This is a genomic window from Ruegeria sp. HKCCSP346 (assembly GCF_017872595.1).
GTDB lineage: Bacteria > Pseudomonadota > Alphaproteobacteria > Rhodobacterales > Rhodobacteraceae > Ruegeria.
Genome location: NZ_JAEDOT010000012.1, coordinates 1 through 57,671 on the forward strand (window position 1 = coordinate 1; position 57,671 = coordinate 57,671).

The 57,671-nt window shown below is 58.3% G+C and carries 53 protein-coding genes, 1 other RNA gene and 1 riboswitch (1 of these 55 running past the window's edge); of the genes, 18 read left to right on the forward strand and 36 right to left on the reverse strand.

The window, feature by feature from the left end:
* Positions 1-115 precede the first annotated feature (115 nt).
* From fusA to rpsL, 3 genes are read right to left on the reverse strand one after another with little or no spacing between them, the layout of a single operon-like run.
* Positions 116-2,233 (reverse strand): elongation factor G, encoded by a 2,118-nt coding sequence (gene fusA / locus I9185_RS19510; RefSeq protein ID WP_170347258.1) that lies wholly within the window; start codon positions 2,231-2,233, stop codon positions 116-118.
* An 18-nt stretch (positions 2,234-2,251) separates the two neighbouring features.
* A complete protein-coding gene (rpsG, locus tag I9185_RS19515) occupies positions 2,252-2,722 on the reverse strand; it encodes a 30S ribosomal protein S7 (protein WP_010441203.1) in 471 nt (156 codons plus the stop codon).
* A 15-nt stretch (positions 2,723-2,737) separates the two neighbouring features.
* Positions 2,738-3,109: a 30S ribosomal protein S12 gene (gene rpsL / locus I9185_RS19520; RefSeq protein ID WP_005621086.1), complete on the reverse strand. Its 372-nt coding sequence runs from the start codon at positions 3,107-3,109 to the stop codon at positions 2,738-2,740.
* A 390-nt stretch (positions 3,110-3,499) separates the two neighbouring features.
* On the opposite strand from rpsL, the gene I9185_RS19525 reads away from it, so the two are divergent.
* Both I9185_RS19525 and I9185_RS19530 read left to right on the forward strand, forming a co-directional pair.
* Positions 3,500-4,306 (forward strand): putative rhamnosyl transferase, encoded by an 807-nt coding sequence (locus tag I9185_RS19525; protein ID WP_171725119.1) that lies wholly within the window; start codon positions 3,500-3,502, stop codon positions 4,304-4,306.
* A gap of 4 nt (positions 4,307-4,310) precedes the next feature.
* Entirely contained in the window at positions 4,311-5,117 is an 807-nt protein-coding gene (locus I9185_RS19530; RefSeq protein ID WP_171638307.1) for a glycosyltransferase, read from the forward strand.
* Here the strand turns inward: I9185_RS19530 and I9185_RS19535 are convergent.
* The 9 genes from I9185_RS19535 to rplK form a co-directional block, all read right to left on the reverse strand.
* Positions 5,102-5,971, reverse strand: a complete 870-nt coding sequence (locus tag I9185_RS19535; RefSeq protein WP_171725118.1) for a DMT family transporter — start codon at positions 5,969-5,971, stop codon at positions 5,102-5,104. The two genes, I9185_RS19530 and I9185_RS19535, sit on opposite strands and share 16 nt — an antisense overlap.
* A 90-nt stretch (positions 5,972-6,061) precedes the next feature.
* Positions 6,062-6,544, reverse strand: a complete 483-nt coding sequence (locus tag I9185_RS19540) for a hypothetical protein (RefSeq protein ID WP_171638234.1) — start codon at positions 6,542-6,544, stop codon at positions 6,062-6,064.
* Positions 6,545-6,730: 186 nt separating this feature from the next.
* Positions 6,731-10,972, reverse strand: coding sequence for a DNA-directed RNA polymerase subunit beta' (rpoC, locus tag I9185_RS19545; RefSeq protein WP_171638236.1), 4,242 nt, complete (start codon positions 10,970-10,972; stop codon positions 6,731-6,733).
* 50 nt (positions 10,973-11,022) lie between these two features.
* Entirely contained in the window at positions 11,023-15,159 is a 4,137-nt protein-coding gene (gene rpoB / locus I9185_RS19550; protein ID WP_171638238.1) for a DNA-directed RNA polymerase subunit beta, read from the reverse strand.
* Between the two features lie 250 nt (positions 15,160-15,409).
* Positions 15,410-15,787 carry a 50S ribosomal protein L7/L12 gene (rplL, locus tag I9185_RS19555; protein ID WP_152459178.1) on the reverse strand — a complete coding sequence of 126 codons (378 nt, stop codon included), beginning with the start codon at positions 15,785-15,787 and terminating at the stop codon, positions 15,410-15,412.
* Between the two features lie 79 nt (positions 15,788-15,866).
* Entirely contained in the window at positions 15,867-16,385 is a 519-nt protein-coding gene (gene rplJ, locus I9185_RS19560; protein WP_171638240.1) for a 50S ribosomal protein L10, read from the reverse strand.
* Positions 16,386-16,706: 321 nt separating this feature from the next.
* Positions 16,707-17,465: a nuclear transport factor 2 family protein gene (locus I9185_RS19565; protein WP_171725115.1), complete on the reverse strand. Its 759-nt coding sequence runs from the start codon at positions 17,463-17,465 to the stop codon at positions 16,707-16,709.
* A 128-nt stretch (positions 17,466-17,593) separates the two neighbouring features.
* Positions 17,594-18,292, reverse strand: coding sequence for a 50S ribosomal protein L1 (gene rplA / locus I9185_RS19570; RefSeq protein ID WP_171638244.1), 699 nt, complete (start codon positions 18,290-18,292; stop codon positions 17,594-17,596).
* Between the two features lies 1 nt (position 18,293).
* Positions 18,294-18,743: a 50S ribosomal protein L11 gene (gene rplK / locus I9185_RS19575; RefSeq protein ID WP_037314971.1), complete on the reverse strand. Its 450-nt coding sequence runs from the start codon at positions 18,741-18,743 to the stop codon at positions 18,294-18,296.
* A gap of 382 nt (positions 18,744-19,125) precedes the next feature.
* Between rplK and I9185_RS19580 the strand changes: the two genes are divergently transcribed.
* The gene (locus tag I9185_RS19580) at positions 19,126-20,355 is read left to right on the forward strand and encodes a peptidoglycan-binding domain-containing protein (RefSeq protein ID WP_210093878.1); all 1,230 of its coding nucleotides are present in this window, start codon (positions 19,126-19,128) and stop codon (positions 20,353-20,355) included.
* Between the two features lie 86 nt (positions 20,356-20,441).
* Here the strand turns inward: I9185_RS19580 and nusG are convergent, their stop codons facing one another.
* From nusG to ccoN, 10 genes are all read right to left on the reverse strand, one after another.
* Complete coding sequence (nusG, locus tag I9185_RS19585) at positions 20,442-20,975, reverse strand: transcription termination/antitermination protein NusG (protein WP_152459924.1); 534 nt, start codon at positions 20,973-20,975, stop codon at positions 20,442-20,444.
* A gap of 199 nt (positions 20,976-21,174) precedes the next feature.
* Positions 21,175-21,372 carry a preprotein translocase subunit SecE gene (gene secE, locus I9185_RS19590; protein WP_050605011.1) on the reverse strand — a complete coding sequence of 66 codons (198 nt, stop codon included), beginning with the start codon at positions 21,370-21,372 and terminating at the stop codon, positions 21,175-21,177.
* Positions 21,373-21,471: 99 nt separating this feature from the next.
* Positions 21,472-21,630 (reverse strand): cbb3-type cytochrome oxidase assembly protein CcoS, encoded by a 159-nt coding sequence (gene ccoS / locus I9185_RS19595; RefSeq protein WP_152459183.1) that lies wholly within the window; start codon positions 21,628-21,630, stop codon positions 21,472-21,474.
* Positions 21,631-21,635: 5 nt separating this feature from the next.
* Positions 21,636-23,813, reverse strand: coding sequence for a heavy metal translocating P-type ATPase (locus tag I9185_RS19600; protein WP_210093879.1), 2,178 nt, complete (start codon positions 23,811-23,813; stop codon positions 21,636-21,638).
* Between the two features lie 2 nt (positions 23,814-23,815).
* Complete coding sequence (locus tag I9185_RS19605) at positions 23,816-24,274, reverse strand: FixH family protein (protein WP_171638250.1); 459 nt, start codon at positions 24,272-24,274, stop codon at positions 23,816-23,818.
* A gap of 2 nt (positions 24,275-24,276) precedes the next feature.
* A complete protein-coding gene (ccoG, locus tag I9185_RS19610) occupies positions 24,277-25,704 on the reverse strand; it encodes a cytochrome c oxidase accessory protein CcoG (RefSeq protein ID WP_171638252.1) in 1,428 nt (475 codons plus the stop codon).
* 419 nt (positions 25,705-26,123) lie between these two features.
* Positions 26,124-26,987 (reverse strand): cytochrome-c oxidase, cbb3-type subunit III, encoded by an 864-nt coding sequence (gene ccoP, locus I9185_RS19615; RefSeq protein ID WP_171638254.1) that lies wholly within the window; start codon positions 26,985-26,987, stop codon positions 26,124-26,126.
* Positions 26,984-27,169 carry a CcoQ/FixQ family Cbb3-type cytochrome c oxidase assembly chaperone gene (locus I9185_RS19620; protein WP_050605006.1) on the reverse strand — a complete coding sequence of 62 codons (186 nt, stop codon included), beginning with the start codon at positions 27,167-27,169 and terminating at the stop codon, positions 26,984-26,986. The genes ccoP and I9185_RS19620 overlap by 4 nt, the downstream gene beginning before the upstream one ends.
* 12 nt (positions 27,170-27,181) lie before the next feature.
* Positions 27,182-27,910 carry a cytochrome-c oxidase, cbb3-type subunit II gene (ccoO, locus tag I9185_RS19625; protein ID WP_152459189.1) on the reverse strand — a complete coding sequence of 243 codons (729 nt, stop codon included), beginning with the start codon at positions 27,908-27,910 and terminating at the stop codon, positions 27,182-27,184.
* Between the two features lie 14 nt (positions 27,911-27,924).
* Positions 27,925-29,532, reverse strand: a complete 1,608-nt coding sequence (gene ccoN / locus I9185_RS19630; protein ID WP_171638257.1) for a cytochrome-c oxidase, cbb3-type subunit I — start codon at positions 29,530-29,532, stop codon at positions 27,925-27,927.
* A gap of 200 nt (positions 29,533-29,732) precedes the next feature.
* On the opposite strand from ccoN, the gene I9185_RS19635 reads away from it, so the two are divergent.
* Entirely contained in the window at positions 29,733-30,572 is an 840-nt protein-coding gene (locus tag I9185_RS19635; protein WP_171638259.1) for a universal stress protein, read from the forward strand.
* 52 nt (positions 30,573-30,624) lie between these two features.
* Here the strand turns inward: I9185_RS19635 and I9185_RS19640 are convergent, their stop codons facing one another.
* Together I9185_RS19640 and I9185_RS19645 are read right to left on the reverse strand one after the other, a co-directional pair.
* Positions 30,625-30,879, reverse strand: coding sequence for a GlsB/YeaQ/YmgE family stress response membrane protein (locus I9185_RS19640; protein WP_152459192.1), 255 nt, complete (start codon positions 30,877-30,879; stop codon positions 30,625-30,627).
* 70 nt (positions 30,880-30,949) lie between these two features.
* Positions 30,950-31,693: a transcriptional regulator FnrL gene (locus I9185_RS19645; protein ID WP_171638263.1), complete on the reverse strand. Its 744-nt coding sequence runs from the start codon at positions 31,691-31,693 to the stop codon at positions 30,950-30,952.
* A gap of 61 nt (positions 31,694-31,754) precedes the next feature.
* Between I9185_RS19645 and hemN the strand changes: the two genes are divergently transcribed.
* Both hemN and I9185_RS19655 read left to right on the forward strand, forming a co-directional pair.
* Positions 31,755-33,110 (forward strand): oxygen-independent coproporphyrinogen III oxidase, encoded by a 1,356-nt coding sequence (gene hemN / locus I9185_RS19650; RefSeq protein ID WP_171725112.1) that lies wholly within the window; start codon positions 31,755-31,757, stop codon positions 33,108-33,110.
* 212 nt (positions 33,111-33,322) lie between these two features.
* The gene (locus tag I9185_RS19655; RefSeq protein WP_171725111.1) at positions 33,323-35,251 is read left to right on the forward strand and encodes an elongation factor G; all 1,929 of its coding nucleotides are present in this window, start codon (positions 33,323-33,325) and stop codon (positions 35,249-35,251) included.
* Between the two features lie 24 nt (positions 35,252-35,275).
* Here the strand turns inward: I9185_RS19655 and I9185_RS19660 are convergent, their stop codons facing one another.
* From I9185_RS19660 to I9185_RS19680, 5 genes are all read right to left on the reverse strand, one after another.
* Positions 35,276-36,853 (reverse strand): ABC transporter ATP-binding protein, encoded by a 1,578-nt coding sequence (locus tag I9185_RS19660; protein WP_171207017.1) that lies wholly within the window; start codon positions 36,851-36,853, stop codon positions 35,276-35,278.
* Positions 36,850-37,956, reverse strand: a complete 1,107-nt coding sequence (locus I9185_RS19665; protein WP_210093880.1) for an ABC transporter permease — start codon at positions 37,954-37,956, stop codon at positions 36,850-36,852. The genes I9185_RS19660 and I9185_RS19665 overlap by 4 nt, the downstream gene beginning before the upstream one ends.
* Entirely contained in the window at positions 37,957-39,051 is a 1,095-nt protein-coding gene (locus I9185_RS19670) for a microcin C ABC transporter permease YejB (RefSeq protein WP_152459198.1), read from the reverse strand.
* Between the two features lies 1 nt (position 39,052).
* Positions 39,053-40,957 (reverse strand): extracellular solute-binding protein, encoded by a 1,905-nt coding sequence (locus I9185_RS19675; RefSeq protein ID WP_171725108.1) that lies wholly within the window; start codon positions 40,955-40,957, stop codon positions 39,053-39,055.
* Positions 40,958-41,127: 170 nt separating this feature from the next.
* Positions 41,128-41,640 carry a cytochrome c family protein gene (locus I9185_RS19680; RefSeq protein ID WP_152459925.1) on the reverse strand — a complete coding sequence of 171 codons (513 nt, stop codon included), beginning with the start codon at positions 41,638-41,640 and terminating at the stop codon, positions 41,128-41,130.
* Between the two features lie 120 nt (positions 41,641-41,760).
* On the opposite strand from I9185_RS19680, the gene I9185_RS19685 reads away from it, so the two are divergent.
* Positions 41,761-42,594, forward strand: a complete 834-nt coding sequence (locus I9185_RS19685) for a prephenate dehydratase (protein ID WP_171638275.1) — start codon at positions 41,761-41,763, stop codon at positions 42,592-42,594.
* Between the two features lie 4 nt (positions 42,595-42,598).
* Here I9185_RS19685 and I9185_RS19690 read toward each other — a convergent pair whose 3' ends face one another.
* Genes I9185_RS19690 through nudC form a run of 3 tightly spaced genes read right to left on the reverse strand, consistent with a single transcriptional unit; the run spans position 42,599 to position 44,679 of the window.
* Entirely contained in the window at positions 42,599-43,141 is a 543-nt protein-coding gene (locus I9185_RS19690; RefSeq protein WP_171638276.1) for an AAA family ATPase, read from the reverse strand.
* 49 nt (positions 43,142-43,190) lie between these two features.
* Entirely contained in the window at positions 43,191-43,658 is a 468-nt protein-coding gene (locus I9185_RS19695; RefSeq protein ID WP_171638278.1) for an SRPBCC family protein, read from the reverse strand.
* A gap of 37 nt (positions 43,659-43,695) precedes the next feature.
* Complete coding sequence (gene nudC / locus I9185_RS19700) at positions 43,696-44,679, reverse strand: NAD(+) diphosphatase (RefSeq protein ID WP_210093881.1); 984 nt, start codon at positions 44,677-44,679, stop codon at positions 43,696-43,698.
* A gap of 182 nt (positions 44,680-44,861) precedes the next feature.
* Here nudC and I9185_RS19705 point away from each other — a divergent pair, with 182 nt between their 5' ends.
* The 3 genes from I9185_RS19705 (at position 44,862) to rsgA (ending at position 48,052) form a co-directional block, all read left to right on the forward strand.
* Entirely contained in the window at positions 44,862-46,730 is a 1,869-nt protein-coding gene (locus I9185_RS19705; protein WP_348539752.1) for a bifunctional 2',3'-cyclic-nucleotide 2'-phosphodiesterase/3'-nucleotidase, read from the forward strand.
* 39 nt (positions 46,731-46,769) lie between these two features.
* Positions 46,770-46,868, forward strand: an RNA gene (ffs, locus tag I9185_RS19710) — signal recognition particle sRNA small type.
* 107 nt (positions 46,869-46,975) lie between these two features.
* Complete coding sequence (rsgA, locus tag I9185_RS19715; RefSeq protein ID WP_245223646.1) at positions 46,976-48,052, forward strand: ribosome small subunit-dependent GTPase A; 1,077 nt, start codon at positions 46,976-46,978, stop codon at positions 48,050-48,052.
* A gap of 39 nt (positions 48,053-48,091) precedes the next feature.
* Here rsgA and I9185_RS19720 read toward each other — a convergent pair whose 3' ends face one another.
* The gene (locus tag I9185_RS19720) at positions 48,092-48,925 is read right to left on the reverse strand and encodes a hypothetical protein (RefSeq protein ID WP_348539753.1); all 834 of its coding nucleotides are present in this window, start codon (positions 48,923-48,925) and stop codon (positions 48,092-48,094) included.
* Positions 48,926-49,082: 157 nt separating this feature from the next.
* Positions 49,083-49,304: riboswitch (cobalamin riboswitch) on the forward strand.
* Between the two features lie 90 nt (positions 49,305-49,394).
* Between I9185_RS19720 and I9185_RS19725 the strand changes: the two genes are divergently transcribed.
* The gene (locus I9185_RS19725; RefSeq protein ID WP_210093882.1) at positions 49,395-49,802 is read left to right on the forward strand and encodes a hypothetical protein; all 408 of its coding nucleotides are present in this window, start codon (positions 49,395-49,397) and stop codon (positions 49,800-49,802) included.
* On the opposite strand, the gene I9185_RS19730 is transcribed toward I9185_RS19725, so the two are convergent.
* Positions 49,794-50,306, reverse strand: coding sequence for a dual specificity protein phosphatase family protein (locus I9185_RS19730; protein ID WP_171638284.1), 513 nt, complete (start codon positions 50,304-50,306; stop codon positions 49,794-49,796). The genes I9185_RS19725 and I9185_RS19730 overlap by 9 nt on opposite strands.
* A 138-nt stretch (positions 50,307-50,444) precedes the next feature.
* Here I9185_RS19730 and I9185_RS19735 point away from each other — a divergent pair, with 138 nt between their 5' ends.
* The 5 genes from I9185_RS19735 to I9185_RS19755 all read left to right on the forward strand — a co-directional run bounded on the left by I9185_RS19735 (position 50,445) and on the right by I9185_RS19755 (position 54,726).
* Positions 50,445-52,241 (forward strand): DNA polymerase III subunit gamma/tau, encoded by a 1,797-nt coding sequence (locus I9185_RS19735; protein ID WP_280922553.1) that lies wholly within the window; start codon positions 50,445-50,447, stop codon positions 52,239-52,241.
* Between the two features lie 400 nt (positions 52,242-52,641).
* Entirely contained in the window at positions 52,642-52,995 is a 354-nt protein-coding gene (locus I9185_RS19740) for a YbaB/EbfC family nucleoid-associated protein (protein ID WP_171725104.1), read from the forward strand.
* 61 nt (positions 52,996-53,056) lie between these two features.
* Positions 53,057-53,650 (forward strand): recombination mediator RecR, encoded by a 594-nt coding sequence (gene recR, locus I9185_RS19745; RefSeq protein ID WP_171638289.1) that lies wholly within the window; start codon positions 53,057-53,059, stop codon positions 53,648-53,650.
* 114 nt (positions 53,651-53,764) lie between these two features.
* Positions 53,765-54,151 (forward strand): hypothetical protein, encoded by a 387-nt coding sequence (locus I9185_RS19750; protein ID WP_171725102.1) that lies wholly within the window; start codon positions 53,765-53,767, stop codon positions 54,149-54,151.
* Between the two features lie 86 nt (positions 54,152-54,237).
* On the forward strand, positions 54,238-54,726 hold the full coding sequence (locus I9185_RS19755; RefSeq protein ID WP_171725101.1) for a hypothetical protein: 489 nt from the start codon (positions 54,238-54,240) through the stop codon (positions 54,724-54,726).
* Here the strand turns inward: I9185_RS19755 and I9185_RS19760 are convergent.
* Complete coding sequence (locus I9185_RS19760) at positions 54,723-55,364, reverse strand: ribonuclease T2 (protein WP_171638295.1); 642 nt, start codon at positions 55,362-55,364, stop codon at positions 54,723-54,725. The genes I9185_RS19755 and I9185_RS19760 overlap by 4 nt on opposite strands.
* Positions 55,365-55,494: 130 nt before the next feature.
* On the opposite strand from I9185_RS19760, the gene I9185_RS19765 reads away from it, so the two are divergent.
* Entirely contained in the window at positions 55,495-56,256 is a 762-nt protein-coding gene (locus tag I9185_RS19765; RefSeq protein WP_210093884.1) for a DUF1013 domain-containing protein, read from the forward strand.
* Between the two features lie 51 nt (positions 56,257-56,307).
* Entirely contained in the window at positions 56,308-56,697 is a 390-nt protein-coding gene (locus I9185_RS19770; protein WP_171725100.1) for a hypothetical protein, read from the forward strand.
* 56 nt (positions 56,698-56,753) lie between these two features.
* Here the strand turns inward: I9185_RS19770 and I9185_RS19775 are convergent, their stop codons facing one another.
* Positions 56,754-57,671: the 3' portion of a permease gene (locus I9185_RS19775; protein WP_210093885.1), read on the reverse strand. Its footprint extends 114 nt past the window's final position; the window shows 918 of its 1,032 coding nt (coding positions 115-1,032); the start codon falls outside the window, past its right edge; its stop codon occupies positions 56,754-56,756.

Here is a 57,671-nt window from a genome sequence, read left to right on the forward strand (position 1 = left end):
CAATCGTGCCGATGTTGACGTGCGGTTTTGTACGCTCAAACTTTTCCTTTGCCATGATGGCCTCCTTTTTCGGTAATGAAGGGAGCGTGATACCCACGCTCCCTCAAATCTTCGCTTATGCGTATTTCGCCTGGATCTCGTCCGAGATGTTCTGCGGAACCGGATCGTAGTGGTCGAACTGCATGGTGAACTGGGCACGGCCCGACGACATCGAACGCAGAGTGTTGATGTAGCCGAACATGTTTGCCAGCGGAACGAACGCGTCGATCGCGATTGCGTTGCCGCGCGGTTCCTGACCAGACACCTGGCCACGACGCGAGGTCAGGTCGCCGATGATACCGCCGGTGTATTCTTCCGGAGTGATCACTTCGACCTTCATGATCGGTTCCAGCAGCTTCGCGCCAGCTTTGCGCATGCCTTCACGCATACACATACGGGCCGCGATTTCGAACGCCAGAACGCTCGAGTCAACGTCGTGGAACTTACCGTCCAGCAGGGCAACCTTGAAGTCGATCACGGGGAAGCCAGCCAGAGGGCCGCTGTCCATGACCGAGTTGATGCCTTTTTCAACACCGGGGATGTATTCCTTCGGAACGGCACCACCAACGATGCGGCTTTCGAACGAATAACCTTCGCCCGCCTCGGTGGGCTGAATCTCCAGCTTGACTTCGGCGAACTGACCCGAACCACCCGACTGTTTCTTGTGGGTATAGGTGTGCTCGACCGGCATCGAGATGGTTTCACGATAGGCCACCTGCGGTGCACCGATGTTCGCTTCAACCTTGAACTCGCGCTTGAGACGGTCCACCAGGATGTCCAGGTGAAGTTCGCCCATGCCCTTCATGATGGTCTGACCCGATTCCAGATCGGTTTCCACACGGAAGGACGGGTCTTCGGCGGCCAGACGGGCCAGACCCTGAGACATTTTCTCCTGGTCGCCCTTGGTTTTGGGCTCGACCGCGATCTCGATCACCGGATCGGGGAAGGTCATGGTTTCCAGAACCACCGGATCCTTCGCGTCACACAGGGTGTCACCGGTGGTGGTGTCTTTCAGACCCGCCAGCGCGATGATGTCGCCTGCAAACGCTTCTTCGATCTCTTCCCGGTTGTTCGAGTGCATCATCATCATACGACCGATGCGCTCTTTCTTGCCTTTGGTCGAGTTCAGGATCGAGTCACCCTTGTTCAGCACGCCCGAATAAATCCGGGTGAAAGTCAGCGAACCGACGAAGGGATCGTTCATGATTTTGAACGCCAGGCCCGAGAACGCCATGTTGTCGTCAGCACGACGGGCGATGTCACGAACTTCTTCCTCGTCACCGGGTTTGAAGCCCATGTAATCGACAACGTCCAGCGGGCTGGGCAGATAGTCGATCACAGCGTTGAGCAACGGCTGAACGCCTTTGTTCTTGAACGCAGAACCACCCAGTACCGGAACGAACGCGATTTCCAGTGTGCCCTTGCGCAGCAGTTTACGCAGGGTCGGAACGTCGGGCTCATTGCCTTCCAGGTATTCCATCATCGCGTCGTCGTCCATTTCGACGGCCGCTTCGATCATCTTGCCGCGCCATTCTTCAGCCATGTCTTTCAGGCTGTCGCGGATCGGAGCTTTGATCCAGCTTGCGCCCAGGTCTTCACCCTGCCACAGCCATTCTTCCATGGTGACCAGGTCGATCAGACCTTCCAGCTCAGATTCGGCGCCAATCGGGATACCAACCGGAACAGCACGTGCGCCGGTGCGGTCTTCGATCATGCGAACGCAGTTGAAGAAGTCTGCGCCGATCTTGTCCATCTTGTTAACGAAAACCATACGCGGAACCTTGTAGCGGTCAGCCTGACGCCACACGGTTTCGGTCTGGGGCTCAACACCGGCGTTTGCGTCCAGAACGCAAACGGCACCGTCGAGAACCGCCAGCGAGCGTTCGACTTCGATGGTGAAGTCAACGTGGCCGGGGGTGTCGATGATGTTCAGGCGGTGCTTGGGGGTATCGGCGGTTTTACCGTCCTCGGTGCGTTCCCAGAACGTGGTGGTCGCAGCCGAAGTGATGGTGATGCCGCGTTCCTGCTCCTGCTCCATCCAGTCCATGGTGGCTGCACCGTCGTGCACCTCACCGATGTTGTGGGATTTACCAGTGTAATACAGGATACGCTCCGAGCAGGTGGTCTTACCTGCGTCGATGTGCGCCATGATACCGAAGTTACGGTATAGTTCGAGCGGATATTCGCGTGCCATTTGGATAAGCCTCTAGAATTACCAGCGGTAATGGCTGAAGGCTTTGTTCGCCTCGGCCATCTTGTGGGTGTCTTCGCGCTTCTTAACGGCAGTACCGCGGGACTGTACGGCGTCCAGCAGTTCGCCGGCGAGGCGTTCTTCCATGGTGTTTTCGTTGCGGCCGCGCGCAGCGGTGATCAGCCAGCGGATGGCCAGAGCTTCGCGGCGCTCGGGGCGGACTTCGACCGGAACCTGGTAGGTTGCACCACCAACCCGGCGCGAGCGAACCTCGACCGAAGGTTTGATGTTGTCGAGCGCTTCGTGGAACACTTCGACAGGAGCGCGCTTTACCTTGTTCTCAACGCGGTCAAATGCGTTGTAGACGATGCGCTCTGCGACCGACTTCTTGCCGTCGATCATCAGGTTGTTCATGAATTTGGTCAGTACCTTGTCGCCAAATTTGGCGTCAGGCAGGACTTCGCGTTTTTCGGCGGCGTGACGACGTGACATATCAGCCTCTCCTTCTTACTTGGGACGCTTCGCGCCGTATTTCGAACGACGTTGCTTACGATCTTTGACGCCCTGAGTATCCAGAACACCGCGCAGGATGTGGTAACGCACACCGGGAAGGTCTTTCACACGGCCGCCACGGATCAGAACAACCGAGTGTTCCTGCAGGTTGTGGCTTTCACCAGGGATGTACGAGATGACTTCGAACCCGTTGGTCAGGCGCACCTTGGCAACCTTACGCATCGCCGAGTTCGGCTTTTTAGGCGTTGTGGTATAGACACGTGTGCAGACACCGCGCTTTTGCGGGCACTGCTCCAGGTGCATGGACTTCGAGCGTTTGACTTTGGGCTGCCGCGGCTTGCGGATCAGCTGTTGAATAGTTGGCATTCCGGTTCTTTCCCCGTTTTGCAACACACATGACATGCACGCGCGTTGCGTGCGGCTAAATTCGCTGCACTTATGCGTCCACAAGCGCAAAACCCACGAGCGTTCCCATTCCGAGGTGAACGTCGCGGTTGGTTCTCAGAGGGCGCGAACTGCAAAATTGTCCGGGCCTTGACCAGTTCATTACTGGAATCGGCTACGGGGCGGCCCCCGGTACCGAGATGACGCGCGTATAGGGGGAGTCGGCCCAAGTGTCAACAGCACGATACCGGCGCCCCGGCGCGCGCGTTGAATGCAGCCTGTAGGATTGCCATTCCTGCGCGCCGCTGTCCCGGTTGCGGCTGAACCGCCGCAAGGGCATAGTCGGGTCGAATATCTGCTGATGGATTACAGATGCAAGTGATTGGCCTTTGCCGGTTTTCCTATCCCGCAACCGGCGGTTTTCGGCTGAACCGGGATACGATCGAAGAGCAACGGCAATTTCTGTATGCCCCCGACAGGCTGGAAGAACGCTTTCGTCTTTTCGAGGCGATCACCCTGCCCGGTTTTCGCATCCAGACCGATGAGACGTTCGAGTTGTTTGTTTTGACCGGGACGTGCCTGCCTCAGATCCATGCGGACCGGCTGCGCGACCTGACCGCCGGGATTAAACAGATCCGTATCATTGCAAAAAAACCAGGGGATCATAAGCAGATTGTACGAGAGGTGCTGAACACCGCCCGCGCGGACCCGCATCAGCCGTGCCTGCAGTTTCGGCATGATGACGATGACGCCGTTTCCGTTGATTTCATAGAACGCCTCCGCGCTGCTGTTGTCGAAAACACAGGGCTGATGCTGCAGAGCGAGTCCGTCGGTATAGATTTCAATCAAGGGTACATCGCCCGGCGCGAAGCCCACGGAATTCGGGCCGCTCGGGTCTATCGATCGCTGCTGGGCGTTGGCCTGGGCATGCATGTTCAAGCCGGAAGCACGCGGACGATATTTGACCGGTTGCACAACAGGCTCGCCCGGTTCATGCCCGTGGTCAGCTATCCGGACACGCCCATGTGGGTCAGGATGCTGCACGATTTCAACGACTCGGACCACGCGCGCAAAGATACCAGCGAGTTGTCGCCTTTCACGCCTGAACAGGCTGAAGACTTGCGGGTACGGTTCTCGATCGACCCTGACGCGTTCGAGGCCAGATATGCGGCGCGCTGAGAAAATGCAGGTCATCGGTCTTTGCCGGTTTTCCTATCCCGCAATTGGCGGCTTTCAGACAACGCACGAGAGCGTCGAAGATAGACGGCAATTCCTGTACCAGCACGACAGGTTGGAAGAACGGTTTCGCCTGTTCGAGACGGTCGCCCTGCCCGGTTTCAAAAAACAGTCCGACGAAGATTTCCAGTTGGTGATCGTGGTCGGCCACTGCCTGCCCAAGCTGGCATTTGACCGCCTCAACGATCTGACCGGTGGGCTGAAACAGGTGCGCATAGTCGCGAAACCTCCGGGGCGTCACAGAAAAGTCATGCAGGATGTCCTGAATTCGGCACGGACCGATCCCGACCAACCCTGCCTTCAGTTTCGCCACGACGATGATGATGCAGTGGCCGTGGATTTTGTCGAGCGGTTCCGGGGCTGTGTCAGGGAATGTGTCGGCTTGTTCGAAAGGCACGCGATGGTCGCCGTTGACTTCAACTGCGGTTATCTGGCCCGCGCCAATTCCGAGGGGATACAGGCCACGCGCGTGCATCGCCCGTTGATCACTGCCGGTCTGGGAATGTACGTGCGGGGCGGGCAGCGGAAGTCGATCATGAATTTTGCCCATAACAGGATCAACCGCGCGATGCCCGTTGTGACCCGACCCGACAGTCCGATGTGGGTAAGAGGATTGAACCGGTTCAATGACTCACCGCGAACCAGAAACATGGATGTCGCGCTCAACCCTCTTACCCGGCAGCAGGAGCTCGAGTTTCAAACCCGTTTCGCCATTGATCCGGACATGGTCAGACGGAGTCACGCCAAGCCCTGACGCGCACGTGCCCGGAACAAGGTGAACAGACCGGCACCCACGATCAGGACAGCACCCAGCATCGTCAGGCTGTCAGGCCATTCGTCAAACACGACCCAACCCAACCCGAGCGCCCAGATCAGACTGGAATATCTGAATGGTGCAACGAATCCGACATCTCCCTGACGCATGACCATGACGCTGAACAAATAGCCAAGCAGCACAAACACGGCCGCCGCCGCGACCAGGGAACCCGCCGTTGCCGAAACCACAACCCATCCTTCGAAAACCGAGGCTATTGCCGCGGCCCCCGCTATGGAAACCGAGGTGGCAAGGGTAACCAGCATTGACGGCACGTCGGCTGACATGCGTCGCGTGATGAGGTCCCGAACTGTAATCGAAACCACTGCAACCAGCGCATAGATGGAATACACGCTGAACCCCTCTGGCCCGGGTCTTACGATCAGCAGCATTCCGACGAACCCCACGGCGATTGCCAAAGCGCGTCGCCAACCAACCTGTTCGGAAAAAACCAAAGCAGCACCCAATGTTACCGTAAGCGGCAATGCCTGAAGAATGGCCGTAACATTGGCAAGCGGCATGTTCTTCAGCGCCGTCAGGAAAAAGAATGTCGCCGCCAGCTCTGCAAGGCAGCGCAGTGCAACCAGCCACTTGTCATGGCGCGAAAAATTCAGATGCAACGTGCCCAGTGACCGGGCAAGTACATAGATCAGAAATACAGCCAGGAACCCGCGCATGGCCACCAACTGAAACAATGGCAGATCCTGCAAGGCAACCTTCACCAGCGTATCGTTCAAGGTAAAGGCAGCCATGCTGCCCATCATCAGCAAAGCGCCTTTGGTGTTTGGAGTCATGCTGCTTCGGGCTCCGGGGCTATTGATCGCCCCGCATTGGCCGCCGAGTCGGGCTGGATGTCAATAACGCACCACGGGGTACAGAGATCATCAACCGAATGGGAGGATGGTCCCGAACAGGTTCAGGCTGGAAGGCTCTGTCGTGTCTTTTACAAACTCAACCCAGTCTTCCCCGTATACAAGTTCGAAAAACACAGGATATTTCCACACGAAATTATGAAAGGAAAAGGTCGTCACCAACGCACCAACCGTGAGCGCCCCGGCGAACTCTCGCAGTTTACCTTTCAAAAACAGCATAACCATGATGCAGGCCCCGCCTGCGAGGCCGAGGCTGACGAAATCCTGCGTTCCCACTTTGCCGGGCACCGGAATGCCAACCGATTGATATTGAATCAGGCGGGACAGGAAGACCGCAATAACACCCAGTATAAAAGCCCCCAGAAACGCAGCGGGATAACCCAGACGTTGCCAGATACTCTCGGTTCGAGGCAGAGGCGACTTGCGTGTGCTTTCTTCTGAACGCTTCTTGATCCGTGCCACACGGTCCTCGAAAGAGTTGCCTTTGGTGTCCATTGTTCAGCTCAATATAATCCGAAAACACAGAATATCGCTAAACCACCGATTGCAGAACCACAAGCCTGATGCAATCGGGTCAAAGGCTGTGCTCTGTCACGACGGTTCACAATTGCGCACCTGGAGCGGCAACAAAAAAGGCCCCACGAAATCGCAGGGCCTTTTTTTGGTTTTGAATGACGCGGTTTATTCGCGGCTTTCCGGTGTTTCGACCAGAACGTCCAGCTCATCCCCGACCATATCATCATCCATGATCGGTGCGGCCAGGGCGGCGGCGGCCTCGGCCTCTTCCCGGCGGGCTTCGATCACCACATTGTCACGCGACTGCGCGATGTGGCGGACAGCCTGCGTCGCCCCACCGGTACCGGCGGGGATCAGACGACCGACGATGACGTTCTCTTTCAGGCCGACCAGCTTGTCCTTCTTGCCCTGAACCGAAGCTTCGGTCAGCACGCGGGTGGTCTCCTGGAACGACGCCGCCGAGATGAACGAGCGCGTCTGCAACGAGGCCTTGGTGATCCCCAACAGGATCGGCTCACCCTGAGCAGGGCGACCACCGCGGGCGATGGTCTTTTCGTTGGCCGCGTCGAACTCCTGCTTGTCGACATGTTCGCCCTTCAACAGGGTGGTGTCACCCGAATCCAGGATCTCCCACTTCTGCAGCATCTGGCGCACGATGACCTCGATGTGCTTGTCGTTGATCTTCACGCCCTGCAGACGATACACGTCCTGCACCTCGTCGATCATGTAATCCGCCAGCGCTTCGACACCCATGATGGACAGGATGTCATGCGGAGCCGGGTTACCGTCCATCAGGTATTCACCCTTCTGGATGAAGTCCCCTTCGGCGACCGGGATGTGCTTGCCCTTGGGCACCATGTACTCGATGGTCTCCATGGACTCGTCAGCCGGCTCGATGCTGATGCGGCGTTTGTTCTTGTAGTCGCGGCCAAAGCGCACGTAACCATCGGCCTCGGCGATGATCGCGTGATCTTTCGGACGGCGGGCTTCGAACAGTTCGGCCACACGCGGCAGACCACCTGTGATGTCCTTGGTCTTGGCACCTTCGCGCGGGATACGCGCGACGACGTCACCGGCTTCGACCTTCTGGCCGTCTTCGACCGACAGGATCGCATCCACCGACATCGGATAGTGAACCGGGTTGCCCGCATCGTTGCGGACCGGCTCGCCATCTTCGCCAACCAGAATGATCTCGGGCTTGAGGTCGCTGCCCTTGGGGGCGGCGCGCCAGTCGATCACGATCTTCTGGGTCATGCCAGTTGCTTCGTCGGTCTCGTCGCGGACAGCGAGGCCCGAAACCAGATCGACATATTTTGCAGTACCGGCTTTCTCGGCGATGATCGGCAGGGTGTAGGGATCCCACTCGAACAGCTTGTCGCCACGGGCCACCTTGGTGCCGTCCTTGACGAACAGCTTGGAGCCGTAGCCCAGCTTGTGGCTGGCACGCTCTTCGCCGTGTTCGTCCTTGATCACCAACTTCATGTTCCGGCCCATGACCAGGCTTTCGCCGGCTGCGTTGACCAGAATCTGCGGGTTCTCGAAGGAAACGATACCTTCCTGGCTGGCTTCCTGGAACGACTGCTGACCACCCTGCGCAACACCACCGATGTGGAAGGTCCGCATGGTCAGCTGTGTACCGGGTTCACCGATCGACTGCGCCGCGATGATGCCGACAGCTTCACCTGTGTTCACCATTGTACCGCGTGCAAGGTCACGACCGTAGCAGGTTGCACAGACGCCTTCCTCGGACTCACAGGTCAGAGGCGAGCGGATGCGCATCGACTGAACGCCGGCTTCGTCGATGGTGTCGGCCATACGTTCGTCGATCAGCTGACCGGCTGCGACGATCACCTCATCGGTGCCCGGACGCAGAACATCGTCAGCGGCCACACGGCCCAGCACACGTTCGGCCAGCGAGGCGACAACCTCACCGTCGTTCACGGCTGCTTCGGCGGTGATCGCACGCTCGGTGCCGCAGTCGATCTCACGAACGATGCAGTCCTGCGCCACATCCACCAGACGACGGGTCAGGTAACCCGAGTTCGCCGTCTTCAGAGCGGTATCCGACAGACCCTTACGGGCACCGTGGGTCGAGTTGAAGTACTCGAGAACGGTCAGACCTTCTTTAAAGTTCGAGATGATCGGCGTCTCGATGATGTCACCGTTCGGTTTGGCCATCAGGCCACGCATACCGCCCAGCTGTTTCATCTGAGTAACCGAGCCACGCGCACCCGAGTGGGCCATCATGTAGACCGAGTTCGGCTCCATGTCCGACCCGTCTTCGGCCTTGGCAACATCCGAGATCGTGCTCATCATTGCCTCGGTCACGCGGTCGTTACACTTCGACCAGGCATCGACAACCTTGTTGTACTTTTCGCCCTGAGTGATCAGGCCGTCCATGTACTGCTGTTCAAAGTCTTTCACCTGACTGCGGGTGTCATCGACGATGCTCCACTTGTCGCCTGGGATGACCATGTCATCCTTGCCGAACGAGATGCCCGCCTTGAACGCTTCTTTGAAGCCCATCGACATGATTTGGTCACAGAAGATAACCGACTCTTTCTGACCGCAGTAACGGTAGACAGTGTCGATCACCTGCTGCACTTCTTTCTTCCGCAGCAAGCGGTTGACCAGCTCGAACGGCGCCTTGTTGTTCATCGGCAGCAACGCACCCAGACGCAGACGGCCCGGAGTGGTTTCATAGCGCTTCTGAACTTCGTTGCCTTCCTCGTCGATCTGCGTGATCCGGGCAGTGATTTTCGAGTGCAGATGCACCTCACCCGCGTCCAGCGCGTGCTGAACTTCGTCGATCGAACCAAAGACCTTGCCTTCACCCGGCATGCCTTCGCGTTCCAGGGTCACATAGTACAGACCCAGGATCATATCCTGCGACGGAACGATGATCGGCGCGCCGTTTGCAGGCGACAGAACGTTGTTCGTCGACATCATCAGAACACGGGCTTCCAGCTGCGCCTCAAGGCTCAGCGGGACGTGAACGGCCATCTGGTCGCCGTCGAAGTCGGCGTTGAAGGCCGAACAGACCAGCGGGTGCAGCTGGATGGCTTTACCTTCGATCAGGACCGGCTCGAACGCCTGAATGCCCAGACGGTGCAGCGTCGGCGCACGGTTCAGCATGACAGGGTGTTCGCGGATCACCTCGTCGAGGATATCCCACACTTCGGGACGCTCTTTCTCGACCAGTTTCTTCGCCTGTTTCACAGTCGAAGACAGACCCTTGGCTTCAAGGCGCGAGTAGATGAACGGCTTGAACAGTTCCAGCGCCATCTTCTTGGGCAGACCACACTGGTGCAGCTTGAGTTCCGGACCGGTCACGATGACCGAACGGCCCGAGAAGTCGACGCGTTTCCCCAAAAGGTTCTGACGGAAGCGACCCTGCTTGCCTTTCAGCATGTCCGACAGCGATTTCAGCGGGCGCTTGTTGGCGCCGGTGATCACGCGGCCACGACGGCCGTTGTCGAACAGAGCGTCAACGGATTCCTGCAGCATCCGCTTTTCGTTGCGGACGATGATGTCAGGCGCGCGCAGTTCGATCAGACGCTTCAGACGGTTGTTCCGGTTGATCACGCGGCGATACAGATCGTTCAGATCCGAGGTCGCGAAACGGCCACCATCCAGCGGAACCAGCGGACGCAGTTCCGGCGGAATGACCGGGATCACGGTCATCACCATCCATTCGGGACGGTTGCCCGACTCGAGGAAGGATTCAACAACCTTCAGACGCTTGATGATCTTCTTGGGCTTCAGCTCGCCGGTTGCTTCGGCCAGATCAGCGCGCAGCTGCTCGGCTTCGGCTTCCAGATCGATCTGGGCCAGCATCTCACGGATGGCTTCAGCACCGATATTCGCGGTGAACGCGTCCATGCCATAAGCATCCTGCGCGTCCATGTACTCTTCTTCGGTCAGCATCTGGCCGTAGGTCAGGTCGGTCAGACCGGGCTCGATGACGACGTAGTTTTCAAAGTACAGAACGCGTTCCAGATCGCGCAGCGTCATGTCCAGCATCAGACCAATGCGGGACGGCAGCGATTTCAGGAACCAGATATGCGCAACGGGCGCGGCCAGTTCGATATGACCCATACGCTCGCGGCGGACTTTTTGCAGGGTGACTTCCACACCGCATTTCTCGCAGACAACGCCGCGATACTTCATCCGCTTATATTTGCCGCACAGACATTCATAATCTTTGATCGGGCCAAAGATGCGCGCGCAGAACAGGCCGTCACGTTCAGGCTTGAACGTCCGGTAGTTGATGGTTTCGGGTTTCTTGATCTCGCCATAGGACCAAGACAGAATCCGCTCGGGCGACGCCAGTGAGACCTTGATCTCGTCGAATACTTTCGGCGGCGTCAGCGGGTTGAACGGGTTGTTGGTGATTTCCTGGTTCATTTGTTACCTCAAATCTTGCGGAAGGGGGGACGGGAGAAAGGGCAGCGCCCTTACTCCTCAACCTCCGCATCCAGGAGTTCCATATTCAGGCCGAGGCCACGGACTTCTTTCACCAGAACGTTGAACGATTCCGGCACGCCCGCTTCAAAGTTATCCTCGCCCTTGACGATCGACTCATAGACCTTGGTCCGGCCGGCGACGTCATCCGATTTCACCGTCAGCATCTCCTGCAGGGTGTAGGCGGCGCCGTAAGCTTCCAGAGCCCAGACCTCCATCTCACCAAAGCGCTGACCACCGAACTGCGCCTTACCACCCAGCGGCTGCTGGGTCACCAGGCTGTACGGCCCGGTCGAACGCGCGTGGATCTTGTCGTCCACAAGGTGGTGCAGTTTCAGCAGGTACTTGATGCCCACGGTGACCGGACGCGCGAATTGCTCACCGGTACGACCGTCGAACAGGATCGACTGACCGCTTTCCGAGAAGCCCGCGCGCACCAGCGCGTCGTTGACGTCAGCCTCTTTGGCGCCGTCAAAGACCGGGGTTGCGATCGGAACACCGCGAGTGACGTTGCTGGCCGCTTCGATCAGCTGGTCCTCGTCCATGCCGCTGATGCCCTCTTCATAGACATCCTCGCCATAGGCGTGTTTCATCGCGTCACGTACCGGCGTCAGATCGCCCGAACGGCGGTATTCCTGTAGCGCCTCATCGATGTTCAGACCCAGACCGCGTGCGGCCCAACCCATGTGGGTTTCAAGGATCTGACCAACGTTCATACGCGACGGCACACCCAGCGGGTTCAGACAGAAATCAACCGGCGTACCATCGGCCAGGAACGGCATGTCTTCCATCGGAACGACCTTGGAAATCACACCCTTGTTCCCGTGACGACCAGCCATCTTGTCGCCCGGCTGCAACTTGCGCTTCACGGCAATGAAGACTTTAACCATCTTCATCACACCCGGCGGCAGATCGTCGCCACGACGGACTTTCTCGACCTTGTCCTCGAAACGGGCATCCAGAGCGCGCTTTTGCACTTCGTACTGCTCGTTCAGAGCTTCGACGATCTGTGCATCCTGCTCGTCTTCCAGCGCCAGCTGCCACCACTGACCACGGGTCAGGGTTTCCAGCAGCTCCTCGGTGATCACCGACCCTGCCTTGACGCCTTTCGGGCCTTTGACAGCGGTTTTACCCAGGATCAGACCTTGCAGACGCGCATAGATGTTGCGGTCAAGGATCGCCAGCTCGTCGTCCCGGTCACGGGCCAGACGTTCGACTTCCTCACGCTCGATCTGCAGCGCACGCTCGTCTTTCTCGACACCGTGACGGTTGAAGACGCGAACCTCAACGACCGTACCGTAGTCGCCCGGCTTCACGCGCAGCGAGGTGTCGCGCACGTCAGATGCTTTTTCACCAAAGATGGCGCGCAGCAGCTTTTCTTCCGGGGTCATTGGGCTTTCGCCCTTCGGAGTGATCTTGCCGACCAGAATATCGCCCGGCTCAACATCCGCACCGATGTAAACGATGCCCGCCTCGTCGAGGTTGCGCAGCGCTTCTTCACCGACATTCGGGATGTCGCGAGTGATTTCTTCCGGACCCAGCTTGGTGTCACGGGCGGCGACTTCAAATTCCTCGATATGAACCGAGGTAAAGACGTCGTCACGCGCGATACGCTCCGAGATCAGGATCGAGTCTTCGTAGTTGTAACCGTTCCACGGCATGAACGCGACGACCACGTTCTTACCCAGGGCCAGTTCACCCATATCGGTCGATGGACCATCGGCAATGACTTCGCCCTTCTGGACGGTGTCACCCACCTTGATCAGCGGACGCTGGTTGATGCAGGTGTTCTGGTTCGAACGCTGGAACTTGCGCAGACGATAGATGTCAACGCCAGCGTCGCCCAGTTCCAGATCTTCAGTGGCGCGGATAACGATACGCTGGGCATCGACCTGGTCGATGATACCGGCGCGTTTCGCCTGGATCGCAGCACCCGAGTCGATCGCAACCTTTTCCTCGATGCCGGTACCGACCAGCGGTGCCTCGGCCCGCAGCAGCGGAACCGCCTGACGTTGCATGTTCGAACCCATCAGAGCGCGGTTGGCGTCGTCGTTTTCAAGGAACGGGATCAGCGATGCAGCAACCGAGACCAGCTGTTTCGGCGACACGTCGATCAGGTCCACATTCTCGCGCGGGGCAAGCGTGTAGTCACCCGCCTGACGGGTCGAAACCAGATCATTGATGAACTTGCCATCCGTATCCAACGTCGCGTTGGCCTGTGCCACGGTGTGACGCATTTCCTCGGTCGCGGACATGTAGTGGACCTCGTCGGTCACCTGCCCGTCTTGTACGACGCGATAAGGGGTTTCGATGAAGCCGTACTTGTTCACGCGGGCGAAGGTGGCCAGCGAGTTGATCAGACCGATGTTCGGACCTTCGGGCGTTTCGATCGGGCACATCCGGCCATAGTGGGTTGGGTGAACGTCGCGCACCTCAAAGCCCGCACGTTCACGAGTCAGACCACCGGGGCCAAGCGCCGAAAGACGGCGTTTGTGGGTAACCTCGGACAGCGGGTTGGTCTGGTCCATGAACTGCGACAGCTGCGAGCTGCCGAAGAATTCACGAACCGCGGCCGCCGCCGGTTTCGCGTTGATCAGGTCCTGTGGCATGACGGTGTCGATCTCGACTGACGACATACGCTCTTTGATTGCGCGCTCCATGCGCAGCAGGCCGACGCGGTACTGGTTTTCCATCAGTTCGCCGACCGAACGCACACGACGGTTGCCGAGGTGGTCGATATCGTCCACATCGCCTTTGCCGTCGCGCAGCTCCACCAGCGCCTTGATGCAGGCCACGATGTCTTCGCGGCGCAGGGTACGCAGGGTGTCAGGCGCATCCAGTGCCAGACGCATATTCATCTTCACGCGGCCAACAGCGGACAGATCATACCGCTCGCTGTCGAAGAACAACGTGTCGAACAGAGCCGACGCAGCCTCGACGGTGGGCGGCTCACCCGGACGCATAACGCGGTAGATGTCCATCAGCGCGCTTTCACGGTTCAGGTTCTTGTCCTGAGCCATGGTGTTGCGCATGTAGGGGCCGACATTGACGTTGTCGATGTCCAGTACCGGGATGTCGGTGATACCCGCGTCGATCAGTTCCTTGACGGTACCGCCGATCAGGTCGCCATCCTTGTCGTATTCCAGGGTCAGCTCATCACCGGCTTCGACATAGATCGCGCCGGTTTCTTCGTTGATGATATCCTTGGCGACAAACTTGCCGACGATGTGATCAAACGGAACCAGCAGATCAGTGACGGTGCCTTCGTCGATCAGCTTCTTGACCGCGCGTGGGGTAACTTTCTTGCCCGCTTCGGCAATCACTTCACCGGACTTGGCGTCAACCAGATCATAGGTCGGGCGGGTGCCGCGCACGCGCTCGGGGAAGAACGGTGTCACCCAACCCTTATTCTTGTCCAGCTTGTAGGACACGGTGTTGTAATACGCGTCCATGATCGCTTCCTGATCCAGACCCAATGCATAAAGCAGGGTTGTCACAGGCAGTTTGCGGCGACGGTCGATCCGGGCGAACACGATGTCCTTGGCGTCAAACTCGAAGTCCAGCCAGCTGCCGCGATACGGGATGATGCGGCAGGCAAACAGCAGCTTGCCCGAGGAATGCGTCTTGCCTTTGTCGTGGTCAAAGAACACGCCGGGCGAACGGTGCATCTGCGATACGATCACACGCTCGGTCCCGTTCACGACAAAAGTGCCGTTCGGCGTCATCAAAGGCATATCGCCCATGAAGACATCCTGCTCCTTGATGTCCTTTACCGATTTTGCGCCGGTGTCCTCATCGACATCGAACACGATCAGACGCAAGGTAACCTTCAGCGGTGCGCTGTAGGTCATGTCGCGCTGCATGCACTCTTCGACGTCGTATTTGGGTTTTTCCAGATCGTATTTCACGAATTCCAGAACGGAGGTTTCGTTGAAATCCTTGATCGGGAAAACCGACTGGAACACGCCTTTGATGCCTTCGCCGTCAGTGGGCTGCTCTGCATCGCCGGAGCGCAGGAAAAGATCATAAGAAGATTTCTGGACCTCAATGAGGTTCGGCATTTCCAGCACTTCGCGGATTTTGCCGTAATATTTACGAAGACGTTTCTGGCCAAGGAACGTTTGAGCCATGTCAGATGTCACCTTTCGATGTTCTCAGCGGGCAAAGACACCGTCGGGCCCCGGCATCTTGCACAATCGAGACAACACGTCCGGATCAATTCATGGCCACCGTCCCGAAGGCGGCCTCCCGATCCGAAAACCGTGTCTTAGAAAACGCCTCGCGTCTTGAGGCCCTTTCTAAGACAGGTTCGGCTGGACCCGGATTTCTCCGGACCCAGCCAAATTTTTTGGCACATCAGCGATGCACCTGAGACCAAGCTTAGGCCAGCTCGACTTCGGCGCCAGCTGCTTCCAGCTTGGCTTTGACGTCTTCTGCTTCTGCTTTGTCCACGCCTTCTTTGATCTTGCCGCCGGCTTCGACCAGTTCTTTGGCTTCTTTCAGGCCCAAGCCGGTGATGCCGCGAACTTCTTTGATGACGTTGATTTTCGATGCGCCGGCGTTCTTCAGAACGACGTCGAATTCGGTTTTTTCTTCCTCAGCTGCACCGCCGGCGTCGCCAGCTGCACCTGCGACCATTACGGCGCCGCCAGCTGCGGGCTCGATGCCGTATTCGTCTTTGAGGATGGTTTTCAGTTCTTGTGCTTCCAGCAGGGTCAGACCCACGATGCTTTCTGCGAGTGCTTTCAGATCAGCCATTTTATCAGCTCTTTCCGTTTACAGTGTGTGTTCCAACGTCAGGGCAAATGCCCCACGCAGATCATTCAGTGCCAACCGCTTACGCAGCTTCCGCCTTCTCTTCGATGGTGGAAAGGATGCTTGCGATATTGCTTGCAGGTGCGCCAATCGCGCCGGCGATGTTCGAAGCAGGTGCGCCAATGCAGCCCACGATCGAAGCAATAAGCTCCTCGCGAGACGGCATTTTCGAAACAGCTTCGACGCCTTTGCGGTCCAGAGCGTTCTCGCCCATTGCACCGCCAAGGATTTCGAACTTCTTGTTCTCCTTGGCGAAGTCCTCGGCCACTTTGGCTGCTGCCACCGGGTCCTCGGAATAGGTCAGAACGGTCATCCCTGTCAGCAGGTCGGCCATGCTTTCACACGGCTTACCCTCAAGGGCGATTTTGGCGAGCCTGTTTTTGGCAACACGCACGGAACCGCCCGCTTCGCGTGCACGCGCGCGCAGGTCCTGCATCTCGGCAACTGTCAGACCGGCGTAGTGGGCAACCACTACGACGCCAGAGCTTTCGAAGATTTGGCCGAGTTCCTCGACCACTTTCTCTTTCTGGGCTCTATCCACAGTTCTCTCCAAGTTAGGGGCGAAATCTCACCCCGGCTCATATTTGCCGCAACTTTCGCTCCGGCGTTCAGGTCCTTGTTACGGGATTGGCCAAAATGTGCCCGAGGGTGGGACCCCCAGAATTCTTTGGTCTTACCCGTCTCAGGCAGGGAATTAAGGGGCCGAATGGACCCACCCACCGTCTTGGACGAAACGAAACAAAGCGCACGACGAATCGCACGCTTTGTTCCGCAGGTCTTCTTAGGGCAGATAGAGGAGGTTTCCAAGGGGTAAATTACACCCAATTCAGATCATACAACACCCAAATTCCAAGGGCATGTGTCAGAACTTCCCGTTGTCGTTTTTCCATTCCTCGCGCGGCGGAACCGCTTCGATGGTGTTCCAATGTTCGACGATCCGATCAGCGTCCCAGCGATACAAATCATAAAAGCTGGAATGCACCCCATTTCTTTCCCCTTCGCACACGCAAAGGACGAAATTTCCCTCTGCCAAAACCCGATGCAAATGCTTGTAGACAAATTTTGTCCCGCTTTCGCTTGTTCCTTCCAACACGTTCTTGAGCGCTACGATTCCGTCGGCCATGTCCGGATTGTGCTGTTTTAGATCCTCTGCAACAAAGTCCGCCAATCTGTCAAACCTGCGCTTTATCAGAACGTCTGTGACAAACATGCTGCTAGCGGCTCGGTTTTCTTCCGTCTTCTCCAGGTCCGTTACTTCGGTGTGACCATCCAGCATTCCACGCCCAGAAAGGTTTGGACCGCGCAAGGGCTGAATGTTGTCCCAATGCTCTACGGCTTTGCCATCTTCGAACCGAAACACCTCAAACGCGGCGCGCAGGCTACTGAAATCGTACTCGATATGCGCAAAGGCAAAGTCGCCATCCTCGAAAACCCTTTTGAATGTAACCTTGGGCGAGGTTTTGGACAGCCTTGCGAACAGGTCGGCAATACCTTCGCTGCCTTCGTGAGTTTGAGGGTTGTGCTGGATGTACTTCTCTTCATTCACAACCGCTGCCGCCATGGCGTCACCGGTTTCTAATCCCTTAAGAAATCTTTGGAGGAGTTCGCGCTTAGTTTCCATAGCCATGGTCCGTTCGATTGCCAGAACTGAAATGCATGCGATTTATCTTCGCACCGAACCCGGCAAAATGAAAATCCCGGGCAGTTTGCACCACCCGGGATCAATACTTTACAGCAGATTTGTCTGGCTTACTCGCCCGAGGCCTCTGCTACATCAACGGTCACACCGGGGCCCATGGTCGAGCTCAGCGCGATTTTCTTCATATAGGTGCCTTTGGCGCCCGACGGTTTCGCCTTGGCAACAGCCGAGACAAACGCGCGGACGTTTTCAGCCAGTTTGGCTTCGTCGAACGACGCTTTGCCAACACCGGCATGCACAACGCCGCCTTTTTCCGCCTTGAACTGAACTTCACCGCCCTTGGCTGCTTCCACGGCCGCTTTCACGTCCATGGTCACGGTACCAACCTTGGGGTTCGGCATCAGGTTGCGGGGGCCCAGAACTTTACCCAGACGACCGACGATCGGCATCATGTCCGGGGTTGCGATGCAGCGATCGAATTCGATGGTGCCGCCCTGAATGGTTTCCATCAGGTCTTCTGCGCCAACGATGTCCGCACCTGCTTCTTTCGCCTCATCGGCCTTGGGGCCACGAGCGAAAACAGCAACGCGCATCGCTTTACCGGTGCCGTTCGGCAGGCCGACAACGCCGCGAACCATCTGGTCCGCGTGGCGGGTGTCAACGCCTAGGTTCAGTGCGATTTCGATGGTCTCGTCGAATTTCGAGGTTGCATTGGCTTTGACCAGGGCAACTGCTTCTTCAACCGACAGGTTTTCCTTGCCGGCGACAGCTTCGCGCGCAGCGCGGGTACGTTTACCGAGTTTTGCCATCTTACTTCACCTCGATGCCCATAGAGCGGGCCGAGCCCAGGATGATCTGCATTGCGCCTTCGACGTCGTTGGCGTTCAGATCTTTCATTTTGGCTTCGGCGATTTCACGAACCTGCTTCGAGGTCACGGTGGCCACGGTCTCACGACCGGGGTTTTCCGCGCCACGGGGGCGGTTACGCTTGCCGACCGGCTTCAGACCAGCTGCTTTTTTCAGGTAATAAGACGCGGGCGGCGTCTTGATGTCCATGGTGAAGGACTTGTCCTGATAATAGGTGATCACGGTTGGGCAAGGTGCGCCCTGCTCCATGTCTGCGGTCTTGGCGTTGAACGCCTTGCAGAATTCCATGATGTTGATACCGCGCTGACCCAGCGCCGGACCAACTGGCGGCGACGGGTTCGCCTGACCTGCAGGAACCTGCAGTTTCATTGTACCAGCAAGCTTCTTGGCCATTTGGTTTTCCTTTCAACTTGGGTGAAACGCGTCCCACCCAGATTATGTTGCGTGGTCCGGTCCGGGATCGCGACCCCGGCAACCTCCCACGAGAGAATCTCGCCCGAAGACGATAAAGGCGGCGTTTACATGGGATCAGGAGAGATGACAAGTGGTTGGCGCACCATTCTGGTTGTACCGAATCAAACCCTGAGAGGATTCTTGCTGTCTGCGTGATTACACGCGAATGTCCGTACAGTTTCGAATTCCTCTAACAATCTGCAAAGACATGTAAAACCGCCAGTTTGCCGGCAATTGAACGCGACATTGGCGCTTGCTTCGCCACAACGCAGATGACCGTGCTATACTCCTGAAAAATTGTGATTATTGGTGGAGGTTAATTATGATACTTCGTTTAGCTTTAACTCTTGGCATCGCCTTTTCTCTTGCTGCTGCCATCCCTCAAACGGCGCGGGCCGACGCTGGAGAGTTTCTTGGTGGTGCGGTCGTCGGCGGGATCGTTGGTTACGCAATCGGCAAGGACCAACAAAAGAAAAAATCTCAGAGAACAACTACATCGAACCGCACCTATCGGTCAGGTATTCCATCGACCACGCAAGGCGCGCAAACTCAGACCGCGCTCAATTACTTCGGGTACAATGCAGGACGGGTCGATGGTCAGGTGGGTCGCGGCACCCGGTCCGCAATCGAACGCTATCAGGCCTCGATGGGTTATCCTGTAAACGGCTATGATTTTCAGCCATATCAGTATGACTTTCTGATGCAAGCCTACTATTGGGCCACAAGCGGTGGACAGGCAACGACTCAACTTGCGGGCCAACCGCTTCTGATGGCGTATCGCCGTCAGGTGCAGACGGGATCTGCTTTGGCTACTGCCCCTCAGGCGCCGGCACAAGCCGCCCCGGCACAACCTGTTCCGGTTGCGACACCGCAAGAACCTGAGCCGGAGACAACCGAAACAACGTCTGCCAGCCTGCCGAGCCTGTTTTCCGGCGGCACCGGAGGCCCGTCGCTGGCCAATCGCTGTAGCGGGGTCATGCTGCAAACATCTACCAATGGCGGCTATACGACCCTGGCGAACATGTCCGATCCCGACTTTGCGCTCAGCGAGCAGTTCTGTCTTGCCCGCAGCTACGCGATGGCGCGCGGTGAAGATCTGATTCAGGATATCCAGGGGCTGACGCCGGAGCAGGTGAGTGCTCAATGCGACTCGTATGGTGAAATGGTGGAGCCTCAGGTTGATGCTCTGTCTATCAATTCGAAAACCGAGGCTGAAACCCAGATGCGCAAGCTGGCGCTGGACTCGGGCCTCAGCCCCCAAGACCTTGCCGCGACAAGTAAGGTTTGCCTTGCGATTGGCTATCGTCAGGACAACATGGATGCCGCGCTTGGGTCTGCCCTGATGTTGGTCGCAATGGGTGAGCCCGCCTATGGCGAACTGATTGGCCACCATCTGCGCGAAGGCTTCGGTGTACAGAAACGTCGCGATCTTGCGATGCAGTGGTATGACGCGAGCCTGTCGGCCCTGGACGCCGGATCGCAGGCTGTGTTCCTGCCCTCGCAGACCGACCGCCCGCAACTTTTGCGCGCGGCCATGGTGCAGGCGCAATAGGTCGACACGTTTTCAGCGAATACCCAAACAAAAAACGCCGCGTTGCCCTTGGCATCGCGGCGTTTCAATTCTCGAGGAGTGTTTCCTCAGCTCTGCTTGGTGACCTGCGTGAAATCCAGCTCGACCGGAGTTTCCCGGCCGAAGATCGAAACCGAAACCTTCAGCTTCTGGTTTTCGTCGTCCACACCTTCGACCATGCCGTCGAAATCTTCGAACGGGCCATCGTTGACTTTGACCTTCTCACCGACCTCGAAGCTGATCATCAGCTTGGGTGCTTCTTCACCTTCCTGAACACGGTTCAGGATCTGGTTCACTTCGGCGTCGCGCATCGGCATCGGGCGGCCTTGCGGGCCCAGGAAACCGGTGACGCGGTTGATCGAGTTGATCAGGTGGTACCCCTGATCCGACATTTCCATATGCACCAGAACGTAACCAGGCATAAATCGGCGTTCGGTCGTGACCTTCTTGCCCCGGCGCACTTCGATCACCTCTTCGGTGGGCACCAGAACTTCGTCAATATCGTCCTCAAGGCCCTGTTCAGCCACCGACGTGCGGATCTGTTCTGCGATCTTCTTTTCGAAATTCGAAAGAACGCTGACCGAGTACCACCGTTTCGCCATGAACCTGTCGTCCTTGTTTGTCTTCGGGGTATCAAGCGTACCGGACACACCCGTCATTAAAATCTTGCCACGCCATCCGGAATAAAAAGCGGCGCGCAGCCCGAATCGCCACACGCCCATTCCGAATAGTACCGCGTCACCTACTCTGACATTGCCCGCAGCGCAAGGGGGCAGAGACGTTTCAGCGCGCTGATCCCGTCTAGCTGAAAGCACCCAGGATCAGTTGAAGACCACCCCGGATACCCAAATCGACCAAAGCGAAAAATACAGCCGTCAGCGCCGCCATGATGAAGACCATTACCGTGGTCAACAGCACCTCGCGCCGGGTCGGCCAGACGACCTTGGAGACTTCGGCACGGACTTGCTGAATGAACTGGATCGGATTGGTGGTGGCCATTTGGCGTGTTCTCTCTGCTAGCGGATGGGCCGGACATAGCCGGGCATTGCGGCAATTTCAAGGGCAGTTGGTTCAACTCTGCCTCTATGGGGCATTCGTTCAGGGTTTGGGTTTGTCATCCCATTCGTCGCTCAGGATCCGGCGCGCGTCACCTTCGGGGTCTTCGTACTGGTTCGTACGAACGGTATATACGAAGGCCGCCAGACCAACGCCCCCCAGGAACAGGGAAATCGGGATCAGATAAGCAAGCACTTCCATTCAGATTACCTCAACCGCAGGGCGTTCAGGGACACGGTAATGGACGAGGTCGACATCGCCAAGGCCGCGATCAGCGGTGTCGCCAGTCCGATCACGGCCAGAGGAACGGCGATCACATTGTAAACGGTTGCGATCTGGAAGTTTTCGCGAATGCGTCTGGTGGCTTTGACGGCCGTGTCACACGCATCCGCAATGGGCGAAAGATCATTGCCCAACAGCACGATATCTGACGCGACCCGCGCCGCATCCAGCGCAGAGGCCGGAGAGATCGACACATGCGCCGCCGCCAAAGCGGCGGTATCGTTCAGCCCGTCGCCAACCATCAAAACTTTGTGGCCTTCATCGCTGAGATCCTGAATGCGTCTTGCCTTGTCCTGCGGCAAAGCCTCGGCAATCCAGTCCTCAATTCCCAGTTTTTCCGCCAAGGCGCGCACTGCCCCCTGCGAATCCCCTGAAATCAGAAGTACACGCTTGCCCGAAGCACGCAGGGCATCCACCGCCTCAGCGGCGCCCGGGCGCAACGCGTCCGAGAATCGGAAGGCCACGGGTGCTTCCTCGCCGATTGCCAGCCAGGCCGAAGTGTCTGTGCCCTGATCCGCGCCGACCCAGGCGGCCCGCCCCAGACGAACACGCTGACCACGGAATTCGCCCTCGGTGCCATAGCCGGGAACCTCGGCTACTCCCCGCACATTTGCTGGTTTGATGCCTGCCGCACGCGCCGCTTTTGCCAATGATACGGACAAGGGATGTGCAGAAGCCTCGGCCAGCGCCAGAGCGACCTCGACCTTGGCCCGTGCATGGTCTGCCAGATTGACCAGTTCCGGTGCGCCGGATGTCAGCGTTCCCGTCTTGTCGAATACAACTGTGTCAGCTTCGGACAGCCGTTCCAGTGCTGTGGCGTGCTTGATCAGCATTCCCTTGCGGAACAACCGGCCCGACGCGGCCGTGGTTACCGCTGGCACGGCCAGACCCAACGCACATGGGCAGGTAATAATCAGAACAGCCGCCGCGATGTTCAGCGCCGTGCGCAAATCACCGGAATAGATGTACCACCCAACAAAGCTGAGCGCCGACAGAATGTGAACGCCGGGCGCATACAGCTTGGCAGCCTTATCGGCCAACGAGGTGTACCGGGACCGGCCAGACTCGGCGATGGCGACCAGATCAGCCATACGATGGAGCGACGTGTCTTCCCCGACCGCCGTTGCCCGGATTGTCAACGGACCCGTCAGGTTGACTTCACCCGCGCTCACAGCCTGCCCGGCCTCGGCAAAGACTGGCACCGTCTCGCCCGTCAGAAGGGATCGATCCAGTTCGGACTGACCCGACACGATCTGGCCGTCCACGGGCATGCGCCCACCCGGTCGGACAAGGATCAGATCACCGACGCGCAACTCGGCAACGGGAACTTCATCTTCAACCCCATCGGCGACACGAACGGCGCGGGGAACTTCCAACGCGGTCAATTCTTCGGCCGCAGATCGCGCCGCGGCACGGGTGCGGTAATCCAGATACCGTCCGGCCAGCAGAAAGAAGGTCAATGTCAGGGCTGCGTCGAAATAGGCATGCTCGCCGCTCAACGCGGTTTCCCACAGCGACGTGACAAGCGCCAACAGGATCGCCAGTACAATCGGCAAATCCATATTCAGCCGTCGCACGCGCAGGGCGCTCCAGGCATTGGCAAAGAACGGCTGGGCCGAGAACGCAATGGCCGGCAGCGCGATGGCCGCTGAAATCCAGTGGAACATGTCCCGCGTTGCATCCGTCGCACCGGACCAGACCGACACCGACAGCAACATCACGTTCATGGATGCAAACCCGGCCACGGCCAGCCGCATCAGAAGATCACGCCCGGCCTTGTCCGTCTGGGTTGCGGACAAAGCCCCCGGATCAAGCTCATGTGCTTCGAATCCTGCCTGTTCAAGCACCGGGATCAGATCGCTTGCACGCGTTTCCGGCGTGGCTTTGATCATCGCGCGTTTGAGCGTCAGGTTCACCCGGGCGTCTTCGACACCGGGATGCGCGTTCAGTTCACGCTCGACCGTCGCGATACAGGCCGAGCAATGAATGCCCGGCAGCGACAAAGCGATCTGCACATCCTCCGGTATGGGCCGGGCCGGTTCTGCCGGGGCCGCAAGGCAGCCCGGGCAGGCTGCTGTGCCGGATGAAAGCTGAGCCGTCATGCTTACCCCTTTACGTAAAGCGGGACGCGCTGCGAGAATTCGGCGCCGTTTCCGTCACGCGCCACCAACCGGATGTTCCAGTTGCCCTTGCCCAGTGTAGCAGGCGTGGCATAGGCTGTACCGTCGAACGTAAAATCCGGCACGAAGTCGTCGCGCACATGGGTTGCCCGACCGACCACGGCCTGCAATTCGCTCACCTCAACCGGCGCACCGCTTTCGTCGGTGATGTGCAGGATCAGAAGGCCGCCTTTGGTTTCCGCCCGAACTGTCCAGCCCAGCGCCTGCTGCTCTTTCAGGCGCTCGTTGAACTCCTGGCTGGCGACGTAGGAGTTCTTGACCTCCAGCCCGGGAAAGGTTTTCACCGCATTGTACGCCAGCACGAGGTTCACCGCGATGATCACGCCAAAAGCGCCGACAAACACGGCAAGGGCGTGCTTTCCGGTGAATTTACGTTCGGCCATGATCAGTTCCCTCGTCCGTTGAACGTGGTGTCCTTGTAGGCGCGTTCGCCGCTGCTGAGGTCTTCGACCCAGATCCGTACTGGTGTCGCATCTGCTGCGGCCGGATCGCTATTGCGGGAGGCCACGATATATACACGGGTCAATTGTGCCGTATCCGCCGTGACATTCACAGTATCGATATTGGTTCCCTCGATTTCCAGTCGCATCGCCGGATCGCCCGCCAATGACAGTTTGAAAAGACGGTCCTCACCGTGCTTGTTGCGCAGACGAACGTCATAGGTGTTGCGGATTGTACCGTCCGACAGGGTGACGAAAGTGGGGTTGCGAACCGGTGCAACAGTCAGATCAATGTCAGAACGGATGAAGAGCGCAAACAGCAGCCCGAACCCGACCAGCGCCCACAATGCGGTGTACAAAATCGTACGCGGCCTCAGAATGTGCTTCCAGACATTCTTGGCGGGCTCGCCGGATCGCTCATGGGCTTCATCGCTCAGCGCCATGTAGTCGATCAGCCCTCGTGGCTTTCCGATCTTGGCCATCATGTCATCACACGCGTCGATACAAAGGGCACAGGTGATACATTCCAGCTGCTGGCCATCCCGAATATCGATCCCGACAGGGCAGACATTCACGCAGGCCATACAGTCGATGCAATCCCCCAACTCAGAATCGGCCGTCCGCTTGCCTTTGCCGCGCGGTTCACCCCGCCATTCACGATAGCCGACAACCAGCGTGTCCTCATCCATCATCGCCGCCTGAATGCGCGGCCAAGGGCAGGCATAGATACAGATCTGCTCGCGGGCGAACCCGCCGAAGAAGAAGGTTGTACCCGTCAGGATCAACATCGTCGTGTAGGCAACGGGATGCGCGTTGCCCGTCACAAGATCACGGGCCAGCGTGGGTGCATCCGCGAAATAGAACACCCAGGCACCACCTGTCGCCAAACCGATCAGAAACCAGACCGCCCATTTGGTGACCCGCAAGCGAGCCTTTCGGAAATCAAGCTTTTCCTGACGGTGCAGGCGCAGGCGGGCGTTTCTGTCGCCTTCAATCCACCGCTCGACCAGAATGAACAGGTCCGTCCAGACGGTTTGCGGGCATGCGTATCCGCACCAAACGCGACCCAGAGCCGACGTAAACAGGAACAGACCCAAACCTGCCATGATCAGCAGACCAGCGACAAAGTAGAATTCGTGCGGCCAGATCTCGATCCAGAAGAAATAAAAACGTCGATTTGCAAGATCCAGCAGGACAGCCTGATCAGGCAGGCTGGGGCCGCGATCCCATCTGATCCAGGGCGTCACATAGTAAATGCCCAGCGTCACGATGAGGATGATCCATTTCAGGTTTCGAAACGGCCCCGAAACACGTCTTGGAAAAATCGGCTCACGCGCGGCGTAAAGGCTGGGGGCGGGATCGGAATCGCTCACTGGCTGGCTCCACAAATGGGTCTTCTGAAGACGTCTTGTTCCAGATCATGCCTAGGCGAACTTTGACATGGGTCAAAAAGCGCATCGAGCAAACATCTTTTGAAGATCCGCCCTTCTTACCGAGGCTGGAAATCAGGTATTTTACCCGATTTTGAGCCTATTTTGGCGGAAAATCTGCTTGTGGCGCGATACCAGCTGCACGTGGTACATGCAGTTTTCCAAGTACCGACCAATTGTCGCAGCCCCGGGTCAGCCCTGCCCGAACGCGGGTGATAAGCCGTCGTTGCGAAGAACAGAATGGCAAAACAAAAGGAATTCAGTGTAAAAAAGCACCGGCTGTTCAGGAAACGCGCGAACAGATGGAACAGCCGGTGCTACAGCCTTCGGGCGGCCAGCCGCCCGAAGGTGCCCTCTAGGTCTTACTGGCCACCACCCAACTGGTGGACATAGGCGGATACCGCACGGATCTGCGCCTCGGTCAGGCGGGTATCCCAGTTCGGCATGACGCCAAAGCGGCTGTAGGTCACTGTTTCGGTCAGAGCTTCTTCGCTACCGCCATAAAGCCAGATCGCGTCGGTCAGGTTCGGTGCCCCCTGGAAGATGTCACCTTTGCCATCTTCACCATGGCAGGACACGCAGTTGTCTTCGAAGACAACCTTGCCCGCCTGTGCCGCCGCGTCATCGGTCTGAGCATTGCTCAGCGACATGACATACTGAACCACCTGCGTGATTTCGTCATGCTCCAGGATTTCACCGAAGGCAGGCATCTCGGAATAGCGCGCATCGTCACTTTCTTCGTTCCGGATACCATAGCTGACGGTGTAGACGATATCTTCCATCGTACCACCCCACAGCCAGGCGTCATCCAGCAGGTTCGGGAAACCCGGCGCGCCCTGCGCACCGGAACCGTGGCACTGCGCACACCATGTACGGAACACGGCACCGCCAGAGTTCACGGCATATTGCTGAAGCTCAGCGTCCTGCGCGATGTCTTCCAGCGGTGTTTCCACCAGTTTGGCGTTCCAGGGTGCATTTGCCTCTTCGAATGCGACCATCTCCTGCTGGACCAAAGCCCGTGAAGACCAGCCCATGACGCCGGCGGTGGCCGACTGGACCAGGGGCCATGCTGGATACATGATCGTGTAGATCACGCCCCAGAAGATAGTGGCGTAGAAGGTCCACAGCCACCAGCGCGGCATCGGGTTGTCGAACTCTTCGATCCCGTCCCAGCTGTGCCCGGTTGTGTTCGGATCACCCGGCTGTTTTTCAGGTGTCTTGCTCATTGCCGCGCCTCCTTGGATGTGGCGGGTTTGTCTTGATGCCGGAAGGGGATGTTGGCGGTGTCCTTGTATTCCTTGCTGGCACCGGGGCGGAAAACCCAGATGACGATACCAACGAAGAAGGCGAACAACAGCAGCAGCATCCAGCTATCCGCGAACTGCCTGAGAATTGTGTATTCTTCCATCACGATCCTCCTTTAGCGGCTTGCGTCCGGGGTGAAGGTCGAGAAATCGACCAACGTGCCCAGCATCTGAAGATAGGCAACCAACGCATCAGCTTCGGTCAACTCGGGCTGGCCGTCGAAGTTGCGCACGTTGACCTTGTCACCATAGCGCTCCAGCAGCCCGTCATAGTCGCTGTCCGGGTCAGCCTGAGCGAGGAAGTCGGCTTGTGCGTTTTCCAGCATCTCTTCGGAATAAGGCGTCCCGACCAGAGCATTGGCGGCCATCACATCACCGATGTACTTGCCGTCAATTTTGCGATGTTCGAGGAAGCCGTATTTCGGCATCACCGATTCAGGCACAACGGATTGCGGATCCCGCAGGTGGTCGACATGCCATTGATCGGAATAGCGGCCACCGACACGCGCCAGATCCGGTCCGGTCCGTTTGGACCCCCACTGGAACGGGTGATCGTACATCGATTCCGCCGCCAGCGAGTAGTGGCCATAGCGTTCGACCTCATCCCGCATCGGACGGATCATCTGACTGTGGCAGACATAGCAGCCTTCGCGGATGTAGATCTCGCGACCCGCCATCTCGAGGGGGGTGTAAGGGCGCATGCCCTCCACCTTTTCGATTGTGTTCTCAAGATAGAACAGCGGGGTGATCTGTACGATGCCACCGATGGTCACGACCAGAAAGCTGAAGATCAGCAGGAGGGTCGCGTTGGTCTCGAGGATCTTGTGTTTGTCGAGAATTGCCATTGCTCCGGCCCTCCTTATTCAGCCGGGACCGCGACGGTCAGGCTGGCCTCTTTGGCCGGCGCTTTCCGCACAGTCATCCACAGGTTGTAGCACATGATCAGCGAACCGGCGACGAACATCACGCCACCCAGAGCACGCACCACATACATCGGGAACTTGGCAGCCACGGTGTCGGCGAACGAGTTCACCAGGAAGCCGTTGGCATCCACTTCGCGCCACATCAGGCCTTCCATGATACCGGTGACCCACATCGACGCGGCGTACAGAACGATGCCGATTGTGGCGAGCCAGAAGTGCCAGCTGACCATCTGCAGCGAGTACAGACGCTCACGCTTCCACAGGACGGGCACCAGGAAGTACAGCGCACCAAAGGTGATCATGCCGTTCCAGCCCAGCGCGCCCGAGTGCACGTGACCAATTGTCCAGTCGGTGTAGTGCGACAGCGAGTTCACCGCGCGGATCGACATCATCGGGCCTTCGAAGGTGGACATGCCGTAGAAGCCGACCGAGATCACCATCATCCGGATCACAGGGTCGGTGCGCAGCTTGTCCCACGCGCCCGACAGGGTCATCAGACCGTTGATCATACCACCCCAGGACGGCATCCACAGGATCACCGAGAACACCATGCCCAGCGTCGAGGCCCAGTCAGGTAGCGCAGTATAATGCAGGTGGTGCGGGCCGGCCCAGATGTACAGGAAGATCAGCGCCCAGAAGTGGATGATCGACAGCTTGTACGAGAACACCGGACGCTCGGCCTGCTTCGGAATGAAGTAGTACATCATGCCCAGGAAGCCGGCAGTCAGGAAAAAGCCCACCGCGTTGTGGCCATACCACCACTGGATCATGGCATCCTGCACGCCCGACCAGACGATGACCGATTTCGAACCCCAGATGCTGACAGGAACGGTCATGTTGTTGACCAGATGCAGCATGGCGACGGTGACGATAAAGGCCAGATAGAACCAGTTGGCCACATATATGTGGGGTTCTTTCCGCTTTATGATCGTACCCAAGTAGACAGCCAGATAGGCGACCCAGACAATGGTCAGCCACAGATCGACATACCATTCAGGTTCGGCATATTCCTTGGACTGCGTTCCGCCCAGAACATAACCCGTCGCCGCCAGCACGATGAACAGCTGATAGCCCCAGAAAACGAACCAGGCCAGATTGCCGCCCCAAAGCCGCGCCGCGCTGGTACGCTGAACGACGTAGAACGACGTTGCGATCAATGCGTTGCCGCCAAAGGCAAAAATCACTGCCGACGTATGCAGCGGACGCAAACGACCGAAATTCAGATACCCCTGTGCCCATTCAAAGTTCAGCACCGGAAAAGCCAGCTGAAATGCGATGAAGGTCCCGGCCAGAAACCCGATCACGCCCCAGAAGGCGGTTGCGATCACGCCATAGCGGATCACGTCATCCATGTATTCGCCCGAGCGGTCGACTAGAATATCTGGCTCGTCAGTGTTTCGAAGCGTCCAGATAAACAGGCCACCGGCGATAAGCATCACCAGCAGTGCATGTACCTGATACGCCAAATCGCGTGCATAATTGGTTCCGATCGCTGCAAACAGCGCGATCAGACCAAGCACGATCAGCTTGATGTAATTCGACATATTGCGTCCCTTTGCCATGCCCCGCGCGTTTTTGATTCTTATACGCGCGAAACCCATTTGACTGGCTGCCGTTCTGAAGCACGGCGGCTGTTACTGCTTTGATCTGTATCAAGACAGTTCTGCGTTTTCTGTGACACGCATTGTAAAGGAAACAGGCCAACTGGTCACATGAGACCAAATGCCCGAATCATGAGGTCGCAATGACTTACAAATCTCTACTCACTGTCATGACCGAAACGCAGACAGCACCCGCCGCTCTGGCGCAGATGGTGGCCCTGGCGGAATCGCAGGATGCACATGCCGAAGCCCTGTGCCTTGGCGTCGATCGCAGTCAGACAGGTTACTACTATGCGGGTGCCAATGCGCTGATCGTTCAGGAAACACTGAGCCGGGCCAACGCCGAGGCCCAGGAGCTGTTAAACTTTGCCAATGACTACCTTGGCAAGTCCGGCGTTCGCTGGTCCGCCGAGCATGGTGTCGCGCAGATTGCCGATATCGGACGCCATGTCGCGCATAGGGCACGGTTTTCCGATCTGGTGGTCCTGCCGCACCCTTATGGAAAAGACCGCGGTGCCGAGGCCGAGCCCATCATCGAAGCCGCCATGTTCGAAGGGCATTGCCCGGTTCTGGTCGTACCGGACGACGTCGAGCCCCTGACGGTGCCGCGCAATATCATGATAGGTTGGAACGAAAGCGTAGAGGCCATGTGCGCCATTCGTCACGCCCTGCCCTTCCTGAAACAGGCCGAGCTGGTCCGAATCGTGGTCATCGATCCGCCTCGCCATGGTCCGGACCGGTCTGATCCGGGCGGAATGCTGTCACAGATGCTGTCCCGTCACGGGGTCAAATGTGAGATTGATGTGCTAAGCAAAAGCATGACGCGCGTGTCGGATATTCTCAACCGTCACGCATCCGATACAGAATCGGATCTGATCGTCATGGGCGCTTACGGTCATTCCCGTTTTCGCGAGGCCATTCTGGGCGGCGCAACACGCAACATGCTGGAGCAGTCTGGCGTACCGGTATTCCTGGCCCATTGATACGCCCATCAAAAGCCGCCCGACTTGGCGGCTTTTGTCATCCTCTCTTTTGTCATCCTCTGCGGATCAGGCCTATCAGGAACAACAGGATCACGGCACCTGCTGTTGCGAATAGGATAGACGACAACAGGCCGCCGCCAACGGCAAATCCAAGCGCCGGAAATATCAACCCCGCCAGAAACGCGCCTACGATTCCGACAACTATGTTTCCGAAAAGGCCAAAACCCCTGCCCTCCATGATCTTTCCGGAAAGCCAACCGGCGATTGCGCCGACCAAAAGCATTGCCAACAAACTGGTAAATTCCATGCCGAGCTCCTGAATTAGATATCCCGCGAAAAAGACTGCGGCGGCTGTCAGTGGTCAAAAGCCTATTACGTCAGACCGGAAAGCCGCCATCCGAATCGTCACCCGCCTCTTCCATCAGGCGGCCCAAATCGGGGATGGTCACGTGCCGCTTTCCTTCAAGCGTGATCACCCCGTCTTTTTTCAAAGCTGATATCTGGCGACTGACCGTTTCCAATGTCAATCCCAGGTAATCCGCCATTGCTTCTCGGGTCAGGGGCAGGTCGAACACAATGGGTCCTGATACAGCTTTTTGACTGATTGAACCGTCCCGGCGGGCGATAATTGACAACAAACTGGCAATCTTTTCACGCGCCGTTTTGCGCCCCAGAACCAGCATCCACTCGCGGGCGGCATCAAGCTCGTCCAAAGTCATCTGCAAAAGACGATGGGCGATATGCGGGGTGTGGTCCATCAACTCTTCGAACGGTTTCTTGCGGAAACAGCACATCACGACATCCGTCGTGGCCTGAACATCATAAGGCGCAGTATCGCGACCCGGGCGGCCAACAAAGTCGCTTGGCAGCAGCAGACCAACCATTTGGGTGCGGCCATCTTCCATTGTCTGGGTCAACGACGCGATTCCGGCCACAACCGAGCCGACAAAACTCATCTGATCCCCAGACCAGATAATCGTCTGACCCGCCTCAAAACTGCGGTAATATTTAATGCTTTCAAGCTCTTCCAGCTCATCGGCATCACAACGGGCACAGACGGCGCGATGACGAATCGGGCAATCTCCGCAATTTGAATGGTCAAATTGTGCTTTTACTGTCATGCGCGTTCCCACTTGATCTCCATCAAAGCACCTGTGTCGCCTGTCGCATAAGGGTATCGCCATGATAGTGAAACCACAATTGGCAAAGCTTGGACTTTTTGACGCGAAAGTACCGCGTTACACAAGCTACCCCACCGCCCCCCACTTCAACAACGACGTGGGAGCAGATATGTTTGGCGACTGGATTTCCGGGATCAAACCCGGCAGTGCAATTTCGCTGTACATTCATGTCCCATTCTGCCGCAGGTTATGCTGGTTCTGCGCCTGCCGGACACAAGGCACACAAACCGACAACCCGGTAATCGCCTATGTCGATGTTCTGAAAGCCGAACTGGACCTTCTGGCGGCACGTCTGCCTGAGGGTGTGGTCCTGTCGCGTCTGCACTGGGGCGGCGGCACACCAACGTTGCTGAACGCCCAATTGATGCGCGAATTGGCACAACACATCCTGGGTATCGTCCCCATGGGGCCGGATGCCGAATTCTCGGTCGAGATCGATCCGAACGAGATTGACGAGGCGCGTCTGGATGCGCTGGCTGACGCGGGCATGAACCGCGCCTCGATTGGGGTGCAGGATTTCGATGACGAAATCCAGAAAACCATAGGCCGTATTCAAAGCTATGACACCACGCGCGACGCTATCGACATGATCCGTGAACGTGGCATCACCAGCCTGAATGCGGATATTCTTTATGGTCTGCCACATCAGACCAAGGCGCGCATGACGGAAAGCGTACAGAAACTCCTGTCGCTCAGCCCGGATCGCGTGGCACTTTATGGTTATGCCCACGTACCCTGGATGGCCAAGCGGCAGCAGCTGATTCCGTCGGACGCACTGCCAACGCCCGAACAACGCCTTGAACTGTTCGACACAGCCCGGCGTTTGTTCCTTTGGGACAATTATGCCGAAATCGGCATCGACCATTTCGCCACTCAGGATGACGGGCTGACCCACGCGTTGCGCGCGGGCCGCCTCAAGCGGAACTTCCAGGGTTACACCGACGATCAGGCCGATGTTCTGATTGGTGTCGGGGCCAGCTCGATCTCGCGCTTCCCGCAAGGTTACGCGCAGAACGCTCCGGCCACCTCTGCCCATACCAAAGCCATTCGCGATGGGCAGTTTTCGACATCCCGAGGGCACCTTTTCAAAGGTCAGGACATTCTGCGTGCCCGCCTGATCGAAGCATTGATGTGCGATTTCAAGATCGACTCAGCAGAAATCCTGCGGGATCACGATATTTCGGCCTCTGACCTGGACGAGATGTATCACGCAGCCAATGCATCTTTCGACGGGATGCTGCAAATCACTGAAGCCGGGCTTTTCATACCGCCCGAAGCGCGCGCGCTGACCCGGATGATCGCCCGCAGCTTTGACGCCTATGACCTCAGCAAAGCCGGGCACAGCTCGGCCATCTGACCCTTTTTCGGCGGGCAACATTCGGCCCGTGACGCGCAAAACACATCAGGGGCTTGACGCACGCCTGCGGTTTTTCCCACACTCATGCTGTAGGGCGGCATCTCGCTCTGCGGTCTGAGGCGGGCAAAATACAGACAACCCTTGTCGGCGCCAACGCGTCGGTCGGTCCCTTTCGTGTAGCCAATCTGCAACCTGAAAGAGGGACAACACTCATGCGCGTTTTCACCGTCCTCGGGCCCAGCCAATCGGGCAAATCTACGCTTGTCGAGGCCATCAGCCGCCTCGACGGGCGCCCCACCACATTCGACGTTTCCGGAACCGTGCATTTGCACGGTTTTTCTTACCTGGACGAGCCCTGGTGCGCGATCGACGTCGATGGGGGCGGCGATGCGCTGGCCTATGTTGGCCCCGCAATGGCGATTTCGGACGCCGCCGTGGTCGTGGTGCCCCCAGACCCAAATGCCGCCGTTCTGTGCGCGCCCTACCTGCGGTTGGTCGAAGAGGCCGGCATCCCCTGTTTTCTGTTCATCAACCGGATGGACAACCCCAATGGCCGCGTCCGCGATATCATCGCCGCTCTGCAAACATACTGCACCCACCACATTGCCCTGCGTCAGGTACCGATCCGCGAAGGGGATACGATCATCGGGGCGGTTGATCTGATCTCGGAACGGGCCTGGAAATATCAGGAGGGTCAGCCCTCGGCCCTGATCGAACTGCCTCAATCCGTCGAAGACCGCGAGCAGGAAGCGCGAACCGAGCTGCTCGAAACCCTGTCCGATTTTGATGACAACCTGCTGGAACAGCTGATCGAAGACAAACAGCCGCCAAGTGGCGAGGTCTATGATCTGGCGGCACAGGTCCTGAAGAACCATCAGTTGATTCCCGCCTGCCTGGGTGCCGCAAGTCACGGCAACGGGCTGACGCGTCTGATGAAGGCGCTGCGGCACGAAGCCCCCGAATTTGACATCGCCGCCGGGCGCGACGAGGCCGCAGACAGCGCCCGCGCCATTGCCGGTTTTGCGGATGTCAAAAAGCACATCGGAAAAATCGTGGTTCTGCGCGGCCTGGGGGACGGTGTGCAAGCCCATGAAGCCTTGGGCGGTGAGACCGTCGGCAATCTGACAACGCTGGATGCCAAAACCCAGATCGCCACGCTGGAGGCCGGGCAGATTGGTCTGGCGGTGAAATCCGATCACCTCGAACCCGGCTACATCTACGACAGCAATTCGGCGACGGAACTGCCGGAATGGGCGGCCTCGCATCCGGTGGCGCATCGTCAGATTGTCTCGCCCGCGCATGAGCGGGACGATGTGCGCCTGTCAAACGCCCTGAGCCGTCTGGCCGAAATCGACCCCGGCCTTCACCTGCAACAGGATGAGCTTACCGGCCACGCCGTTCTTGGGTCTCAAGGTCCGCAGCACATGCGACGCGTGACCGCCAAGCTGGCCGAGGATTTCGGGATCGAGATTGAAGCCGACCCGGTCGAAACCGCCTATCGCGAAACCATCCGAACACCTGTCGAACATCGCCACAGACACCGCAAACAATCCGGCGGGGCTGGGCAGTTCGCGGATGTGGTGATCTCGGTCGCGCCGCTGCCGCGCGGATCTGGGTTCCAGTTCGAAGAGGTGGTCAAGGGCGGCGCGGTGCCCAAGAATTACATTCCATCCGTGGAACAGGGCGCCAGAGACGCGCTGGAGCAAGGCCCCGAGGGTTTTCCGGTGGTGGATGTGAAGGTCACGCTGCATGACGGCAAGCATCACAACGTAGACAGTTCGGATTATGCCTTCCGTACCGCGGGCAAGAACGCCGTGCGCGAAGCGCTGCCTCAGGCCAAGCCCGTTGTTTTGCAGCCGATCCTGAACGCTGAAATCCACCTGCCTTCTGATTTTGTCGGCGACCTCGTGCCGACGATCAGCTCTCTGCAAGGGCAGGTTCTGGGATTTGAGGGCAACCCGAACGCATCAGGCTGGGAGATTTTCAACGCTCTGATTCCCTCCGTTGCCGAAGATGAGTTGCATCGCACTCTTGCCAGTGCCACGCGCGGAACCGGGTGGGTCAAGCTGAGCTTTGATCACTATGAAGAACTGCGCGGGCCGGTGCCGAAAACGGCGGCCAAAGAAAAAGCCAGCGCCTGATGGCCTGACGATGGCGGGCTGATCTCAGCCCGCCGCAGCAATCAATTCGCGGGTATAGTCGGTCTGGGCATTTTCGAACAAATCCTCGGCCGTGCCCATTTCAACCACATCTCCGTTTCGCATGACGATCACCTTGTGCGACATCGCCCGCACAACTTTCAGGTCATGGCTGATGAACAGATACGCCAGCCCGTATTTCTTTTGCAGATCGCGCAGCAGATCGACGATCTGAACCTGAACCGTCATGTCCAGCGCGCTGGTCGGTTCGTCCAGAACCAGCAGCTTGGGCCGCAAGACCATCGCGCGCGCAATGGCTATGCGCTGACGCTGACCGCCCGAAAACTCGTGCGGATATCGGTCCATCGCCGCAGGATCCAGGCCCACTTCGGTCATCACCTCAGCGACCAGCTCGCGCGGCGCGCGATGAGGATCGACGTTGTGAATGGCCAGACCTTCCGCGATGATCTGCTGACAGGTCATACGTGGGCTGAGGCTGCCGAACGGGTCCTGAAACACGATCTGCATATCCTTGCGCAGTCGGCGCAGCTCGCGCGTGGACCATTTTCGAACATCCTGATCGCGGAAGGTGATGCCGCCTTCGGACGCGATCAGACGCATGATCGCCAGCGCCAGCGTGGTCTTGCCCGACCCGCTTTCACCCACGATCCCCAAAGTCTCACCCGCGCGTACACTCAGCGAGGCGTCATTCACCGCCTTCACATAGCCGACCGTGCGTTTCAGAAATCCCCGCTGGATCGGGAACCAGACCTTCAGATGATCGGTGCGCGCGACTTCCTCGGCATCTGTTGCAACGGCGTCTGGCTGACCCGAAGGTTCCGCGGCCAGGAGCTTGCGGGTATAGGGGTGCTGCGGGTTGTCGAAGATCTCGGCAGTCGCACCGGTCTCGACGATCTCACCATCCTTCATCACACAGACCCGATCAGCGATCCGGCGCACAATGCCCAGATCGTGGGTGATGAACAGCATCCCCATGTTTTCGGATTTCTGCAAACTGGCCAGCAACTCGAGGATCTGTGCCTGAATGGTTACATCCAACGCCGTCGTCGGTTCATCGGCGATCAGGATGTCCGGCTTGTTCGCCAGCGCCATGGCGATCATCACCCGCTGCCGCTGTCCGCCTGACAACTGGTGCGGATAGCTGTCCAGCCGGTCTTCGGGGTCGCGGATACCGACCTTGTTCAACAGTTCAAGAATCCGTTCGCGCGCGACATCACCCGTCACCCCCTGATGCAGGGCCAACGATTCCGCCATCTGCTTCTGGATCGTGTGCAGCGGGTTCAGCGATGTCATCGGCTCTTGGAAAATGAAGCTGATGTCATTGCCGCGCACGTCCATCAGGCGCTGCTCCGAGGCGCCGATCATCTCCTGCCCGTCATAGGTGACGGACCCTTCGACGATGGCGCTGTCGCCCAGCAACGATACGGTACTGAGCGCGGTGACAGATTTGCCCGATCCGGATTCGCCCACCAGCGCCACGGTTTCCCCGCGATCGACATGGAACGACACGCCCCGAACCGCAGCACTGATCTGACCGTCCTGCCGGAACGAGACCTTCAGGTTGTTTACATCCAGCAGGCTCATGAGAAGGTCTTTCTGGGATCGAACGCATCCCGCACGCCCTCAAAGATGAAGACCAGCAGGGACAGCATGATGGCAAAGGTGAAAAAGGCCGTGAAGGCCAGCCACGGGGCCTGAAGGTTCTGTTTCGCCTGCAAGGTAAGCTCTCCCAGCGAGGGGGCCGAAGAGGGAAGGCCAAAACCCAGATAATCCAGCGAAGCCAGCCCGCCTATGGTGCCCGTGACGATGAAGGGCATGAAGGTCAGCGTGGCCACCATCGCGTTGGGCAGCATGTGGCGGAACATGATGGTCATGTTGCCCACGCCCAGCGCCCGCGCAGCGCGCACATATTCAAGGTTTCGCGCCCGCAGGAATTCTGCGCGCACCACGCCAACCAGCCCGGTCCAGCTGAACAGGATCATCAACGCGACCAGCAGCCAGAAGCTGCGCCCCAGCACCGCGAACATGATGATGATGACGTAAAGCGAGGGCGTCGCTGACCAGATCTCGATGATCCGCTGAAAGATCAGATCCAGCCAACCGCCGAAGAAGCCCTGTATGGCACCGGCGAAAATACCGATCAGACTGGCGGCGCCCGTCACGATCAGCGTGAACAGGATCGACAGGCGGAAGCCGTAAATCACCCTTGCCAGCACATCGCGCTTGGTGTCATCGGTGCCCAGCAGGTTCTGGCCGTTGGGTGGCAAGGGCGCAGCCCCGGGGCGATCGACCGATGTGTTGTAGGAATAAGGGATCAACGGCCAAATCGACCAGCCACGCTCGAACCCTTCCGCCTGGAACGTGCCGGCGTCGATCTGTTCGATAATGCCTTCAGGATCGTCAAAACATTCTTCATGGCCGCCGCTGTCTATCAGGCACTGAACCTCGGGGTCGCGATAGATCGCCTCCGTCTGGAAGTCTCCGCCAAAATCGGTTTCCGCGTAGAAGTTGAAGACCGGCGTATAGAACTCACCCCGGTATTTCACGAGGATCGGTTTATCGTTGGCGATGAACTCGGCAAACAGCGACAGACCGAACAGCACTGAGAAAATGATCAATGACCAGAAAGCGCGCCTGTTGCGGCAGAAATTGCTCCAGCGGCGCTGGTTCAGGGGGGACAATGCCATTTACCCCTCCCGCTTTTCGAAATCGATGCGCGGGTCGACCAGCACATACATCAGGTCGCTGATGATACCGACGACCAGGCCCATCAGGCCAAAGATGAACAGCGTGCCGAAGATCACCGGGTAATCCCGCGCCACGGCAGCTTCAAAACCCAGACGTCCCAGACCATCAAGTGAGAAGATCGTTTCGATGATGATCGAGCCTCCGAAGAACACGCCTATGAACACGGCCGGAAATCCGGCTATGACGATCAGCATCGCGTTGCGGAACACATGGCCATACAGCACCTTGCGTTCGCTCAGACCTTTGGCGCGGGCGGTCATGACATATTGCTTTTTGATCTCATCGAGAAACGAGTTCTTGGTCAGCAGCGTCAGCGTCGCAAAGGCCGAGATCGTCAGCGCGATGGTCGGCAACGCAATATGCCAGAAATAATCTGCGATTTTGCCAAAAAGACTCAGGCTGTCCCAGTTGTCAGATGTCAGCCCCCGAAGCGGGAAGATCTGCCAATAGGATCCACCGGCAAAAAGCACCAGCAGCAGAATGGCAAACAAGAAGCCAGGGATCGCATAGGCCACGATGATCGCTGCGCTGGTCCACGTGTCGAACTGCGAACCGTCCCTGATCGCCTTGCGAATGCCCAGAGGGATCGAAACCAGATAGGCGATAAGCGTTGACCACAGGCCCAGCGAGATCGAGACTGGCATTTTCTCGAGCACCAGATCAATCACGCTGATCGAGCGGAAATAGCTCTCGCCGAAGTCCAGCGTCAGATAGTTGCCCATCATGATCAGAAAACGTTCCAGGGGCGGTTTGTCGAAGCCGAATTCCTTTTCAAGTTCAGCAATGAACTCGGGCGGCAGGCCCCGTGCACCGACATATTTGTCGTCGAAAACGCCGCCCGCCGGCTCTGACCCCGCGCCGGCATCGCCCGCACCCGCAAAACCGGCGAAAACATCCCCCTGACCTTCGATCTGGGCAATGATCTGTTCAACCGGCCCGCCAGGCACGAATTGTACCAGCGTGAAGTTGACGATCATGATGCCCAGAAGGGTCGGGATGATCAGCAACAAACGTCTTAGAATATAGGCGCCCATGTTATCGCAGCGCGCCTTTCGCTTTCAGTGCAGCCTCTTTTTCCGGATTGATCCACCACAGATCCAAATAGCCCAGCGAATAAGGCGGCAGGTTTTCCGGGTATTCATACATATCGTAATATGCCACCCAGTGGTCAGCGATGTATCCTACGGGGATCACGAAGAACTCGTACCGCAAAGCGCGATCCAACGCCTTCAACGCCATGTCCTGATCCGCCTGATTGTCAGTATCAAAGGATGCTTCGATGATTGCGTCAACCAATGGGCTTGCCAATCCGGCCGGGTTGAAAAGACTGAATGCGGCCTCTTCCGACCCGTACATCTGGCTCAACCCGCCACCGGTCGACAAAAAAGACCCGTAACGAGTGGAATAGACCATGTCATAGTCCCGCTCGCGGCTGCGCAGCGTGTATTGCGCCGGGTCAACCTTTTCCGCCGACGCATCCACGCCAATGGCTTGCAGGTTCTGGACATAGGTTTCAATCATCGTGGCCGTCGAAGTCGGCAGGTTTGAAGGATAGGGGATATTAACCTTCAGTGTCTGCCCTTCCGCGTTACGCCGCACGTTGCCATCGCCGACCGGCCACCCGGCCTCGTCCAGCAGTTTCGCGGCTTTTCGCAGATTTCTGCGATCGTTCAGGCGCGCGGGGTTTGACTCGTGAACCGTCACGGCAGGTTCTGAAAGAAGGTCCTCGGGCACAACCTCACCCAGCGCTTGAAGAAACGCCAGTTCATCGCCCTCGGGCAGGCCTTGCGCTTCCAGCGGGGTGCCTTGTGTAAAGGAATTGCGCGGTGAATTCAGACCAAACAGCAGGGATTCATTTGCCCATTCGAAATTGAAGGCCAAGGCAAGGGCCTTGCGTACGTTCTTGTCGGAAAACTGCGGTTTTCCGAGATTGAAGACGAAGCCAGACGGTGTTGGCGGGCTGCCATCCGGTATCTCGTCCCGTACGATCACACCTTCGTTCAGCTTCGGAAAATCATACGCCGTCGCCCAAAGCTTGGGATCGCTTTCAATCCGCAACGTGTATTCACCGGCCTTGAACCCCTCGAACGCCGCTGTCTGATCGGCAAAATACTCGACGCGAATGGTATCGAAATTGTTGCGACCGACATTGAATGGCAGATCCTTACCCCAATAGTCGTCACGTCGCTTGTAAACGATACGGCGATTGATGTCATAGCTGTCGAGTTTATAGGGACCCGAGCCGACCGCCACTTCCAGACGCGGCTCATCCAGACGCCGGGACTCGTCCGCCTCGAACCATGCTTTCGAAAAGACGGGGGTCGACCCGACGGTCTCGATCAAACTGCGGCGGGTGACTTCCGGATTGAACGTGAATTTGACCGTGTGATCATCCAGCGCTTCGGCCCCCGTCACCATGCGGCCCACGGCTTGGGCGTAGGAAGGCAGGCCCTGTTCGATGAACAGGCGATGGCTGTAGACAACATCTTCGGCCGTCACCGGCGTGCCATCCCAAAAGGTTGCTTCGGGTCGCAAATGGAAAATGACGTAGTTGCGCCCTTCATCATATTCCAGACTTTCCGCCAGCACGCCGTAATACTGCCCGACACCGTCATCAGAGCTTTCGAACAGGCGGTCATATTGCAGCGTCGTCAAGGCGCCTGCGCGCCCCTTGCGGGAATAGGGATTCAAGGAATCGAACGTCCCCGAAGCCGCCAAGGACAACTCACCACCTTTGGGCGCATCTGGATTCACGTAATTCAGATGCGGATAGTCAGCAGGGTAATCCAGATTGCCGAAATACGAATATCCATGACTGCGGGTAACCCCCTCATCCAATGCCAAAGCAGCTTGCGGTGAGAGCAGAACAGCACAAAGCCCGAATATGCCAGCCAATGGCCTGACCTTAAGATCACATGCAGCAGGCATTAGGGATATCATGGGGCTCATCCTCTGGGTTATTGTAATCTTTTATGTCGCATACGCTAGCTAATGTGCCAACGCTGACAGTTTCAAGTTTAGAATGCGTGAGCGCTTTGTGAAGTTCCCTTCAGACAAAAAAAGCCGCTGCGCGGGGCAGCGGCTCTGAACTTCAATGGTCTCTCAGGCAATCAGTTGCCAATTGTCTGCAGATAAGCAATCAAGTCCGCGCGGTCCTGAGGTTTTTTCAAGCCAGCAAAACTCATCGATGTTCCCGAGATATAGGCGCTTGGGCGTTCCAGGAAGGCATCCAACGCTTCGGGCGTCCAGTTGCCGCCATGGGCCTGCATACTGGCTGAGTAACCGGTGAAACCTTTTGCCGAGGCAACCGGGCGATCAACTACGCCATACAGGTAAGGGCCGGTTCCATTCGCCCCGTCTTCCAGCTTGTGGCACGCGGTGCACTTGCGGAATACTTTCGCGCCCTTCTCAACGTCAGCGGCGGCCAGCAGATCTTCAAAGACCACTTCTTCGCCGTCGGCGCTTTCGCCCGAGCTTTCGGTTTCGATAATGTAGGCGGCCTCAGCCGAGCCATGGCCACCGGAAGAATAGAGGATGTCAGCCCCCCATTTGGCCAGAAGCAGCACCAGGAAAGTGCCGAACAGGCCTGCGGCGGCCTTCGTAACTGTCATCGTGTCGAACATTGATCGCGTGTCCATTTCAGCTGTCTGCGCAGGTGTCTAAGGCTTCCACTTGCGAGAGGCAAGGTATAGACACCGCGACGAAACGACCAAATCGCGAACTTGTTGCATGGAATCGACCAAATGACCAATCGCATTGCTTTTCAGGGCGAACCCGGCGCCTACAGTCACGAGGCCTGCCGCAACGCACGACCCGAAATGGAGGCCTTGCCCTGCCGCACATTCGAGGATGTGATCGAATCAGTTCGCTCGGGCGCGGCCGATCTGGCGATGCTGCCGGTCGAAAATACGACCTACGGTCGGGTTGCCGATATTCACCGGCTGTTACCCCATAGCGGGCTTCACATCATCGATGAAGCGTTCGTGCGTGTTCACATCAACCTTCTTGGTGTACCCGGCGCAAAACTGGAAGACATCACCGAAGCGCATTCGCATCTGGTGCTGCTGCCGCAATGTTCAGAATTTCTGAAAGAACACGGTATTCGTGGCCGTGTCAGTCCCGACAATGCCCGCGCCGCGCGCGAAGTGGCCGAAATCGGGGACTTGCATTCCGCCGCTCTGGCCAGCGAGCTTGCGGCTGAAATCTACGACCTGAACGTGCTGGCCCGCCATATCGAGGACAATGACGACAACACGACCCGCTTTCTTGTCATGTCACGCGAAACGGATTTGTCCCGCCGGGGCGATCATGGGATGATCACCAGTTTCGTGTTTCAGGTCCGCAACATCCCGGCCGCGCTGTACAAGGCCATGGGTGGCTTTGCCACCAACGGGATCAACATGACCAAGCTGGAAAGCTATATGGTCGACGGGTCCTTCACGGCAACGCAGTTTTATGCGGATATTGTTGGACATCCCGAAGACCGCAACGTGCAGCTGGCAATGGACGAACTGGAACACTTCACGACCAATGTCGAGGTTCTTGGCGTCTACCCTGCGGCCCATCCTCGCGGCTGACAGGTCACGCGAAAGACTGGCTGAATTCCGATTGGCGCAGGTCACTGCGCCATGCCTGAAGAATTGTCTGCACGTTGGCTTCAATGCCGTCCATGGAATCAATCTCGATATCGTAAACTCTACCAGCATGGATCATGGTTTGGTCCCGCTGGGCGCTTCCCACCGGACGGTCGCCGCGTAATCGTTCGCGCGCGTTCAACTCGGGAACCGGGCAATGGACAGCTACGAACAGAACATCAAACGGGCGCAAGAGGTCGCGCAAATCTTTGTCCCACCCCGGCGTATCCAGAATATGTTCCAAAATCAAATTGTTGCCCGAGGCCGCGTAGGCAGCTAGCGACTGATGAAACCCATCAAAGACAGTCGATCGGTCGTCGGACCAATCGAACTCGCCACGGCGATAGCGATCCAGCGGCAGAACACCAGAATCGCGAAGGTGGTCGATCGAGATATGCCAGAACGGCTTCTCTATCTTCTGCTGCAAAGCCCGCGCGATTGTCGATTTTCCACTGCTTGATGCGCCATGCAGAAAAATAATGTGCGACATCCGAGGTTTCTTTTCCAATCCTTGCCCCGATCAGCCCAGCGGACGCCGTTCACGCCCCGTGCAGGTGACGCTGTTCCAGTTCACGCGCAAACTCGCTGAACCGCACCTGGAATTGCTTGCGGAACTTTGACTGTCCAAGCTTCATGGACTGCAACAGCAACCGCGCGGGCAAGGACTTTGCGGCCAAGGACATCTCGATGCTCAGGCGTGTCCGGCGCGGAGACAAGGCCAGAAAATCTACTGTCGTCAGGCCGGTCATCCCTTTGCTGGCCGCCTCGAACCGCATTTGCGACGGCTTGTCGAAATCCGTCATCACCACCGACATCTGGCGCGGCTTTCCACGCAACTTGAATTCGGTTTTCCATTCAGTGCCGGCAACCACCATCGCATCAGTGTCCAGACGCCGCACGTCGATGCCACGACGCATCGCCATACGTTCGAACCTTTCGAAATCCGACACCATGTCGAACACCGAATTGATCGGGGCTTCGATATCTTCGCGCGCTGAAAACTGCATAATGACCTTTGCTGTTTATGGCTTGACCAGTTTTTCTTCAGTCCAGCGTATCCGCAAGCCAGTTCTGAAGCAGAAAATGAGCGATAGCCCCCTTGCGAGCCGGCAACAACCGGGGATGTTCGCCGGCAAATGCCTGCATCATTTCGGATTTGCTGACCCACATCGCCTCTTCGATCTCGACCGGATCGATAACGATGTCACGCGACAGGGCCTCGCCGGCGCATCCGAACATCAGGGATGCCGGGAACGGCCAGGGCTGGCTGGACAGGTACGACACCGCACCAACCGGTACGCCTGCCTCTTCCATCACTTCGCGGCGCACCGCCGCTTCGAGCGTTTCGCCGGGTTCGACAAATCCCGCCAGCAAGGAAAACATTCCCTCGGGCCAACCCGGAGACCGCCCCATAAGCACGCTGTCCGCATGCGTAATCAGCATGATCACAACCGGATCCGTGCGCGGAAAATGTTGCCCGCCGCATGACGGGCAACTGCGCTGCCATCCCGCTTGCGACATATCGCTGGCTGCGCCGCAGCGAGCACAGAAGCGATGTGTTTCGTGCCAACCGACAACCGCCTTGGCCGATGCGGCCAACTCGGCATCACGAGGCGACAATCGCGCCATGATCCGGCGGAGCTCGGCAAAAACATGCCCTTCAGGCAAATCCGGGTGCTGCTGTTCGGATCTGTCCACGAACTCTCCCAGGCCGGTCAGATCCAATCCCTCTGCCCCCCAGGCCGAGATATCTGCGGCAAACAGGGGTGCGCCCTCTGCGCTCAGGCCCAAAAAAACCGGTGCTTCGATCACGCCGCCGGGGCCATCGCATACCAGCGGGTGGGTCATCTGCGTCAGGGCAAGCTGATCCAGCGCCGCGCCCACGACCAGAAGCTTGCCTCGCCACAACAATATGCATCGCGCAGCAGGGTCGCCCGCCATCTCGGACAGCTTCTCTGAATCCCCACGAAGATGCGCTGCCCGATTCAGGCCCGAGCCGCCGAAAGTCACCTGCTCTGCGTTTTTCATTGGAATTCCTTCTGGTCTTGCGCACAGGGCTGCCATGTCTCAGGCCCTGTTGCAATGGCAATTCAAGGCGCAAAACGCAGGGACACGCCACCGAAAAGCCGCATGGCGGCCCCGGAAAAATCATCTAGACTGCGTTTTGATGATTTTAGCCCATTACCACACTCAAAAGCAGAACAACAAAAGTGAAGCAAACCCCATCGACGCAGGTGCAACCCACAAAAGACCGTGGCTGTATTCGTATTCTTGCCACCTCCGACGTGCATATGCATCTGACTGGTTTTGACTATTACGCGGACACACCGGACCCGACGCTTGGGCTGACACGCACCGCCAGCCTGATCCGCAAGGCCCGACACGAGGCCACAGACGCGCTGGTGCTGATGTTCGACAACGGGGATTCGCTTCAGGGAACGCCGATGGGCGAATGGGCCGTTCGGAACGACAATCCCCACCCGATGATGCAGGCATTCAAGGCGCTGGACTATGATGCGATTGGTTTGGGCAACCATGATTTCGGGTTCGGGCTGCCGACATTGGACAAGACCCTTGCACAAGCCCCGTGCCCGGTTCTGTGCGGCAATCTTCATCGGTCCGGAGAACACCAATCTTGGCAGCGTTTTGCGATCCTTGACCGTGTCGTGTCGGTGGGAGACAAGGATGTGCCCATTCGCGTCGGCGTGTTTTCGGTTCTGCCACCGCAGACAACACGTTGGGAAGAACACAATCTGAACGAAACCGTAGAGGCGGACGACATCGTTGTCGCGGCACAGTCCCTGACGCGTATCTTGCGCGAAAAGGGGTGCGATCTGATCGTGGCGCTCGCCCATTCCGGGCTTGGACACCCGGACACAGCGACCGACACTGAAAATGCCGTTATTCCCCTAGCCGCGATCGAGGGCATCGACGCTGTCGTCGCCGGGCACACGCACCTGACCCTTCCCGCACGCACCAGCGCGCAAACCCCGAATGTGGATTACGTGAAAGGGCTGGTGCATGGAACGCCGGTTGTCATGCCCGGTTCGGCAGGCGCATATCTTGGAGTAATCGATCTGGCCGTTACCCTAGAGCCCCAGTCGGGGCTGCGTGTTGTCGACAGCCACGCCGAATTGCGCCCGGTTTCGGTGGGCGGCACCGCGATTGGCGAAGATTTGGAATTCGCGCATCTGGTTGAACCCGCACATCAGCAGACCCGTCAGGACATGGCCGCGCCCGTTGCGCGCGTCTCGGACACATTGCACAGCTATTTCAGCTTCTGTGCGCCGGATCGTGGATTGACGCTTGTGGCCGCCGCACAGGCAGCCGCGTTGCGCCCTTTTTTACACGGCACCACGCTTGCAGAGCTGCCGCTGTTGTCAGCCGCGTCGCCGGCCAAATGCGGCGGACGCTCTGGCCCCAGGCACTATACGGACGTGCCGCCCGGCGAAATCTGTCTGCGTCACGTGGCGGACCTGCATGTCTTTCCAAACGAATTGCGCGCGGTTCAGATCACGGGCGCGCAGCTGCTGGAGTGGTTGGAGATGTCAGCCAGCGCATTCAACCAACAATTCCCCGACGCCGAGGCAGAGCTATTCGACCGGGATCGGGCGGGATACAATTTCGATGTCATCTTTGGCCTGTCCTATCAGATCGACCCGTCGCAACCGGCGCGTTACGATGTCGGGGGGCAAATGATCCATCCCGGCCACAGGCGGGTGCATCATCTGACTTGCGCAGGCCAGGCTGTGCAACCCGATCAGGCATTTGTCGTCGCGCTCGATAATTATCGCGCAAGCGGGGGCGGACATTTCCCGCATGTGTCGTCGGCCCCGGCCATCGATCTGCCCCCGCTGGATATCCGGGACATTTTGCGGGACTACATGACGCACCGCCTGCCACCCGACCCATTGGCCCGGCAACCTTACCCGTTCTCTCTGATGCCGAAATCGGGGGTGACGACCATTCTTCGGACCGGTCCCGGTGCGTTGAAGCATATCGACGAATTGAACAGGTTTGCCCCCAGGATACTGGAACCTGACGAAAACGGTTTTGCACGCATTCGGCTGACGCTCTGACGGGTTGTCTTTTGCCGAAGCCTTCCCTATATCCAGAGTCGAGAGGTTGGCGCGGGCGAGCGCCTCGCCAACCTGGTCAGGTCCGGAAGGAAGCAGCCACAACGAGCCCCGCTTGGGTCGATGTCCAACCTCTCACTTTACGAACCTTGGCCGCAGGAGGGCTTTATGATTGTAGCAAAGACCCTTCGGGCAGCACGGTTCTGACCTCACGGTATCGACTGACTGCCTGAACACATGACCCGGGGATGAGCGATCGCCATCCGTCGGGAGTGCTGTTTCTGACGACAGGCAAACCAATGTTTCTTGCACTTTCGGACCTGGGATGGTCCTCTCACTTTGCCGCGCAACACGCGGCTTATCCTTCCTGCACGCCTTTTCGCATCACTTCCGTTCATCGGGACCGCCTGATAGGGCTTAACCCTGACGGCGAAGTCCCGTTACTGACCCCCGATCAAACGACCGGCAGCTATGCTGTTGGCGATTGGGTTCTCGCCGATGACGACAAACGCGTGCGCCATTTGCTCGACCGGCGCAGCCTGCTGCACCGACGCGCCGCGGGTACAGGCGCCGCGACGCAACTGATTGCAGCCAATGTCGATGTGCTGTTCATCGTCAGCTCGTGCAATGCCGACTTCAAACTGCCCCGGCTGGAACGATATCTGGCGCTTGCGCATCAGGCCGGGTGCTACCCGGTCGTTGTTCTGACGAAGGCCGACAAATCGGCGGACCCCGACAGTTTCTCGGGGCAGGTGCAATCACTGGATCCGTTCCTGACGGTTCTGGCGATCAACGCGCTGGACCCGGCAGAGGTTGAAAAGGTTCTGTCCTGGTGCCCCAAAAGCCAGACCGGAGCGCTGGTTGGATCGTCGGGCGTTGGCAAGACGACACTTGCCAATACCATGACCGATCAGGATCTCGCCACCTCGGACATTCGCGAGGATGACGCGCGGGGCCGGCACACGACGACCGCACGCGCATTGCACCGGATGCGCAACGGTGGCTGGTTGATCGATACACCCGGAATGCGCGCGTTGCGCCTGCTGGACGCTCGGGACGGGATCGACGACGTTTTCTCGGACCTTGCCGAGTTGAGCCGGGACTGCCGTTTTTCGGATTGCCAGCACAGCTCCGAGCCCGGATGTGCCGTGCAAAAGGCAATAAGCCAGGGCACGCTTGATCCGGCTCGATTGGACCGGTGGCGCAAGCTTCGGCGCGAAGATCAGCGCAATTCTGAAACCGTCGCGCAGTCCCGGGCGCGGGACAAAGCGTTCGGCAAGATGGTCCGTGGCGTCATGAAGGAAAAGAAACTTCGCAACCGGTGATCGTTGGACGGTGCCCGGCCCGTCCTGCGCCGCGTCTGATCAAGCGATCAGTCGCGGCCAAACCGCTGCATTGCGCCGGGCAAATGCTCCGATATGACCAACCTCGGGCAACCCGAAATCGGCAGGGCTCAGCAGGTGGCGGTTGGCATCGGGGCCGTAAAGATCCGCAAGCCGCCAAACCGCTTCCGGCGGCACCATCTGGTCGTCCTCGAAGGTGAACAAATCCACGGGCGTTCCAGAATCCTTCCACTGCGCCGCAGGTAACTCATGCCCGATTTCAGGCACATAGTTCAAAGGCGCCGTACACCATTTGCGCCACTGCCAATAGACCGATGCCGGCAGATCCGAGCCGAACCCGATCGCCTTTCCGGGAAGGTAGCCAAGGGCTCGGGCCAAAAGCGGGGCATGACCATACCAGAACAATCCTGCCAAACCACGATAGGGCCATGGATGGTCGCTTAGGGTTACCAGCCCCGAACACACACAGATCATGCGATCAATCAGATCGATATCCGGCTGCACAGGCCCCAACATCGCACCGATCGAATGGCCGATGGTCCAATGCTGCGAATCGGGAAACCGTCTGCGCATTTCTGCCCGTGCCGCGGGCATGTCGATCAAGGCCCAATCCGCCATGGTCGCACGCGAATCTTTCAGGCGGCCGGTCAAGGAATGCCCGTAATCGCGATAGTCATAGGTCAGGCAGGCCATACCCTGCTCGGCAGCAAGCCATCGTGCGAAATGACGGTAATAATCGCGCGGCACACCCGTTGCACTGTTCAGCACGACGACGATTTCGGGCGAAGACAGCGGGCTGTACAACCGGGCAGACAGTGTTTTCTGCCCGGACGGAAAGCGAAATTCTTCGGTCATTACCGTTTGCTCTGTGTCCAACATGATCTCTGGCTTTGCGCTTGGTAAATCCTGTTTCCGAACCTCAACGCCCTGGACACTATGCATGAACCAACACCGTATCCAGCATGACCAAGCGTCCGGTCAAAAGATCGGCTTGACTCGATGCGTGCTCAAACGCTAGCGGTTGTGTGATGGTTTCCGGCCTCCACAAGGGGTCGGGATGAAAAGGGAACACGGTGCGGTAATGTCTGGTCATGCAGGCAACAACCAAATCCGCGACTGCCCCCGCAACTGTAAACGGTAAGCGATGCCGAAACACCACTGGCCCAAAGGCTGGGAAGGTCGGCAAAGCGATGACCCGCAAGTCAGGAGACCTGCCATCGGAAACGAAACCGAAACTCGGGCGGGGTGTCCGGGCAGGTCCTGACGGCATCACGCTGTCCCACCTGTCCCAAATATCCTGTCCACCAAGCGCGGAGGGCGCAGGATGATCTGGAAGACAAAGACACATGAATTCAGTGCAACAGTATGTCAGCGGACGGGCAAAACCTGTCCCGCTTTGGCGCGGCTGGCGCGCTCGATATCCGAAGCCATGGCCCAGGCGACCTCGGCCACAAGTGACGATTTCGAGATTGAGGGCAGCAGCGCGCTGTCACATTGCAGCGAAGGATGTCATGCAATTTTCCGCGCGCAATCAGACCGCATTCGTGTCTTTTGCGGGACGCAGCCCGAAACCGCGATTGAGCCGCTGAACGGCTATGCCGACCTGATCTTCGGAAACACGTTCAGTGCGATGCCATCCGGCGTCGTGAAAACCCCACCCTGCGCGATGATCGAAGTTTCTACGATCCGGCCTCGAAAACCTGCTTGCGCGCCCGCGCAGATTTCAATCTGAGTCCAGACTGACCTGTGCCTGGGCACGCCGAGAGGCCCAGGCCAGTTGCGCATCCGTTTCGACGGCGCAAGGGCGCACCGCCCGCAATCGTTGCAGCGCCGTGTCCGCGCCTTCGCCGCATTCGACCATCAGCCGCAGGACAATCATACCTGACCTGCCACAGCCCCCGCGGCAGTGTACCAATACGCGACCTCCGCCGGACAGCGCGTGCCGGGCCGCGGCGCTGACGGACGGCCACGCGTCATCAATCGCTTTTGTCGGCGCTCCGAAATCTTCGATCGGCAGGTGAACCCATCGGCTGGCGCGGCTTTGAATATCGCTTCCAAATTCCTGCGCCCCGTCCTGAAGCATTTCGACATCCGTCGTCATCGAAACAACAAGCCCCGGCTGCCAGGCTGCGATCATATCCAGATCGCTGGAGTAATCTCCGCCGCGTCCGGGCATCGAGGTCAGCGCCAGCGTTCCGCCACCGACTTGCAGGGCGTAGATCACCAACTGCGACATGAATCCTGTCCTCCCCAAAGAACTCTATACAAAAATGAGCCATTAAATCCGCTGATGCAGTTTAGTGCGAAAGCGACTCGTTTCTAAATCAAAAATCATCGCGCCACGCTGTGGACGCGGGCAACGGTGGCCACTACGCTGTGCCCAAGCACCGAATCCCAACGAGAAGACATGACAGACAGCTCCAGCCCCGCCTATCAGGTTCTCGCCCGCAAATATCGCCCGGAAACCTTTGCCGATCTGGTGGGTCAGGATGCCATGGTGCGCACCCTGAAAAACGCGTTCGCGGCCGACCGGATCGCGCAGGCCTTCATCATGACCGGCATTCGCGGCACCGGCAAAACCACGACCGCAAGGATCATCGCCAAGGGCATGAACTGCATCGGACCCGACGGAACCGGTGGCCCCACGACCGAACCCTGCGGTCAGTGTGAACATTGTGTCGCCATCATGGAAGGCCGCCATGTCGACGTGATGGAGATGGACGCCGCCAGCCGTACGGGCGTCAACGACATCCGCGAGATCATTGACAGTGTCCGCTATCGCGCCGCCAGCGCGCGTTACAAGATTTACATCATCGACGAGGTTCATATGCTCTCGACCAGCGCGTTCAACGCGCTGCTCAAGACGTTGGAAGAACCGCCCGCGCATGTGAAGTTCATCTTCGCAACCACTGAAATCCGCAAAGTCCCTGTCACTGTGCTGTCCCGCTGCCAGCGTTTCGACCTGCGCCGGATCGAACCCGAAGACATGATTGGCCTGCTGCGCAAGATCGCCGAAGCGGAAAACGCCCAGATCGCCGAAGACGCGCTGGCGCTGATCACCCGAGCAGCGGAAGGATCGGCCCGGGATGCGACCTCGTTGCTGGATCAGGCGATTTCGCATGGGGCTGGCGAGACGACCGCCGATCAGGTCCGTGCAATGCTTGGACTGGCAGACCGTGGCCGGGTTCTGGACCTTATGGATATGATCCTGCGCGGCGATGCCGCCGGAGCACTTACCGAGTTGAGCGGCCAATACGCCGAAGGCGCAGACCCGCTGGCGGTGCTGCGCGATCTGGCCGAGATCACGCATTGGGTGTCCGTCGTGAAGATCACGCCTGACGCGGCGCAGGATCCGACGGTTTCTCCGGATGAACGGACCCGGGGCCAACACATGGCCGAGGCTCTGCCGATGCGGGTTCTGACCCGGATGTGGCAAATGCTGCTGAAGGCGCTCGAGGAAGTCTCGGCTGCGCCCAACGCCATGATGGCCGCTGAAATGGCCGTTATTCGCCTGACCCATGTGGCGGATTTGCCCAGCCCCGAAGAGCTGATCAAACGGTTGCAAGATGCCCCGCCACCGCCGCCGGGCGGGCCCAATGGCGGCGTTTCGATATCCCGACCGGGCGCCGGTCCGGCGCCGGCTGGCGCGACCCATCCACCTGCCTACGCGCCGTCCCCTCGCGGTTCCGGTGGCGCACCGGTTGCAGCCCTGGCGCAGGATGCCCAGACGGCCCTTGCCCATTACCCGACCTTCGACCACGTGGTGGAACTGATCCGGACCAATCGCGACGTAAAGTTGCTGGTCGAGGTGGAAAACGGCGTGCGCCTCGTCTCCTATCAACCCGGACGAATCGAATTCACACCCGCCACCCAGGCACCGGCGGATCTGGCGCCACGACTGGGCACTGCCTTGCAACGCTGGACAGGAAATCGGTGGGCTGTCTCGATCGTCTCGGACGGAGAAGCCCCCACGATTGCAGAAATACGGGATGAGGCCGAGCTCGCACTGAAATCCGAGGCCGAACAACATCCTTTGGTGCAGGCGGTACTGGCGCAATTCCCAAAGGCGAAAATCACTAGGATCGAAACGCCGGAGCAACGCGCCGCCAAGGTCGAGACCGAAGCGCTTCCCGAGGTGGAAGACGAGTGGGACCCGTTCGAGGAAGACTGACCTCGCCGCCCGTCACCCCCCGTTTCAAACGAAGCTGACCGAGGTTTCGATCGAACACATCCGCCAGCATGTCTCAGATCGTTTGTTGCGACACCGGCCAGCGGAAGGCGGCCCGTGACAATTCTGATCCGGATGCCGCGTAGCCATTCGAACCGCGCCCAGATTTTCTTTGCCCTGTGTGATCAGTCTCGGCAGCAGACCATATGCGCGCCAAGGACGATCTGCGCTTGCCGGGCCTGCTGGCAAATATGGTGTCGCAGATGGTTAGCACGTTCCTGCTGACGCCTGCGCTGATCAACATGCCGACCGGAACAGATGAGCCTCCGACCGGCGGGAGAACCCTTGTGCCATGTCGCTGCTGCCCGTATCTAGAGCGCAAACGGAGACACAGGAGAATACTATGCTGAAAGGACTCGGCGGGCTTGGCGGTCTGGGCGACATGGCCAAGATGATGAAATCCGCGCAGGACCTGCAAACCAAGATGACCGAAATGCAGGAAGAGCTGAACAACATGATGGTTGTCGGCGAATCCGGTGCAGGCCTGGTCAAGGCAACGGCGACGGCCAAGGGTGAACTCAAAGGTCTGGATATCGACCCTTCCATCTTCAACGGCGATGACAAGGAAGTGGTCGAAGACCTGATCCTGGCCGCCATCAAGGATGCGCAGACCAAGGCAACCGAACGTTCGCAGGCTGAAATGGCCAAGCTGACCGAAAGCATGGGCCTGCCCAAAGACATCAAGCTGCCGTTCTGAGCTTTATCTTTTCCCAAATACTCCCGCCGGAGGCTCCCTCCGGCGCAATGCAGGATTGGCCATGAGTTCGAACAGCGACATCGACAACCTGATCGACCTGATGGCCAAACTGCCGGGACTGGGCCCGCGCTCGGCCCGCCGCGCGGTTCTGCACCTGATCCGAAAACGCGCCCTGCTGCTGACGCCCCTGTCTGATGCCATGCAGCAAGTCGCCGTGACCGCCCGCGAATGCCTGAATTGCGGCAATGTGGGCACCACCGATATCTGTGACATCTGCAATAGCGAGGCCCGAGCGACCGGCGAGCTGTGCGTGGTCGAAGACGTCGCCGACCTCTGGGCGATGGAGCGTGCCGGAGTATTCAAAGGGCGCTATCACGTTCTGGGCGGCACGCTGTCGGCGCTGGACGGAGTCGGCCCCGACGAGCTGCGCATTCCCCGCCTCAAGGACCGGGTTGTGGCCGAAGGAATTTCCGAAGTCATCCTGGCGCTGAACGCCACCGTCGATGGCCAGACCACCGCCCACTACATCGCCGATCAGCTTGAGGGACAGGTCCGCCTGACTTCGCTGGCGCAGGGTGTGCCGATTGGCGGCGAACTGGATTATCTGGACGACGGGACGATCACGGCCGCGCTCAGGGCGCGGAAGGAACTGTAGCTCTAACTTACCGGTTCTTTTTTCGCGAGGCCTTTGCGCTAGGCGGCGCCAGCGCAACGCACGATGCACGCTCAAGTATCGCGGTAACTAGCTTGACAGCTGTACAGTTATTGGATGAGTTTCTTTCTGTTAATTCCACGGATTATCAAACACGATGAAACACTTAGCGTTTTTTTTGCAATTGTTGGTGCTTTCGCCTCGCCTATTGCCGCTGAAACTCTCTACTTATTCGAAGACACGCACGATTTACCGCCGCCATACAAACAATGGTGGAGCGCAATTCCAGAAGACAAAAGGTATGATGAACAAACACACAGGCACGTCTATGTTCGCGGTGAAGGTAAGTATGGCGATTTTTTCGGCGTTCTATACGTTGATTGCATTAACCCTGAATACTCCGAATGGTTTGCTGTCGGAGGATCGCTGAATTCAGAAGACGTTCCAAACCAGGCAATTGTTAACCTGAGACTTGAGATCTGTTCCAACGGCGAGGAGACCTGACACGGCGCGCGGGAAATTAATGGATTGTCTAACTTCTACAACAATTTACAATGACATGAATAGATTGTCTGATTTGTGGATATGCTATGACCCGCCTTCTCGCCCTCGCCTTCGCCGCTTTGACAGCCACCTCCGCCCTAGCCCAAGACCTCATCGACAAGGGCTTTGTCGACGGCTGGAACATCATGATGGACCCCGCGCTTGGCAACGGGTGCCTGATCCAGACGGTGTATCAGGATCTCTCGGTGGTGCGGCTGGGCTATGATGCCTTGGGCAATCGTGGGTATTTCGCCGTGTTCAACAAGGCATGGGGCGACATTAAACAGGGTGAGAGTTATCCGATCCGCTTTGATCTGGACGGCAAAAGCTATGATGCGACGGCCATCGGGTTCAACGAACGCGACGTGCCGGGCGCAACCGTGTTTTTCACTGACCGGAGCTTTGTGAACGCCATCGCTCAGAACAAAACGATGACCGTCTACAATCCGGCAGGTGAGGTGGTGATGGCCATCGATCTGAAAGGCACCGCCAAGGCGCTGGACTATGCGCGGGATTGCCAGAACAAAAAGCTTTAACGAATCGGATCGAACAGCGCGTCCTTGGCCGTGCAGTCGCGGATCACGTCGCGGCCACAGGGTACGGAATCAAGATCGCGGGACAGACACAGGCGGACTTCTTCGATATAGCCCTGTTTGCAGGTGATCGTGATCATGTCGCGCTCCAACTCCGGGTTGGCCTTCAGGAATGCCTCCTCGACCACTGAAGCCGGCAGTCTGACGGATGAATCCAGCTTGCGGAAAACCTCAGGGCGCTTGACGGCTTCGTAAGCCCGCCGGGACAAGGCAAAGTAGTCGGATGCCGACAATCCCGAGCATGTGCCGTGTTTCTTCCATTGATGCCAAGCAAGGCCGGAACTGCCTTGTATGTCCTCCATTTCCCGCGTCGTGCGTCGCGAAGGAGGGCCTTCCGGGGTACGGCAGTAGGACGGCCAGCCCTGATGGAACTGTGGCCATAGCCCGTGCAGTATCCAGCCGTGATCATGCCGATCGTCACATTGATCCGAGCCGCGCGCGTCACCTTCGCGGGCGCACCAGTTGGGCGACCAACTGAGCGACAGCACGTAGTAATCGAACTCGCCCGCCTTTTCGCCCTCGGCCGGCGCAGCGACCGCGCTCAAGACCCACAAAACCAGCCCCGTAATCCCTTGGCGCATTCGCCTCTTCCCTTCTTGCCTTTGCGCGACTATATACGGGCCAAGTTCCCCGACAACGGAAACCTGCCCCAAAACCAAGGGGCCGCCGAATTCCGGCGACGGGACAGATGTATGTATAGGAGACGGGCTGATGGCAAAACCGCTTATGGCCAAGGCAACCGCCGTATGGCTGGTGGACAACACCACGATCAGCTTCAAGCAGATCGCGGATTTCGTAGGAATGCACGAGTTGGAAGTGCAGGGTATCGCTGATGGCGACGTCGCCGCCGGCGTCAAGGGCTTTGACCCGATCGCCAACAACCAGCTGACCCAGGATGAAATCGACGCGGCACAGAACAACCCGCTTCACAAGCTGAAGCTCAAGTTCAACCCATCGGCCGCCGGCGAGGAAAAGCGCCGTGGTCCGCGCTACACGCCGCTTTCGAAACGTCAGGACCGTCCGAACTCGATCCTGTGGCTGGTCAAGTTCCACCCGGAACTCAGCGACGGCCAGATTGCCAAGCTGGTGGGCACCACCAAACCCACCATCCAGTCGATCCGCGAACGCACGCACTGGAACATCGCCAACATGCAGCCGATTGATCCGGTTGCTCTGGGTCTGTGCAAACAGTCCGAACTGGACACCGCCGTGCAGAAAGCGGCGGCCAAGAAAGCGGCTGAAGGCGGCGTGATGAGCGATGACGAACGTCGCAAGCTGGTCTCGACCGAGCAGTCGCTGGAAATGGACGCAGCGCCGAAAATCCCGACCGCAATTGAAGGTCTGGAAACCTTCTCGCTGTCCGACGAACCGTCGGAAGAGAAAGACGACGAGCCGATCATCGACGCAGACAGCTTTTTCAACCTGCCCAAGGGTGGGGCGGATGACGAAGACGAAGACGATCTTCGCCCGTAACGCGCAAACAGCCTCGGCCATGACGGCTGGGGCTTTTTTCACGGACTTGCCATGCTGAACGTTCTATCTGCGGTATTTGGCCCGCATCGCGCCGTCACGATTTATGCCTTTCTGAAAACGTGGGGGCTTGGTCTGGCCGGCGGCGTTGTCATGATTGCCATCGTCACGACATTGTTTCTGCTGGGGGATGAAGGCGAACACGAGCATGAGGCGTTTCTGACCGTCCCGGTTCTGTCTGCAACTCCGGTGAACGGAGATCTGAAGAACGGCGTCGTGGCATCTGTCCGCTTGCCGGATGGGTCCGCCACATCGATTACGTCTACAGATGCGCAGATTTCGCAGACAGTGGGCACGACGGCCTGTATCGAAAAACGCGTTTACCTCGAAAGCGGAGAAGCCCGGTACCGGCTCAAACTGCCACGTCTGTGCGACGGTAGTTGATCGACGGCACCGAACGGATAGAAGCCGCCCGATGTGACACCGGGCGGTTTTTGCGTTCATACCAATTGAAAGATGATACCAGCCACGATTGCGCCACCGACCCCCAGGGTCAGATAGGTTGCAAAGACTCGTGGTTTGACCAATGACCAGACCGCAGCCATCGCCGGGATGGAACTGACAGCACCGGCAACCATGAACGACATGGCCGCACCCGCTGTCATACCTTGCTCCATCAACCCTGCCAGCAAAGGCGGCGCCACGTACGAGTTCAGGTATGCCGGCATACCCACCAGCGCAGCAACGACGATCGGCAGCACGCCTTCTCCGCCAACCACGCCAGCGATCAGGTCAGCGGGGATATAATTGACCAAAAGCGCCTCGAGGACATAAGCCAGCGCAAGCCATTTCAACAGGAACAGACCGTTGTGCACGAATTCCGAACGGAACCGGGCGCGACGCTCGGGCTCCTGCCAGAATGTCCAGACCGGCTTGGTATCCGTTTTCGGACCACATCCGCAGCACCCGGAGGGCTTGTATTCGCGCAAAGGCTGGGCAAACGCGCCTTTGCGCATAAGCAACCGAACCGCGAACCCGCCGAACAGGCCAAGCGCAACCGCCGCAACAGCCTTGCCGATGGCAAAGGGCCATCCCAGCGCACCGGCGGTAATCAAAAGCGTAGGCGGATCGATCAAGGGTGAGCTGAGCCAGAACGCCATGACCGCGGACAACGGCGCACCAAGGGCCAGAAGACCCGCAATGAAGGGAATAACCTCGCAAGAACAGAAGGGGGCAAGACCACCGAACAAGGCAGCCAGAAAGATCATCCGGGTCTCGCGCCCCTCAAAGGCACGCGCCACCATCACCTCGGCGCCGGTCGCCTTGAGGTAAGACAGCAGAAGCACTGCAAACAGAATATATTGCCCTGTATGCGCCAGAGCCTTGGCTGCAAATGTCACCACCTCGGGCAAGTTTCC

What these genes read in the sequence shown, in the direction of transcription:
- fusA (WP_170347258.1), bottom strand. Translation starts at nt 2,233, where the DNA reads ATGGCACGCGAATATCCGCTCGAACTATACCGTAACTTCGGTATCATG.
- rpsG (WP_010441203.1), bottom strand. Translation starts at nt 2,722, where the DNA reads ATGTCACGTCGTCACGCCGCCGAAAAACGCGAAGTCCTGCCTGACGCC.
- rpsL (WP_005621086.1), bottom strand. Translation starts at nt 3,109, where the DNA reads ATGCCAACTATTCAACAGCTGATCCGCAAGCCGCGGCAGCCCAAAGTC.
- I9185_RS19525 (WP_171725119.1), top strand. Translation starts at nt 3,500, where the DNA reads ATGCAAGTGATTGGCCTTTGCCGGTTTTCCTATCCCGCAACCGGCGGT.
- I9185_RS19530 (WP_171638307.1), top strand. Translation starts at nt 4,311, where the DNA reads ATGCAGGTCATCGGTCTTTGCCGGTTTTCCTATCCCGCAATTGGCGGC.
- I9185_RS19535 (WP_171725118.1), bottom strand. Translation starts at nt 5,971, where the DNA reads ATGACTCCAAACACCAAAGGCGCTTTGCTGATGATGGGCAGCATGGCT.
- I9185_RS19540 (WP_171638234.1), bottom strand. Translation starts at nt 6,544, where the DNA reads ATGGACACCAAAGGCAACTCTTTCGAGGACCGTGTGGCACGGATCAAG.
- rpoC (WP_171638236.1), bottom strand. Translation starts at nt 10,972, where the DNA reads ATGAACCAGGAAATCACCAACAACCCGTTCAACCCGCTGACGCCGCCG.
- rpoB (WP_171638238.1), bottom strand. Translation starts at nt 15,159, where the DNA reads ATGGCTCAAACGTTCCTTGGCCAGAAACGTCTTCGTAAATATTACGGC.
- rplL (WP_152459178.1), bottom strand. Translation starts at nt 15,787, where the DNA reads ATGGCTGATCTGAAAGCACTCGCAGAAAGCATCGTGGGTCTGACCCTG.
- I9185_RS19565 (WP_171725115.1), bottom strand. Translation starts at nt 17,465, where the DNA reads ATGGAAACTAAGCGCGAACTCCTCCAAAGATTTCTTAAGGGATTAGAA.
- rplA (WP_171638244.1), bottom strand. Translation starts at nt 18,292, where the DNA reads ATGGCAAAACTCGGTAAACGTACCCGCGCTGCGCGCGAAGCTGTCGCC.
- rplK (WP_037314971.1), bottom strand. Translation starts at nt 18,743, where the DNA reads ATGGCCAAGAAGCTTGCTGGTACAATGAAACTGCAGGTTCCTGCAGGT.
- I9185_RS19580 (WP_210093878.1), top strand. Translation starts at nt 19,126, where the DNA reads ATGATACTTCGTTTAGCTTTAACTCTTGGCATCGCCTTTTCTCTTGCT.
- nusG (WP_152459924.1), bottom strand. Translation starts at nt 20,975, where the DNA reads ATGGCGAAACGGTGGTACTCGGTCAGCGTTCTTTCGAATTTCGAAAAG.
- secE (WP_050605011.1), bottom strand. Translation starts at nt 21,372, where the DNA reads ATGGCCACCACCAATCCGATCCAGTTCATTCAGCAAGTCCGTGCCGAA.
- ccoS (WP_152459183.1), bottom strand. Translation starts at nt 21,630, where the DNA reads ATGGAAGTGCTTGCTTATCTGATCCCGATTTCCCTGTTCCTGGGGGGC.
- I9185_RS19600 (WP_210093879.1), bottom strand. Translation starts at nt 23,813, where the DNA reads ATGACGGCTCAGCTTTCATCCGGCACAGCAGCCTGCCCGGGCTGCCTT.
- I9185_RS19605 (WP_171638250.1), bottom strand. Translation starts at nt 24,274, where the DNA reads ATGGCCGAACGTAAATTCACCGGAAAGCACGCCCTTGCCGTGTTTGTC.
- ccoP (WP_171638254.1), bottom strand. Translation starts at nt 26,987, where the DNA reads ATGAGCAAGACACCTGAAAAACAGCCGGGTGATCCGAACACAACCGGG.
- I9185_RS19620 (WP_050605006.1), bottom strand. Translation starts at nt 27,169, where the DNA reads ATGGAAGAATACACAATTCTCAGGCAGTTCGCGGATAGCTGGATGCTG.
- ccoO (WP_152459189.1), bottom strand. Translation starts at nt 27,910, where the DNA reads ATGGCAATTCTCGACAAACACAAGATCCTCGAGACCAACGCGACCCTC.
- ccoN (WP_171638257.1), bottom strand. Translation starts at nt 29,532, where the DNA reads ATGTCGAATTACATCAAGCTGATCGTGCTTGGTCTGATCGCGCTGTTT.
- I9185_RS19635 (WP_171638259.1), top strand. Translation starts at nt 29,733, where the DNA reads ATGACTTACAAATCTCTACTCACTGTCATGACCGAAACGCAGACAGCA.
- I9185_RS19640 (WP_152459192.1), bottom strand. Translation starts at nt 30,879, where the DNA reads ATGGAATTTACCAGTTTGTTGGCAATGCTTTTGGTCGGCGCAATCGCC.
- I9185_RS19645 (WP_171638263.1), bottom strand. Translation starts at nt 31,693, where the DNA reads ATGACAGTAAAAGCACAATTTGACCATTCAAATTGCGGAGATTGCCCG.
- hemN (WP_171725112.1), top strand. Translation starts at nt 31,755, where the DNA reads ATGATAGTGAAACCACAATTGGCAAAGCTTGGACTTTTTGACGCGAAA.
- I9185_RS19655 (WP_171725111.1), top strand. Translation starts at nt 33,323, where the DNA reads ATGCGCGTTTTCACCGTCCTCGGGCCCAGCCAATCGGGCAAATCTACG.
- I9185_RS19660 (WP_171207017.1), bottom strand. Translation starts at nt 36,853, where the DNA reads ATGAGCCTGCTGGATGTAAACAACCTGAAGGTCTCGTTCCGGCAGGAC.
- I9185_RS19665 (WP_210093880.1), bottom strand. Translation starts at nt 37,956, where the DNA reads ATGGCATTGTCCCCCCTGAACCAGCGCCGCTGGAGCAATTTCTGCCGC.
- I9185_RS19670 (WP_152459198.1), bottom strand. Translation starts at nt 39,051, where the DNA reads ATGGGCGCCTATATTCTAAGACGTTTGTTGCTGATCATCCCGACCCTT.
- I9185_RS19675 (WP_171725108.1), bottom strand. Translation starts at nt 40,957, where the DNA reads ATGATATCCCTAATGCCTGCTGCATGTGATCTTAAGGTCAGGCCATTG.
- I9185_RS19680 (WP_152459925.1), bottom strand. Translation starts at nt 41,640, where the DNA reads ATGTTCGACACGATGACAGTTACGAAGGCCGCCGCAGGCCTGTTCGGC.
- I9185_RS19685 (WP_171638275.1), top strand. Translation starts at nt 41,761, where the DNA reads ATGACCAATCGCATTGCTTTTCAGGGCGAACCCGGCGCCTACAGTCAC.
- I9185_RS19690 (WP_171638276.1), bottom strand. Translation starts at nt 43,141, where the DNA reads ATGTCGCACATTATTTTTCTGCATGGCGCATCAAGCAGTGGAAAATCG.
- I9185_RS19695 (WP_171638278.1), bottom strand. Translation starts at nt 43,658, where the DNA reads ATGCAGTTTTCAGCGCGCGAAGATATCGAAGCCCCGATCAATTCGGTG.
- nudC (WP_210093881.1), bottom strand. Translation starts at nt 44,679, where the DNA reads ATGAAAAACGCAGAGCAGGTGACTTTCGGCGGCTCGGGCCTGAATCGG.
- rsgA (WP_245223646.1), top strand. Translation starts at nt 46,976, where the DNA reads ATGAGCGATCGCCATCCGTCGGGAGTGCTGTTTCTGACGACAGGCAAA.
- I9185_RS19720 (WP_348539753.1), bottom strand. Translation starts at nt 48,925, where the DNA reads ATGACCGAAGAATTTCGCTTTCCGTCCGGGCAGAAAACACTGTCTGCC.
- I9185_RS19725 (WP_210093882.1), top strand. Translation starts at nt 49,395, where the DNA reads ATGATCTGGAAGACAAAGACACATGAATTCAGTGCAACAGTATGTCAG.
- I9185_RS19730 (WP_171638284.1), bottom strand. Translation starts at nt 50,306, where the DNA reads ATGTCGCAGTTGGTGATCTACGCCCTGCAAGTCGGTGGCGGAACGCTG.
- I9185_RS19740 (WP_171725104.1), top strand. Translation starts at nt 52,642, where the DNA reads ATGCTGAAAGGACTCGGCGGGCTTGGCGGTCTGGGCGACATGGCCAAG.
- recR (WP_171638289.1), top strand. Translation starts at nt 53,057, where the DNA reads ATGAGTTCGAACAGCGACATCGACAACCTGATCGACCTGATGGCCAAA.
- I9185_RS19750 (WP_171725102.1), top strand. Translation starts at nt 53,765, where the DNA reads ATGAGTTTCTTTCTGTTAATTCCACGGATTATCAAACACGATGAAACA.
- I9185_RS19755 (WP_171725101.1), top strand. Translation starts at nt 54,238, where the DNA reads ATGACCCGCCTTCTCGCCCTCGCCTTCGCCGCTTTGACAGCCACCTCC.
- I9185_RS19760 (WP_171638295.1), bottom strand. Translation starts at nt 55,364, where the DNA reads ATGCGCCAAGGGATTACGGGGCTGGTTTTGTGGGTCTTGAGCGCGGTC.
- I9185_RS19765 (WP_210093884.1), top strand. Translation starts at nt 55,495, where the DNA reads ATGGCAAAACCGCTTATGGCCAAGGCAACCGCCGTATGGCTGGTGGAC.
- I9185_RS19770 (WP_171725100.1), top strand. Translation starts at nt 56,308, where the DNA reads ATGCTGAACGTTCTATCTGCGGTATTTGGCCCGCATCGCGCCGTCACG.